The organism is Candidatus Woesearchaeota archaeon (genome assembly GCA_030651375.1).
GTDB lineage: Archaea > Nanobdellota > Nanobdellia > Woesearchaeales > UBA12501 > JAUSFM01.
Map to the genome: position 1 here is coordinate 112,036 of JAUSFM010000014.1, position 53,810 is coordinate 165,845.

A 53,810-nucleotide genomic window follows, 5' to 3' on the forward strand; every position below is an offset into this window, starting at 1 on the left:
TGGTACGCCTGAAGTCGAAGAGTGTACTTCCGGTTTCTGTTCTTTCTCAGCCGGTTTCACATGCGCCAAGTCGGTTCTGCCCAAATATTCAAGCGCAAGCACGCGCATGACAAAATCAATAATGCTTGTTGACGTCTTGATATTCGGATGGTCGGTCATGCCTGCCGGTTCGAAGCGCATAAACGTTAGTTCATCAACATACTTGTCCATCGGAATGTTGTGTTGTAATCCGATATTGACTGCTTTAGCAACACAGTTGATGAGGCTGCGCAGTGTTGACCCTTCTTTATGCATCTCGACGAAAAATTCTGCAAGGCTGCCGTCATCAAATTCACTCGTCAAAATCTTGAGGTTCTGGCCGGCAACGCTGGATTCAACCGTCAATCCGCGCCGGCGCTTCGGAAGCGTGCGCAGAGCTGCAGCGACGGATTTTTTTACTTCATCCTTTTCCGTTTTCTGCGCAGTGAGCGGTTGTGACTGCTTGCAACCGTCACGGTACAAGGCAATTGCTTTTAATCCGAGCTTCCACGCCTCGATGTAAATTTTTTCAATGTCTTCAACGCTTGCTTCGTTGGGAATGTTAACGGTCTTTGAAATCGCGCCGGAAATGAACGGCTGCACTGCTGCCATCATCTTGACGTGCCCCATGGGCGCAATGAACCTTGTTCCACTGCCGCACTTATTGGCGCAGTCAAAGACAGCAACGTGCTCGGGCTTGAGGTGGGGCGCTCCTTCAACGGTTTGCGCGCCGCTCACATAAATCATGGCCTCGTTGATGTGCTGGGTGGTAAAGCCCCGCTTCTTGAGTTCGGGAATGTTGATGTTGGGTGTCCAGTCATCAAGACTTTTCATCTGTGCGATATAGTCTGCGGCTTCTTTGATTTGAGGGGCAGTGAATCCGCGTGCTACAAGCGCGCTTGGATTAATGTGAGGAGCTCCTTCGAGTGTGCCTCTTCCGACAATGTAACTTTTTATGTCATCAATCTGGAGCGCATCATAGCCGAGTTTTTTCAGGGCGGTGATGATGGAGTTGTTGATAATCTTGAAGTAGCCGCCGCCTGCCAGTTTTTTCCATTTGACGAGGGAGAATTCCGGCTCAACACCAGTGGTGTCGCAGTCCATGAGCAGGCCGATTGTGCCAGTGGGGGCGATAACGGTTACCTGCGCGTTTCTGAATCCGTATTTTTCGCCGAGCGTGACCGCGGCGTCCCAGCTTTCCCGCGCTGCATTGAGCAAATTTTCCGGACAGTACCGCACGTCGATTTTGTAGGCCTCTTCGCGGTGCTTGTTGATGACACGCAGCATGGGTTCCCGATTTGACGCGTAACCGTCAAACGGCCCGAGCAGGCCGGAAAGATGTGCGGATGCTTCATAGCCCGTGCCGCACATGATGGCGGTAATGGCGCCTGAAATCGCGCGGGCTTTATCACTATCATAGGGAATGCCATTGACCATCAGCAGGGTGCCGAGGTTTGCATAGCCCAGTCCCAGGGTTCGATATTGGTGGCTGCGCTCTGCAATTGCTTTTGTCGGATATGATGACATGCTCACAATGATTTCTTGCGCCGTGATAAATATCTTGCAGGCGTGTTCAAATGTTTCAATGTCAATCAAATTGCCGTCGTCAGAGGCGAATTTCATCAGGTTGATTGACGCAAGATTGCAGGCGGTGTTGTCGAGGAACATGTATTCGCTGCAGGGATTTGATGCATAGATTTTGTCAGAATTGGGGCAGGTGTGCCAGTCGTTGATAATCGTGTCGAACTGCACGCCGGGGTCGGCGCAGACCCATGCTGCTTCGCACACCATCTTCATGAGGTCGCGGGCTTTGTATTCTTTGTATATTTTTCCCGTGGTGCGTGAGGTAGTTGCCCATGAGCCGTTGTTGAGCATGGAGTTCATGAAGTCGTCGGTCAGCCGAACAGAGTTGTTTGAGTTCTGGCCGGAAACTGTTTGGTATGCTTCACCGTTAAAGTCAGCAGGGTATCCCGCGGCGATGAGGGCGTGCACTTTTTTTTCTTCGCGCACTTTCCAGAGGATGAAGTCTTCGATTTCAGGGTGGTCCATGTCGAGGCACACCATTTTTGCGGCGCGCCGCGTGGTGCCACCAGATTTTGTTGCGCCTGCGCCGGTGTCAAACACTTTGAGGAATGACATGAGGCCGGATGAGGTTCCTCCTCCTGACAGCTTTTCATATTTTGAGCGGATTTTTGAAAAGTTGCTGCCCGTTCCTGAACCGAACTTGAACAGCCGCGCTTCTGCTTTCAGCAGGTCGAACATGCTCATGAGGTCGTCTTCAACCGGCTGGATGAAACAAGCTGAACATTGCGGCCGGCTGTACGCGTCTTCAGTCATTTTTACCTGGTGCAATTGTTCGTCATAGTACCAGTTTCCGCCGCTGCTCGTGATGCCGTATTTGTGGAGCCCACAATTGAACCAGACTGGAGAATTAAACGCGCCTTTTTGGGTGATAAGGAGGTTGGTGAGCTCTGCTTCAAACGTATCTGCTTCTTCTTTGGTTGCAAAGTAGCCGTGCACTTCGCCGGCTTCTCTCAGTGTGTTTGCAATTCTGAACACGAGCTGGCGGGCGCTGGATTCAGAGCCCGTGCCGGGAACACCGGCCTTGCGGAAATATTTTGATGCGGCAATATCAGTAGCAAGCTGGGACCAGGTGCTCGGCACTTCGCAGTCCGCCATTTCAAAAACAACTTTGCCGGTTGGCTCTTTGATGAGTGAGGTGCGCTTGACATAGGTTTGCTCATCTAATGGATTGATGCCTGGCGTGGAAAAAAAACGACGGAGAAAGCGAAGGGATGAAGCTGAAGAATCAACAGACGACAGGGACGATGAAGAGATTGATTGAGAAGATTGAGAAAATGTTTCACTCTGTACCTTGGCTGCCATAGTATCACCTACTTTGGGTTTGATTGATGGATTGAGTATCCCTGCAAAATTCCGCTAAAATCAACATATTGTGTTGTTTTTTTGCAAAACACCACAACATCTTGTGTTTCGGCGTATACGATGGGTCGCGTTTGTCCTATTTAAAGTTTATTATTCCGGAAATTCCATTTATAAAATTGATATACTGGAAAATATATATTAAAAAAGCGATGTAACTTTGTGAGTGTAAAAACGACAGAAAAGTCACGTTCAGGTCACGCTCGATGGCGATTACTTCACCGCTCGAATGCCGGAAGCGTCCTCATGATACTCAACGTTCCGAAACCCTGCTTCTTTCAGATGATTGAGTATGGAAAGATAAAATTGTTTTCCTTTGGTCTTGTCCGGCATCGGCGCATAGTGGTAGAGAATGCCGTGAGGAACAAGAACGCGGTACAACTGCTCATAAAATAAGGGATGATAAAGTTCCGGCGCACGGGTGAAGGTGGGAGGGTCATGCACAATGCGCTGGAAAAAATTGTTTTTGAAGCTACGAATGCCTGATGAGATGTCTTCTTCATGCACCTGAATTTTTTTATTCGTAAAAAGTTCCTGTGAATAGGGATTGTATTCTGCCAAGCGCAGCACATTGCTGTCTTTTTCAAAGGTGTGCACCTCATCGGCAAACCGCGCCGCCCAGATCGCTGTGTATCCGGCGCCGCCGCAGGTGTCTAAGACAATTCCTTTGATGGGGTCGATGAGCTTCATTTTTCTTTTGGTGTCCTCTTTCGGCGAAATATGCGTCGAACGGTGCATGGGCGTTGATGACAGGGTGAAAGTTGGCCAGTCGGTTGTGGGGACAAGCTTGTAATACGTCTGCGTCTCATCAGAAAAAAAAGCAATGCGCTTTACCTGATTGTCTTCAAGCGCATAGAGAAAATGCTCCTTGAGATTTTTGAAGTCGTTTTGGGGAATTTTTTGGCCAGCAATATCGACGACAGTGCGGCTTATTTGTATCGTTGTTTGAGATTTTCCAAGGTCGAGAGAAACCGTGATTTCTTCTTTCGCTGCTGCGATTGTATCAGCGATTTTTTTGGTTATGACGAGCACCATGGTACACATCCTATTGCAGAAATACGCGCTTGGTAATAATCGTCGCATAGCTTCCTTTGGGAAGGGTGAACGAGAACGTTGTTTTATATTTGGTGTTGTTCAATTCATCCAACGCTGGCTTGGTCATGGAAAAATCGCGCGGTGTTACCAATACCGGCCGCTCGCCGGGCTTGAAGAAGGTGCCGCTTTCTGCTTTGATGTCAAAATCGGTGAGGGTGAAGGATTCTTTTTTCAGGATATGGTCAACAACCTGTTTCTCTGCGTCAGTCAGTTTTATGATCGGAGTGATGAGTGGAAATCGTTTGGGAATTTTTTTCTTTTGGTCATCCGAGAGGGTGGTGTAAAAAGAATGGTCGCCCACTTTGTAGGGAACGCAGATGAATTCTTCGCATTGTTTTTCGACAATTGAGCGTATGCACTCGTTCCATACATAACTCTGGTAGGCTGCGACAAACATCTGGCGCAGATTGAGCGGGATTTGTTTGTATGCTTCTTTCCAGCTTTTGGTTTTCGCGTAGGCGACTTGTATCCGCTGGAATGATTTGTTTGCCAGCGTGAGCGTGCCGAATTTCTCCCACTGCTGTTTGATGAGCCGTTTTTCCGTCTTTACCGTGAGCGCTTCATGCCGTGAATATTCTGTAAGAAATAATTTGACCGCCCCTTCATGGTTCTTTTTCATGATTTCTTTGGCAATGAATTTTTTTTCGATCACACTGCCGAAGCGCTGGCTGTCAAAGTAATTTGGCACGCCGAATGTTAGTTCTCCGGCCCGGTCCAGCACCGCATCGAGATCTGGTTCGGGGATGTCACGCACCGTGATGGTGAATTTGTTTCCGCGAAGATCTCCGATTTTCAGCGGGGCGTCCGTGTATCCGACACGGGTGAGCGAGAAATTGTTTTCTTTGGTGTTTGGTATCTGTTTTTGCTTCGGCAGGGTCATGTACTGCTTTGAAACCGCGTGCCTGTCCTTCAGTCCGGCAACGCCGAAATCAGTAATGGGAATATTATTTTTTCGCGCAAGGTGCTTGATGAGCGCAAAGGTTTCCATGCCCTTCTTTTCGAGCAGATAGAGGCAATACCTGCCATCTTTTTCGGTTGTGCGGCTGGCGATTTCTTCGACTTTGAAGTCATCGGGCTGCTGGCGGAGTTTCATAGAGGTATCAGAACAGGGGTGATATTAAAGAGTATCGGTACGTGCAGGATTATTTTTTTTGCCCACACGCTGTCTGTAACACTGTTGCCAAAACCATCCCGGCATAATACGCCCGTTCAGGCGTTTCTTTGGCGGGGCAGATTCTCATATACCCTGTTCCATGAAGAAGTTCTTCATCCAATAAAGATTTAGGATAGCTGCCTTCAGATGCGCGCTGCACCTTTTCTTCTGAATGAGATATCCACTGGATACCCAAGGTCATACCCAGTGTTTCGCTTATCATTTTTTTCGCTTCGAAGTCAACTCGTTGCTTAAAATGAAAGGTCATGATGGGCATGCCAGAAAATGCGTGAAAAAAATCCCCATACTGATTATCAGCATCAACACGTTGATATCCTTGTTTGAAGGCTTCTGCGCTTGCCGCAATCACGTCCCTCATTCGGTTTTCATACCCAAGCGCATGGAGCGCCTGCACCGTGCGCGCGGCTTTGCTTGTGCATCCGTCGCACGCAAGCGTTATTTTCGGGCCTATCGTGAGCCCGTTGGGAATTAATGACCATGTTGCGCCGAGGCTTCGGGGCCCGAATCGTTTTGATGTTGATTCAACGATGATGCTATTGTGGGAATATTCTGATGATGCATGCCGAGCGCCCTGCTCTTGCAACCCGCGAAATACGTCATCAAATAGTGGAGTGATGCCATATTTTTCTGCGTGAGTTTCAATACGTTCAATCTGCTCGCGGCTATAGCGGTAGCCTAATGGATTCGCCGGATCAACAATAATTAGGCTCGCCCCTTTTCTCAATACCGATTCTGGCGCTTGCTCAAATTTGCCAATCAATTCGTCCGGTGTTCGCGCAAATATATCAACTGACTCAACACCCGGAACGGGCCCAACAATGGTGTCGAAGATCCAGTTCGGAGATGCGTAAAAAACAAACGGCTTTTCGGGCGTTACGAGCTCTGCGAGAATTCCCTGTATCGCGTGCCGTGCGCCTTCGGTTGATGCAACAACACGATACCTCGACAAATCAAATGTTGTTTCTTCTTCAAGAATACGGCGTGCAATGTCTTCGAGCGCCATCGGCTCTGTTTCGTTACACGCCTGATTAAAAACGCCGGCGCGGGTAAGTTCGCGCAGTGCTTCCCGTTCCTGTTCGTTTATGCCAAAAGGGAGCAGAGGAGTGTTTGCATCGTAAAAATCTAATTGAGGCACGCCAAACCATGTTCCATACATCAAATGCTCTCCGGGGATGCGCAAAGAAACAAGGTCTCCCGGAAGAGCACCGGTTTCAGGAAGTGGTGTCTCTGCCATGAGCTCACATCGGCGTGGCCATGCTTATCCGCATGCCTAACTCTCGCGCACCTTGATATACCATTTGTTCATCCATCGGCCCAACAGTAATTCTCAGTGCTTTCATATCTCGTATCTTGTCATACTGGCGACGATGGCCATCGGGAAGAAAAGAGCCCATGCCTGCCACAACCATCTCGCCTTTGAGTTCTTTTTCTAATTCGGTACCAGTATAACGGCAGTGTTCTGGCAGCCGCACAAGTGAGGTAATTGCACAGGGCGATGCCCGTACGACGGTTGTTTCTGGTGGCGCAAACAGATGGAGACCGTTGTCAAATGCCTCGTTTCTTCTCTTTAATTCCGCGAGCGCCGATGCGGTTGCATTATGATATGCTAACTGCAACAAGCTTCCACGAACGTATCTTCCGGTTTCGTATTCAGGAGTGGAAGTAACCGACATCTTCATCTTTTTTGCGCTGGGCGCATCAGGGGCAAGAATGTATGAAACATCTCCTAATGGCTCGTCACCATATCGTTTTGAAAATCCTTCAACAACGTATGGCCGGGTAAAGAATCGTGCGATACTATCTCGTTGTCCGGGTTCGTCCAATCCCCGTAGTATATCATCAATCACGATATCAACACCATACCTGCACGCGGTTTCGTCTAATAGTCGTGCTGCTGGTTCAGAAATCGTGTACATCAATGGAACAGCAGGATTTACCAAAATCAAAGCGTAGATTGTTCCTTTTTTTGCTTCCCGCTCAAAATTTTCAACAAGGCTTTCTTCGTTTGGTGCTTCAAAAAAGGTAAAGGGGAGTGTATTGCATATTAATTGAAAATGCCAGTTAGGTACGGGTATGGCAACCTGTTTATTTGGCTGGCATAATTCATGAAAGACGTGGTCTAAGGCATCTCGTGTGGTGCTTGCGCAGGGGATGATACGTTCTGTTTCAACCGCCAGTGTTGTTTCTGTACGCAAGATCTCGTGTACGACCTCTTCTATCGGTACGAGTGCTCTTTTTTGGGCGGAAGTGATACGATGGTCTGCACGGCATATGTCCTCTTCTATATTCGCCAATCGTTCAAAATCATCGGGCGGTATGTGACTCGTTACGCTATACTCCCCAAAATGTGCAGAACCAAAATTGTAGGTAGGGCGAAGATGATTATAGGTAGGACGAAGAGCTTGGCCAACTTGGAAAGATACATGTTGGTTAACCAGCCTTACTAGTTGATCTGGGGGAGGGAGTATGAATCGTACCCCCCTCTAGTTCAAACTCAATAAATTCCCCAGTGTCGTCATTCTTTGTTCCCATAAGCAAAACCTGATTTTAAGAAGAAAAAAGCCTTTGATTTATAAACCTTTGTGGTTAGAAGATATTGAGGAGGATATTACACGTGGGCAATTAGCCCAACAAGTCAAACGCCTCTGCTGGGATTTGAACCCAGGTCCCAAGCTCCGCAAGCTCGTATACTGTCCAAGCTATACTACAGAGGCATGGCACTAAGAAGTATATGGCTTGTTTATAAGATTTATTGTTTTAGGGGCTCTTTTCTTTTGTTTTATAAATAAAAAAATTTATAAGTTATGTCATCGGGAATGACCATATGAGACAATTAAAGACTATATTTGACACTAATATCTACGGCGAACTTTTGTCAAAATCAGAGTATGTTGATTTGATTGAAAAAATAAGGTCTGATGGGGGTCTTGTTGTTTTTGGCTTTAGAGAAATAAGAAAAGAACTAAAAGATACTCCCAAAGATAAGGCCACACATGATGACTCCCAATTGCGAATTGCTTTGCTGGTGTTATACGATAAACTGGTAAAATCAGAAAGAGACTTGCTTGTCACGCCTGAAATAGAAAAGTTGGCGATTGATTACCACAAGGAATATCAAAAATTAGGAGGTATTACTTCTTTAAATATTCTAAAACGTGATTTTCTTATTGTTGCCTGTGCCTCAATTAAAAATATGGATATTGTGTATTCGGATGATAACAGCACCATGTTATCAAAATTATCAATCGAATCATATACTGCCATCAATAGCCGTGAAAATCTCAGGTCACCTAATTTTCTTAATTTTAAAGATTTGAGAAAAAAATATAACTTTTAACTTGTTTGTTTTACAAACCTACGTGCTGCCTTACAAAATTGAGGGTCTTCCTGCCATTTTCTAAGCAAAGCAAGGAACTCTTTAAAACTCTTTTTCTTTAGTTCAGTATAAGAAACATCTTTCTTGCCAGTCCCTTTTTTTCCCATCCGCGTCACCTTTCTAAGGTTGAGTGTTTTTTTCATTTTTAAAATTACCGTTTCTTTTATTAATACATCCTTTTATTGAGGATAATGTGTTATAGTTTAGTACCAAAAAGTAGCATTAACATATATACCTTTCGGAAAACTCAGTTTATGCTTTTATGGCTATGGTGCTGGGTGCTTTTCGCCCAACCGATGGCCCGTCCTTGATGACAAAGCCGGCTTTTTTCATGTTCTGCCGAACCTCAGTTGCACAGCTGTAGGTCGTAAGCATAGCTCCTTTTTTCATTACGCCCGCCACTGCCCTGAAAAATTCTTCAGTCCACAGCTCCGGGCATTTCTTGGGTGAGAACGGGTCAAAAAAAACAACGTCGAACGAGAGAGGAACGAGGCGCGTGATTGTTTTTCGCGCGTCGCCGAGTATGATTTTGAGGCTGATATTTTTCTCGGTTATTGAAAATCCCTTTTTTTGTACGCAGGCCTGCACCAGCGGATAGCGTGCGAACTTTGGTGTGAGTGTTGGAATTGTCTGAAGAATTTGCTCGTCGTTTTCAAGGCCGACAATTTCCATGGTGCCTTCGGCAACATCGAGCGCAGCGGCGGTGTTGTATCCAAGGCCAAAACACACGTCGAGTACGCGCACGTTTTTTTCCAGCTTTTCCCGGCATACCTCGGCGTATTTTTTAACGGCTTCTTCCTCGGCGCCGGACATGGAGTGGTAGGCCTCGCCGTACTGTGTGTTATAAAAGGTCACCGAGCCGTCCCCGGTAACTATTTTGTTCAGCTCCATTATGTTTTGGAACACGAGAAACTATATAAAATGTGATGGTTTTGGCAGTGCATGGCAAAAAAGAATGATTTTGTTATTCTTCCCACCGGTCCTAATGGATATATGGCTGAAGGTGTTGCATTATGTCTTGGAAAACAAGCATTACCTATTCAGAGTGCTGCGTTTAGCGATGGCCACATGATTCGCCGTATTGTTGATACCGTGCGAAGAAAGCCAGTGTATCTTGTGCAGACATACATCGCTGGCCAACCTTATCAAATGCTTACCGAAGTCGGCCAGATGCTCAACGCTGCATTCCATGCCAGTGCTGCCCGAAGAACGGTGGTTATGCCAAAAGCAGTAGGTGACCGACAAGATCGAATTAACCAAGCAGGAGAGCCCATCGAAGTCCAGGAAGTTGCTGAAGAGCTTGAATCAAAAGGTATGGACAGCTTAATCGTGGTGCGGCCGCATTTTGCGCAATATTCATCAGTTGTTCGCCGGCCGACGCTGATGCTTTCCGGCTTGCCCTTGTTTGCGTACCATCTTCGTCAGCAAGTTGAAAATTATGATGAACTTTGTTTTGTTGCTGCAGATGGCGGCGCAGAAAAAGAAACCCGTCTCTTCATGGAGATTATGGGCTCAACACATTACGCAACCGTGATCCAAGGCCGCAAAGTTACTGATAAAACCGCTGATTCAAAAATACTGGCAGGTGTTTCAGGCGTTGAGCATATTCAAGGAAGGCATTGCGTGTTTATTGAAGATATCGTCGAAAGCGGCACGACCGCATCAAATGCTGCACAAGCGGTTATGGATGCTGGAGCAAAAAGTGCAGTACTCTATGCGCCCCATCTTGGCTTGAGTGGCAAGGCACCAGAGTATCTCAATGGTTCACCTCTTTCTGCGGTTATTGGTCTCGACACGGTGTACCACCCGCCAGAATTTCTCGCACAGTTTGAAAAGGTTAAAATCATCAGCTGTGTTCCCATGCTTGCCGACGTCATCAAGCGCGACCGCTTCGGTGAATCAACGCGGCTGTTTGCCTGCCTTGACCGTGTGACACTCGCTACAGAGCCGGAGAAGATGTTCGAACTTGTTGAACGAGTGTATCGTGAAGCCCGAAAATTAACGTACGATAGCGGCAACCAAAATCATCGGTTGCTCCAAGACCGCGTCGCCAACCTTTTTTAATAATCCGCCAAATTTATCTGCCCTTTTCTCTTATTTTCCCTCACAACAACTTTTTCCCCATCCTGCCCGACTTGTTTTTTGATGGCAGCGGCGATGGATTTTCCAATCAGCTGGGACAGCACCAGAACATCTGCCTTTTTCACATCCTCGATCGCGCAGATTTTGTTGTTGAACAGCTTGCGCGCGCGCACCCGCCCAATACCGGCGAGTTTTAGCAATGGCAGCAGCTCTTCCTTGACGCCGTACTTGAGGCGAACGCGCGCCTTTTGTATTTTTTTCAGCTCATCAAAGTTTTTGTTCATGCGTGCCAGCTCGCTGGCGGCATACAAAAGCCAATCGGCGCGATCCAGCTTGACGCGTATCTCGCCGGGCCGGACGTCAAACGTCTCGAGCAGGAACTCTTCATCTTTTTCATTCATCCACTCGTCAAAAAAGAGTGCAGTCTTAAACGAATTGAGAAAATCATCATACTCCGGGTCGTACAGCGACGGCTCAAGATGGATAAGGAGCCCTTCATACTCGCACAGCTTTTGCTGCATTGATTCGTATTCTTTTTTGCGCACGGTCAACTGTGGGCGAAGCTCGAGCTGTGCCGCGATAAGATGAAGATAGGAAAATTCGTTTGTTGCTTTGGTACCAGAACGTTCCATGCCGATGAGCACCTGGTGCGCAGTGTACGGGTCAAGATATAACTCAGCAACGCGCTTGCCAATCGGCGTTGCGCTGATGCGCCCGCTGCGCCCTTGTTCAAGTTCAGCTGCTGACACAAAGTCGCCTCGTTCGTGTGCACGCATGCTTGCCGCGATGAATCCGTAGGTTTCCAGCACCCCGAGCACGCGGTTAATAATTTTTTCAAAATGCGCCATATCCTGATAGTGCGCCGCCCAAAAGGTTTCGCTGAAAAAAGCAAGGAGCTCTTCTTCGGTTGAGACAAATTCAGATGCAACAAGCGCAAGAACATACATGCGCAGCACCGGCTCGACCGCAAGTTTTGAATGAATTTCTTCGGGGACACCGCAAATGTACCGCTCATAAATATGCTCAGCTTCCTTTTCACTGTCGGCAACCGCAATGGCCTCGCCGTAGGTATCGTATGCAGGACGCCCGCTTCTTCCTGCCATCTGCTCGTACTCGAGCACCGGAATCCAGTCAAGGCCACGGTGGCCGTACCGTTTCAGGTCGCGAAGTATCGTGCGAAACGAAGGAACATCAATGCCTGCGGCAAGCGTAGGGGTTGCGCAGATAATTTTGATTGCCCCGCCCCGAAAATTATCTTCCACGAGTTCGCGCTGTTTGGGCGTCAGGCCGGAGTGGTGGAATGCGATGCCTTTTTTTGCGCAGGTTGCAAGCCGCTGGCACTGCCGAGTCGGTGTGGAGAGTACGTTGAGCAACTCATCGGAAAGCACCGTCAGCGATGCGATCTGCTCGGCGCCCAGATTTTTTATCTGTTTTGCAAGGTCTTCTGCTGTTTTTTCGGCAGAGCGTTTGGTGTTCACAAACACAAGCGCCTGCTTGTTCATGCCGAGGGTATGCAGCGCAAGATTAATCGCGCCGGAGTCGGTGGGTGACGGGATGTCCATGGCGTGCGGAGAATGCATGAGGATTATAAACTTTTCTTTGGTGGCGCATCTTTTCAGGGAGTTCAGCCCAGAACTGCTCGCGGTGAATGTCGGATATAACATAGTAAATATTCTTTTCGCGGATGGCGAAAAGAGTGTCAAGCTCTTCAACAAAATGCTCGAGCTCGCCCATGGTTCGAAACACAACTTCGGCCATGAAATCATAGCCGTTGTTTATTTTATAGAGTGAATTGAGGCATTTCTGTTTCTCGAAATATTCTAGGATTTTGTCTTTTTCTTCTGGCGCAACTTTCATGGTGATGAACGCCCACGCATGAAACCCAAGCCGGCCAAAGTTGAGCAACGCGGTATATTTGGTGATGAACGCGGAAAATCTGCCTGCCAGATAATCAAAAAGTGTTGATACCGGCATCTTTGATGCTCTGCCCAGTTTGGTGAGCGGCATGCGCGCATTGACCCGTAGATGAGCGACTGCTGATTTTTCTGCTGGTGAAAGTTCCATACGTTCCATAGATACACCTCCAAAAAATAACCGAACGCAGCATGACAGCCTCGCTGCGCATGTGCCTGCCGTGCTGCATTCGATATAAAAGATATGTTCACCGCCGCGCATATTAAGTTGCGTTGTATTTTAGAATACAGAGAAGTATAGGGATGGACGACAGAAATAGTATCGAACTGTTTCAGAAAAATACTCCTGTACGATGCATTGGACGGCCAGGATGCTCAAACTGTTCCGCAAAACAAAATTGCCAACAATCCCAGTCGATCATGGTTCGAAAATCTTTTCCCTGTATTGGGCCAATGTGTGCTGAGGGGTTAAATTCGTGTATAACCGCCGCAACCTGTTCCCAGAAACGGGTGAGAACTTCTTCTGTTTCAAGGACATAGTCAATAGTTTTTGTTCCGGCATCAGGAAAGTTTCCGTCATAGTTGGCGACAAGCACGGGCTTATTTGTTTTGTCACCAAGAATCGTGCCTTCATATTCTCGGCAATCATCAAAAAAATGGTCTCGGCCGCGATACTCTGCTTTGACTCCTTTCAGCGCATCCCGAAACCGATCGCGCTCTGCTGCCATTTCCGGGGAAACTGAAAAATACAGATGGAGCATGGTGCGGTGGGGATACCACACCTTTTTCAGTGTACGCTCATCAAGTGTGTCGGCGACAACATAGGTAGCATGCTGCCGCAATGCAACTACATGCCCCGAACAGGTGTGGTATGTGTCCTCAACAAACGGCAATCCCCACAATGCAGGCACAATCTCCCGAATGGGCTCTTCAAGAAGCGGCTTAAACTGTTGGTAAATCTGTATTCGATCGGCATCCATTGGTTCACTGGTTTTTCCGTTCGCGTAGCGCCGTTTCGCCGTAGGCGAAACGGCTTCCGTCGTCCACAACAGTTTTTTGCGAAGCAAAAAAATGTTGATGGGGTTGGGAAGATTTGAACTCCCGTCGCACCCACCCCAAGGGTGAATCCTACCAGGCTAGACTACAACCCCGATGAGATGGACAAAACTGGCAGGGGATATTTAAATGTTTGTGGATAACCAGCTTTGGCGTAAAAGGGCGAGAATTTAGTTAGATAGGTGGAGATTATGAGAGCAGTGAAAAGTTCTCGGTAGATGGTTTTGAATTGTTTTCTGGCACCATATCAAGTCGGTCAAGATAGAAAACTGCTTGCCGATCGTCAACATATATCCACGAATTGTGTATTTTTTTATGAGCTGTTTTATCTTCCTCTCAGTATCTGCTGTTTTATTTGCTTCACAATACACCTTTTTTGTATCGACTCCAGTTTTTTGGACGAGTAGATTTCCACACATATTGGTAAAATCAGTTCGGTGAAGGACAACAAATCGCACGGTCTTTCTGAATTTCTCAAAGTCCCAATCAAGAATGTCATCTGTTTCGTGAAGGGTAGTGTTATCAACGCGCGAAACAAGGCCGCCTATGATTTTATGTTCGTGATGCATCTGTGCGTACATATTTCGTGCGCTCACTCCGTTGGTGTTCTGAAGTCCAACAGCGAGCGGCAAGTCAAGAACGGCACCGCCTTTTATCTCAAAAAGGGCATCCTCATAATAACTTAGTTCTTCATCAGCTTGCGGCGTGGCGTGAGACATAGGTATTGGTATTGCGGTAAGGTCAATGAAGATTATCCCGACGAGAAGAACCGCTACAAGAATGTTTCCGTTTCCCTTTAAAAACCGCAAACCTTTGCTTTTTTCGAGCACCATTTTTATTCCGTACCCTGCAAGTACGATGGTTCCAAGGGATACCATAAATGTGAATCGGGTGAATCGAAGACTATCCATGAACGGCAGCTGCCTGAGGAGATTGGCAGGCATCGCGATATCTTGAAGAAACTCGTTTCCATAAAACCGAATTCCTTTTTCTCCAATACTCAACACAAAAAAAATAATCGCAAAGAGTATCCAGAACCATTTTTTATTGTCTTTGGAAAACAACATTCCCGCGGCAGCAAGAATGAGTACGGATATGCCAAGGTATTCATATCCTCCACCCCCTTTGAACACGGTGCTCGTTGCAGGTCGAAGCAAATAGTTGGCAACATCAGTTTTATCATTCTCCGTTCCTACAGCGGTGTGAATACCCTTTTTTTCGATCATACGAAACGAGTGCGGCGAGGACAACACTATGAACAGGGCACCGATGAGGACCAGCTTCCACCATACTTTTTTTAAGCTTGGTTGGTGGCTGGTTGGATTTTTTGCTGAGGTTGTTTGGTTCTTTCTTTTTTCGACAAGGTAGTCTGCAAAAAAATATGCCAAAAATAGTCCAGTAAACAGAATCATAAACAAGGCATATACGGGCTCTAAATAGAATATGACACCAAGAACAAGAGCGGCTATGGCACTGTTTTTTACCGTTGGATTATCACGGGTCTTGAACAAGAACAAAATATACAAAGGGATGAATTGTATTGATGCAAAGTTAAGATGATTCAGTATGCGAAACATATGCCACGGACTGAACGCGTATAGAATACCCATGATAATCGCGGCTTGTTTATTATTGAGAAGATAATCACCGAGAAGATACATGCAATACCCCGCAAGAGGGAAGGTAAGAAGAACAAGAATGTTATACGCAGCGATGTATCCAACAACTTTGGCGAGAAGCATGCCGATGAATGAGTTTAAAATACTGAGTGTATGAAACGTGAGATCGACACCGTGGGGGTAAAAAAGATAGTCGGTGTAAAAAAAAGGCAGTCCGTCGTGCAGTGATTTTTCCATCCACCACATATTCCACATAAAAACAAGACTATCTTTTGGATCGTGACTCATCGGCTTATCAAGATTAAACACAAGTGGGTAGGTAAAAAAGATAGTCAGCAGAGAAAATACTGCAAAAAGTATAACGAACTTTTTCAGGTTGGGATGGTGAGAATCAGACGTCGATGGTTCACCCATGCAGATTTCGTACCCCCCTATGCACAGAACGAGGTATGCTATTTAATGTTTATGGATAATCGCATACAGAAGCATCCCGCGAGGAGAGGTGCTCGCAAGCTCTCGCACAAATAATTTCTCGGCGAGCGAAGATGAGACAAGGCTCAAAAACGGCGAAAACGAAAAAAAAGTTCCGATGTCAGCACCAACATCTTTATCTTTAAGCATTGCAGCCAGCCGTTGTGGCGTGAATCGGCTCACGTGCTGTTCGCCCGCCATGCGCGCCGTAAGGCGGAACGTGTCACAAAGCCATTCCATAACCGGCCAGAAACTGTGGTAGTTTGGCGTTGTCAAGATAAGCACACCTCCTTTTTTAAGAACCCGTAGGCATTCATCCAGCGTTTTTTCAGGCTGGTGAAGATGCTCAAGAATTTCAAACAAGAAAATTTTTGAAAAGATTTGATCCTCGTAAGGTAATTTTTCAACGGAAGCAACGGTGAAGTGAACATTCTTTATTTTGTTTTTTTGCGCCAGGCCCCGAGCAAATTCCAATGCCCTCTTGTTGATGTCAATTCCGTGATATTGACTCACCTGCGGCGCATATTTTTGCATAAAAATCCCTGAGCCGCAGGCAACATCAAGAACAACATCATGTTTGCTTAACTGCACTTTTTCTCTGACAAACGCCAGCCGTTGTTGATGCCAGAAACGTTGGATGCGTTTTCCCTGATGCAACGCATCATACTGGTATGAACCTTGTTCATGCAGTTTCATTTTCCCCTCCGAGCAGGTATAGGTCATAGATGGCAACGTAACCATTATCATACACCCTTGCCAGCGCAATCTCTTTTTTCAGATTGAGCATAGATACATTTTTTTCAACAACCCACGCAGTGTTGCAGTAGATTATGTTTGTACCAAGCTTCTTATCCCCAAGTGTATCACAGAGTTTATTCGCGAAGTCTTGGTGAAAAATTATATATCGTACGTTCTTTTTGAAGTCATCAAGCGTCCACGTGCCAATCGATTGATAGGTATTCAATGACGTATTTTCTACACGCGAAACAAGACCGCCCATTATTTTCTGACCGTGGTGCATTTGCATAAACATGTTTCGCGCATTTACTGAGTTAGGATTCGTCGTCCACTCTGCGAGGGGCAAATCGATAACTGGGCCACCTTCGCTCCGTGCAATATGTTGATAATACAAAAGCTCAGAAGGGTATTCTATTCTGCCACCAGTAAGATGAACCGGAACTGCCGCAACGTCCATGATAAGGAGTAAAGCAAGACTAAGGAGAATGAGTGCTCTACGAGAGAGTTCCGCATTTAGACTGAAGCGCTCAAGCAGCACTTTTGCTCCCCACCCAGCGAGGATAATCACGCCGAGCGACACCAAAAAGCTGTATCGTGAGAAGCGGACGGCATCAAGTAATGGAATCTTCGCAAAAACTCCTGCAGGCAGTGTCAGCCATGGAAACCATTCTTTCCCTGCAATGAGAATACCCTTTGTGCCTAAGGTGATAAGCAGTGCAAGTCCTGCCATCGTACACCACACACCTCTGTTTTTTGCATACCAGACCCCAATAAAGGCAAGCAGGAGTACACCCCACCCAAGATAAGGGTATCCACCTTTTCCCGGGAGGACGGTAGCACTTTCTGGTCGTCGCAGATAATCAACCAAATCAACCCGTTCTTTCTCGATGCGGAAGGTGGCATGTTCGCCGCTCTTAATGATCATTCGGGCAACAAGGGGTGAAACGAGCAGACCGAAGACTATGAGCATTCCGCTAAGGCAGATGATACCTTTTCGCTTCTGCTCCTTCTCTGCGGTACGCCAAAGCAAAGAAAGGATCACGAGACCGGTCACCATCAGCATAAACAGCGCATATGTCGGCTCAAGATAAAAAATAGTAGCGAGGATGATACCAGTGATGCAACTACGGCGCATGGTTGGTTCATCAATCGTCTTAAAAAGGAAAAGGAGGTAGAGAGGGATAAACTGGAGGGATGCAAAGTTAAGATGAGTCATCATATGATACATATGCCACGAGCTGAATGCAAAGAGAATACCCATGAGAAATGCTGCTGATTTATTTCCGGTGAGATATTTTCCGAAGAGATACATACTATACCCCGCCAATGGAAATGTCAGCAGCACGAGCAGGTTATACGTTAGTATAAACCCAAAAAAAGGAAATAGCAGCATGCCGATAAACGAGTTTAATGGCGTCAGCGTGTGAAAGGTGAGGTCAACCCCTTCAGGGTGAAATAGATAAGGAGTATAAAACAGTGAATGTCCTTCGGTGATAGCTGTTTTCATCCACCACATGTTCCACATAAAGACGACGGTGTCCTTAGGATCACGAGCCATAGTCTTGTCCATATTAAAAATAAGAGGGAAAGTAAGAATGAGTGTGAGTACACAAAAACAAAAAATAACCAAAGCATGTTCCTTAACGTTTTGCGTGTTCATAGGTTCCAATGACCTCGTTGAGCAATATCCGAACAGTATCAAAGAGCATACGGGGAGGGTCACGAAGCATGCTCACCCTCGACTCCGGTGTGTAGCGCGCGTTGATAGGCAGTTCAATGAATGGAACGTGAAATTTTTTTATCAGATAGGCAAGCTCGACGTCAAACGCAAACCGATCAATGGTCATCAGCGAAAAAAGCTGCTGCCCAGTCGCTCGTTCCATCAGCTTAAATCCACATTGAGTGTCTTTGATGCCCCACACCAAGAGTTTGGTTACTCCACTAAAAATCCTGCCAGGAATTTTACGGTGCCATGGCTGGCCAATGACCATTGCCCCCTGTTTGAGCCGTGAACCAAGAACTATCTTGTACTGTGAAAGATAGGGAAGGAATGTTTCGAGCTCGGCGATGGGAATCGTGCTGTCCGCATCCATAATCAAAATCCAGTCGTGCTGTGCTACGGCAACGCCGCGCCGGACGCTGTATCCTTTCCCGCGGTTCGTTCCGTTTGCAAGAAGATGAATGTCGGTTGTTCCCTGAGCCTTTTTTTTAACATCGTTGATGGTATTGTCAGCAGAGCCGTCATCAACAATAATAATCTCATACCCCTCCTGTTTTTTCTTCATCCAGTGTCGGATAGCATCGATTGTTGGTGGAACGCGCTTTTCTTCATTGTAACACGGAATAATGATTGATATGCTTGGGCTCTTTTTTTGCTCGTTCATCAGGTGACAGGTACGTTGTTTTGTTTATATGTTTTTATTTTTTCGAGTACCTCTCTGACGGCGAGCACATAATCGCCCCCATACCGTGGCGCCTTGGTGAACGCAGTTGCAGCCAGTACCCCTGCACCGCCCATGCGAAGAAATTCGATGACATCCTCCGACTCTTCAATCCCTGCACCGGCATAGACTGGAATTGATGGATTTATTTTTTTGACCGTATCGAGAGTTTTTTGGAGCTCGTCTTTTTTTTCTTTGATGATTGAGATACGCTGGCCGATGAATGCGTCCCATTCGACGGCAATGGCGCATGATGCAGGAAGAAACGGTACAATTCGTGAAGCTGTTTCAGCACTGTCAACACAGACGATAACACGCAGTTCCTTGTCGCACGCTTTTTTGATAGTTGCGAGAAGATCGTTTAATTTTTCAGGTGACGAGTCATTGCTATACCTGCGTTCTTCGCAATGGTTCAGCAGCGTGCCATTAGCAACGCCGACAAGGGAATCAACACACACCGCACCTGTTCTGCTGTCACCAGTCGCAACATTGTCAATTTTCTGTGACAACAAAATGATCTGATGCGGAATATGGTCAAGCGCGCACCGCGCTTTGTCAAGGTCAGCAACAGGCACGCAGAGTGCCACGGAAATTTCATACTGCACAGTCAATGAAGCGACCGCTGCACAATAGTCCGCAACCTGCGTTCCGGTGATGTGCTGTTTCAGATTGATAACAATAGACGGCCAGTGCATACCTCTACCAAACAACCATGTGCTTTAATTTATTTATGGTGATTTAGAAGTAGCATCTAACCTTTCAGTCAATCTTCTTCCCTTTTCAGTCAGCGCGTAAAGAGGCGGGCGCGTTCCCACTTTTTCAATAGCCTGCAATCCAAGAAGCGGGCCGAGCACCTGATCACCAAAACGCTGTGCTGTTCTCGGGTGTGCATAGGGGCCGCCTACATCACGCATCAAGACCGACAGCTGATAAGGGACAGGACAACCGTCGCGCTCATACGCTTCATTGTCACCATACATAATTCGAAGCGTCGACTGTGCAAACGGATTTAACGCTCGGGCATGATCATCAATAGAGCCGTTTCCGTTCCCATTTGTAGACGCCATAAGCAAAACCAAACCTGGAGAAGAAAAACCCCTATTTAAGCCTTACGCTTTGCACGCGCCCTCGCTGCAGCTGTGCTCGCACCGCACCTTCTCATAATTAATAAACTTTACTCCGGGCCGGTTGGTGTCATATGTCGGATCACAGAACCATTCGATGAGCATCTTGTCGTTAAAACAGAAATCCTCTTCGACCTTTTTTTTGCCGACAAGGCTGATGGTGCGCCCTTTTTTGAATTCTGTATACTTCTCTTTCTCGTCGCTATCCTCACAATAGAAAACACACGTGCCATCCTTGCACCCTTTGCCATTGTACTGGATACAGTTCCTGTTCGCTACGCAGCTCACACCCACACAACTACTCCCTTTGCAGGTAGTGCCTGCTTCGCAGTATTTGTCAAGTACCCATTTGGTGGTGCACTCACTATTTTTTGAGTCTCTTAATTCCTTCAGTACTTTGTCATAGCCAATTCCTAGTCCGACGATCGGGTCATTGTCGCACCGCTTTTTGCCGGTTTCTTTCAATTCGCAGTTTTGCGGCAGCTTTTTCGGTGGAAGCACTGGTTCTTGCTTCTGCGCAGTGGCGCAGAGCCAGTATTTTTCCTTTGCCAGTGTGCACTCGTCTGAAGTGTCTGAACTACACATCCGTTTCAGTTTAGTCCCCTCATTTGCGCACGGATTCCAGACTACAGTGCCTGTCGGCAACTCACCGTTGGCGAGCAGAAAGAACCAAACTGCGCTGAGGATGAGAAGGATGGTAAGGATTGTTTCGCGTCGCATACGAGGCCTCTTTTTCTTGTTTTATAGCACCGAGAATATATAAAGTTTTAGAACAAATCTGTGTGGCTGAGGGGAACAACCTTTTTTTGCTTCGCAAAAAAAGCTTGCGCAGCAACGAACGTGTTTTCTCCTCCGGAGAAAACGGCGCTTCAAGCAACTATTTGGTACGATTTACGAAGTACAAATAGGGGGCTGATGGGATTTGGAACCTGCGCAATCTTTTTGCGCTGCGGCACAAAAAGCTTGAACACGCTGGTGCCGCCTACGCTCCGCTCGGCGGCACGGCACTAGTTACAACGTCGATGTACGACCCTACGACCTACGAAGTACCAAAAGAAACATGGGGCTGATGGGATGTAAACCAACATTTTTTTGCTGCGGCAAAAAACTGTTGCGAACGACGAACGAGTTTCCGCCTCCGGCGAAAACAGCGCTTCGCGCAACTATTTGGTACGATTTACGAAGTACAAATATGGGGCTGATGGGATTTGAACCCACGACCTCTCGATTATCAGTCGAGTGCTACTAGCCAGGCTAAGCTACAGCCCCGTACGCCGGAAGAGGAGTGAGCGGCTTTATAAAATTAACGTGTTAGGGGTTTTTTTGCCGTAAACTATTTAAAAACAACCTTATATAAATAGTCCCATGCCATTTCCAAAAAAAGAGGGTGACGAGCCAGCAGATTCTGAACGCATGCAACGACTTGAACAGCGTGAGTCCCAGACTGAAGAAAAAGTGCAGAAGCTCCAAGAGGTACTGAAAAATGTTGAGCAGCGCCAACAGCAGGGAAAAAAATATGCTATTTTGAAACTGCTTATCCGTGCAGGGCTCCTGACCGCGCCGCTGTGGGTATTGTTTCTGCTCTCGCTGAAAACAGACGTTACGCTGTACCTTTCGGTCTGGGGCATAGCCCTCGTGCTACTGCTCTATTTCGGCACACTTGGATTGTATTTGTATGCGCGCTACCTCAAAAAAGGTGAGGAGCAATGAAACGATTTTTGTTCCTGATTCTTCTCGCTATTCTTTCGGCGCTCCCTTTTGTTGGCGCGCAAAACTGTATTGAGCCAACATCAGAACTCCATCTGACTAAAGACACCATATTTTGTGACGGACATTACAAAGTGTCACGCATTGTTGCTGATGCAGAGAACATCACACTGCACTGTGGCGGCGCAACGCTTGAAGGCGACCTTGGCTCTGACGGCATCATCATCACCAAATCGAACGTCAAGCTCAAGAGCTGTACGCTGATAACGTACCAAAAAGCAGTCAGCATGCTGAACGCTCCTGCTCCCTCATTTGAAAATGTGGTGCTGAAAAATAATGTCATCGGCATCTACGCCGTCAACACACGGTTCAAGCCGCATGGTGTCCTGTTTGAGGACAACGAACGAAACATGGTGCTGGAGGAAAAGGAAGCGCCAACGCGAACCATTGAAAACCATGTGCTGCCGGAACTGCTTGCGGCGCTGAATATTTCGACGGCAAACCACGCAGCAGCAGCGAAGCGAGTGGCGCTTGAAAAAACAATTACCGTTGAAGAAAAAGAAAATCGTACGACCATAACAGTGTCGCTAACGGCGAAAGAAGATATACCCAATCTTCTTGTGTATGAACATATTCCGAAAGAACTTGCCGCAACAGCAGATGATGTTGTGTTTTCCTACCCTGATGTGCAGGTGGTGAATCCGGATCCTGATTTTCTCATTCCCATTGGCAGAATCAAAATCAACACCAAAGTAAAAATCGAGTACCGGCTTAACAAAAAAGTCTCTGCCGGCGATCCGATGCCCTCAACGGTTGTTGCGGAAGGAGAGAACGAAAACAACGAGCCGCCAGTTGAAGAACCTATTGACACCACTGCTCCTGCAGAGGTTACTGACCTTTCACCACCCTCATCGGTGGTGTGGTGGACACTCCTCTTTCTGGGCCTTGCCCTTGTGGTGACTGCGGCCGTGTATCACATCGAGAAAAAAGGCCGCGAACAGCATTAAAAAATAAAAAGATTAAAGTCTCATCAACTGGCGAATGAGAGCGTCTTTGCTTCGATGGTACTGTTCTGTTTCGCTGTGCTCAAGCACCATCGGAACAGGCACGATGCCATTCCGAAAGCTCACGCGCTGGCCAATACATACATTGGTTTGGTTATAGCTCGTCAAGACGGAAAGCGATGGCTGGTACGGTGAATCGTGCGCAGCTGCTTCAATGACGCGCATCATGCAGGAAGCAATTTCAGGTGATGTTGAGCCCAGCAGGTGCATCCACCGGCCTGCTTCGCCAATGAGCTGGCGGCGAAGCGACGCGCGCAAAAAAGTCGGGTCTTTTTTTTGGTGCTGTTCACATTCTGTAAATGAGTATCCGGCAATCGTGGCGTTGGAAAATACCGGCACGGCATATTCATTGTGCGTGCCGATAACCCATGCATCGACATCAGTTAGTTCAAGCAGTGGTTGTCCCTTCTGAAATTCAGTCAAAAGAATTCGTCTGAAACGCTCTCGGTCGCCTTCATTGAAACCCGCAACCAACGACGCATCAAGCCCGCTTTCGCGCAGAAAAAAATAGGTAAGGATATCAATAGGATTGGTGCAGACCAGTACACGCCCTGCATAGCGGCGCGCACGCTCGTTGAATGCCGCGGCGCAATCGTATATCGCCGGAAGATTGGCTGCAAGAAAATCATCTCGTGAGGCTCCTGCTGCAACACGCTCACGCCAGTGCACGCCATCAACGGGACTCGACGCATCCAGTGAAATGAAAGTAACTAATGGTTCTGCTTCAACCAGTTCATCTAAGGTGCACAGCGTGACGATTGGTTTGAGTGGAAAGATTCGCTGGCTGACCATGACGGTGAGATACTCCTGCAATGCAGCGGCATTGCGCTGGGTACGATTAACGAGATACAATCGCTCAAGGAGTTCACTGAACCTGCAAAGCTCTGCTGCAACTTGCCAGCCGACTGAAAGCAGGTCACGGCCGGTGCCGATGATTCCAACTGAATACGGTCCATCCATTCCGGCTGCAGAAGGTGCGTACTTTAAATTTTTTTAGGGTGATGAATAGGCAATATGCAGTTAATATTTCTTTAACAAATGTGGTATCGCAGCGCCAACGGCGCATGGCATGGAAAGGAGAATCACCACATTAAACACGCCTTGCTGGCTCGAGAAAAATTGGTCAATGCCAAAAATGTGCACCAGTGCAACGGAAACAATAATCGCAATGCCATACAGCGTCACGAATCGCTTGAACCAGAACTGGGAAAAGCCCCGATGACGTCGCTCGGCAAGGCTCACTCTGCTGTACCCAATCCAATAAATTTCACTGGTGAGAATGATCATGGTTGCTATGCCAATAAACAGGGCGTGACGCTGGGTCAAATGCTCTGCGGTCTGCACCAACCCGCCACTGAGAATAAAAGTAAAGCCGATGAGCAGCGCGCCGAAAAAGGTGTTGATGATATCACGCTTCGAAAAGTGAGAAGGATATTTTTCAATCAGCTTGTCACGAAGCAGTTCGATGTTCTGCTCAATTTGCTCAATTCCTTGCTGCTCTTTTTTCACATACTGCCTGATGGTGGTAGCCATCTAATATCGCTCCAGGCCAACAATCTTGAACGGCTCCTCTTTTTCTTTTGCAGGATTTGTTTCCTGCGCTGTTATTTCGTCATGAGCAGATGCAGGTGAATCTAAGGTGGTGTCGAACATGCTGAAGATGCTGTTTCCGTCAGCGGCTGTGGGTGCATCGGGCGCGGACATGCCGGTGCTGCCCATACTGGCACTGGTGCTATTCCGGTCAAGAAGCGTTGAAAGAAGGGCTATAACTTTGCGGATGTCGGTTTCAGAATCGTGCGTCGTATCAATGGTGATTTTCACGCGGTGCCTCTTTTTGATTTCTGTTTATTTTCTGCAGTTTTCCCGTGTTTTGAACGTATTTAAACCTTTCTATTTTTCGCTTCTTTCTTTAAAAAGATTTATATACCTCTTGGAAACTTCCCGACGATATGAAGCGCCAGAAAAAGACCGAAGCACGAGCCGAAGCAACGGCTGCAGCAATGGTGGCAACAGGAGAAACACGTCCGCCATTGATATTCAAAACCACGAAAGATCTAGTGGTGCCCGGCCGCATGGTGGACCAGGTTATCGGCCAAGACGAGGCAGTCAATATTATCAAAAAAGCAGGACTCCAACGCCGCCATGTACTCCTTATCGGTGAGCCGGGTACAGGCAAATCAATGCTGGGCATGGCGCTTGCAGAACTGCTTCCCAAAGAAAAACTGGCTGACATTCTTGCCTATCCAAATCCGAATGATGAAAACCAGCCGCTCATCCGCACGGCTGCCGCAGGCACGGGCAGAACGCTCGTGGCGCAGGCACGCCTTGAAAGCAATGGTGTGTTCAAAAACCAGAACATGATTTTTCTGATTATTGCTATTGCGATTTCACTCGTGCCGTATTATTTGTACAGCAGGAAAATATTTCCGTTTGACAGCCCAGTCATTTATGCAGCATCAATGATTACCGGCGTCGTTTTTGTGCTGGGAATTATTCTCTTTATCAATCTCGGCAAGCGCGTGATGCCGAAAATCAATGTGCCAAAAATTGTGGTTGATAATTTTGGAAAAAAAGAAGCACCCTTTTTGGATGCAACCGGCGGACATGCCGGAGCACTGCTCGGTGACTGCCTGCACGACCCGTTCCAGACCGGCGGACTGGGCACGCCGGCGCATGAGCGCATAGTAGCAGGCATGATTCACAAGGGGCATATGGGCGTGCTGTTTATCGACGAAATCGCTACGCTCCAGCCCCACACGCAGCAGGAACTGCTCACGGCAATGCAGGAAGGCAAGTACGCAATCACTGGCCAGAGCGAACGCAGCGCCGGCGCCATGGTCAGGACTGAAGCAGTGCCCTGCAATTTTATTCTCGTTGCCGCGGGCAATCTTGAAACACTCAAACACATGCACCCTGCGTTGCGCTCGCGCATTCGCGGGTATGGGTACGAAGTGTACATGAAAGAAACAATGAAGGACACGCCTGAAAACCGGGCACTCATCGCACGCCTCGTTGCACAGGAAGTGGTAAAGGACAAACGCATCCCGCATTTTACGCAGCAAGCAGTTGAAGTGATGGTGCAGGAAGCACGCAAAATGGCAAACCGCAAAGGCCACATCACGCTTCGGCTCCGTGAGCTCGGTGGACTGGTACGCGCTGCAGGAGACCTCGCTCTTGAAAGAAAACATCCAGCAGTCTCAGGGCAGGACGTGCTCGACGCGAAAAAATATGCGCGCACGCTGGAAAAACAGCTCGCGGACCAGCTGATTGAGCGCAGAAAAGAATATGAAGTTATCATCATTGAAGGCAAGCGAGTAGGACGAGTGAACGGGCTTGCTGTTATGGGCGGCGAAACAGGAATTTACTCAGGCATTATTCTCCCCATTGAAAGCCAGGTCACGCCGGGCGGCAAGGAACGCCAAGTGGTCGCCACCGGAAAACTCGGTGAAATTGCCAAAGAGGCAATCAAAAATGTTACTGCTATCATTAAAAAATATTTCGGCGAAGACATCAAGGAAAAACATGACATTTACGTCCAGTTTCTGCAGACCTATGAAGGGGTTGAGGGAGACAGCGCGAGCATTGCGGTTGCAACGTCAATTATTTCCGCGCTGAAAAATATCCCGGTGCGCCAAGACACGGCAATGACCGGAAGCCTTTCAGTGCGGGGCGATGTGCTGCCTGTGGGCGGGGTGAGCGCAAAAGTGGAAGCGGCCATTGACTCAGGCCTGACGCAGGTTATTGTGCCACGATGCAATGTGCAGGACATTGTCGTGACTGAAGAAAAACTGAAGCTCATCAAAATTATTCCGGTTGATACCATCTCGCAAGTCCTGAAAGAAGCTCTGGATTGGAAGGGCAAGGAATCAGTGCTGAAGAAGATTATCGCGATGAATGGAAATAAGTAAACGCACTGAACTCATCGCCGTGCCCCTACTTCTTTTCCTTCAGGTGTATATTTCTTGACATCGATAACGCTCTCAACATTGCGGATGAGCGTGGTGAGCTGGTCAATGCCCACTGCTGGAGGAACATCCAGTTTGAACGTGATAACAACATTGTCTTTTTTGCTGCGTGTGTTCACCGCAAGCACATTAATGCCCTGGCGCGCAATGAGATTCAGAACCTGTGCCAGCAAGCCAACACGGTCATGGACCACGACTTTCAGTTTCTGAATGTTTTCAGTGTCGTCTTCTTTCCATGCTGCAACAAGCGCCTGGCTCTGGTTCAGCGTTGCGCTGTTCGGGCAGGCCTTTGCGTGAATCGTTATCTTTTTTTCTTTGGTCAAAAACGCGAGAATCGGCGTCTTGAATAGTGGTGCGCAACATTTTGAAAATTTAATCTGCGCCGGCTTCGGCTTCATGCCACTGATGATTATTTTTTCTTTGAGCCGCACGCTAATGGGCGAGGCATCATCGTCTGCGCCCGAGACATCGGTCTTGATGTTAAGGATTGTTTTTATCTTACTGCGCGCCTTGCTACTTTTCACAAACGAAAGCCATGCCCGCGCTGGATGCGCATTGCGCTGGAGGGTGATATTAACGACATCGCCGCTTTTCAGCAGCGTGTCAAGCGCCACATTGAAGCCATTGACCTCGGCCCTGGTGCAGTGATTGCCAACGTTGGTATGGACGGCGTAGGCAAAATCAACCGGCGTTGATGCCTCCGGAAGAGAAATCGGGTCGCCTTTCGGCGTAAAGACGACAATTTCATTTTCAAACAAGTCAATGCGCAGGGTTTCGACAAACTCTTGCGCAGTTTTTGATTCCTGCTTCCATTCGAGCAGCTGCTTCAGCCAGCTCAGCTTCCGGTCAAACCGCTTGTCGCGTTCGCTGCCTTTGTACCGCCAGTGCGCAGCAATGCCCTCCTCGGCGAGGTTGTGCATTTCTTTTGTTCGTATCTGAATTTCAATAATTTTTCCGTGCGGGCTCACCACCGAGGTGTGCAGTGACTGGTAGCCGTTTGCCTTGGGCACTGAAAGATAATCTTTGAACCTGCCGGGAATCGGCTTCCAAAGCTCATGCACTATGCCAAGCGCTGCGTAACATTCAGGAACCGTGCTCACGACGATACGAATGGCGATAAGGTCGTAAATTTCTGAGAAATCTTTTTGTTTTTTCTTCATCTTTTGGTAGATGCTGTAAAAATATTTTGCCCGGCCAACAACATCCGCGGCAATCTGCGCTGCTTCTAATTTTTTGTGGATATGGGAAATAAGTTCCTTGGTATTTTTTTCGCGCTCTGCTCTTTTTTCTGAAATGCGCGCGCGTATTTTGTGGTACGATTCAGGCTCAACAACTTTGAACGCGAGGTCTTCAAGTTCGCCTTTCATCGAGCGCATGCCAAGCTTGTGCGCAATCGGCGCATAGATGTTCATTGTTTCTTGGGCAATGCGCTGTATTTTTTCGGGCCGGAATCCGCTCGTGCCGAGCGTGCGCATGTTATGGAGCCGATCAGCCAACTTGATGAGAATAACGCGCACATCCTTTGCCGTGGCGAGGAGGATTTTCCGGATGTTTTCAGCAGTGTATTGCTCTTTTGACTCAAAGCGTATCTGAATTTTGGTCACGCCATCAACCAGCGAGGATATTTCCTCACCGAATTCCTTTTTCAGCTGCTCGATGGTGACGCCGCAGTCTTCGACACAGTCGTGCAGCAGGGCGGCGCATAAGCTTGCTGAATCCGCCTTGAACGCCATGAGAATCGATGCTGTTTCAAGCGGGTGGATAAAATAGAATTCTCCTGAACTTCGCGTCTGGCCATGGTGCGCGTTGTGCGCAAAAATAAATGCTTTTTTCAGCTTGGAAAGGTCGGCATGGTGGTTATACTCCAAGACCTTTTTGAGAAATGTCTCGCAGCTTTCATGCGTGTGCGTGCCTTGGTCAAACGCGCGGATTTCTTCAAGCAGGTGTTCGGGGATAGAGGGAGTAGAGTGTGCCATGGCGGTGCCATTTTTTCCATTGCGCTTTAAAAGCGTTGTTAGGGAGGTTATCACGTCAGCCATAAGCATCAACTGGTTGAGCCAGTGGTCGGTGGATGGTAGAGTAAGATTTATAATCTTTTTGGTGTCTCGCCATGTTTATGGCACCTAAAAAGCAACTTTGCCTCGGCATTGAAACAACCGCGCATACCTTCGGCGCCAGCGTTGTAGAGAGCACGGGAAAGATTCTATCGAATGAGAAAGATGCCTTTCAGACCGCCCGCGGAGGAATGATTCCATTTCAGGTAGCCCAGCACCATGTCGAAATCTGCGACGCAGTCATTACAAAGGCGCTGGCCGCTGCAGGCGCGGAAATAACTGATATCGACGTCATTGCGATCTCTTCATCGCCAGGCATCGGCCCCATGCTTCGCATCGGGTGTACCGCTGCACGTTCACTTGCTGGATTGTATAAAAAGCCGCTTGTGCCCGTCAACCACTGCATTGCCCACCTTGAGATTGGCCGGCTTGTGAGCAAGGCAAAAGACCCGGTGCTGCTGTACGCCTCCGGCGCGAATACCCAGGTCATCGCATTTGAAGGGGGGAAATATCGCGTGTTTGGCGAAACGCTTGACATCGGCGTTGGAAATTTTCTGGATACGTTTGCACGGCACGCTAAACTCGGCTTTCCCGGCGGGCCAAAAATCGAGAAGCTTGCCGCTGCCTGCAAAAACAAGGAAAAACTTGTCGAGTTGCCGTACTGCGTCAAGGGCATGGACGTGACCTTCGGCGGCATGCTGACAAACATACAACAAAAATATGACCGCAGAGAGTATGCACTTGAAGATATTTCGTATGCAGTGCAGGAAACCGCCTTTGCCATGCTCGTCGAAATCAGTGAACGCGCGCTGGCGCATACTGGAAAAACAGAACTCGTGCTCGGCGGCGGCGTTGCCTGTAACAAACGGCTGCAGGAAATGTGCCGCATCATGTGTGAAGAACGAGGCGCGCAATGCTACTGTCCTGAAAACCAATTTCTGGTTGATAACGCTGCAATGATTGCGTGGACGGGACTACTCGAATACAACGCAGGAATAAAAATCGAGTGGCAGCACGCTGCACAACTGAAGAAGGATCCCTATTTGCGAACGGATGAGGCGGATATACCGTGGCGGCTTCAGCCAAACACTCTCTGATAATTCATAAAAATTGCGTTGGCTGTTTCCGTCACGTCAAACCCTTTTATCTCTGCAATCTTTTTGATGCTCAGAGCAATATTTGCCGGCTCATTTCGCTCGCCTTTCACCGGCCCCAAATAGGGCGCATCGGTTTCAGTGAATAGCTGGTTGATGTTGATTCGTTTGGTGAGTTCCTGAAACTGGGATGAAAACACCACATTTGTTGGTATCGAAAAATTGAACCCTGCGTCAGCAGCTTTCATCGCCAGCTTGATTGCGCCGCCGAAACAATGCATCACTATGTTGACGGGCTTGATTGATGAGGACTGAAGCATGTCGATGCACTCTTTCTCTGCACTTCTCGAATGAATGATAATTGGCTTTTTTAATTTTTCAGCAGCAGCAATCATCTGCTCAAACAATGGTTTTTGCTGGTCAAGAAATCCCTTAATCGTAAAATTATCAAGCCCTACTTCGCCGATGGCGACAATCTTGTTTTTTTCCTTTTTTCCTTCGCGCAGTATCCATGCAACTTCCGCATCGACGTCAAACCGCGGGAGCGCCAGAGGAAAGCGCGCGTTTTTTGTATGGTCCCAGAGAATGTTGACAGGATAAATGCCAACCGCGGCATACACGCTTGAATATTTTTGTGCCAATGAAATGCACGCCCGGTTTGTTTCCGTGTCGAGGCCGTTGGTAATACTGCGCTTCACACCGGCTTTTTCAGCCCGGGCAACTACCGCAGCGCAGTCTTTTTCAAACTGCGCGTCAAAAAGATGCGTGTGCACGTCAACGAGGTTCATGGATTTTCAGAAGCAGGCGCGCTATTTAAAGATTTGGATACCGATTTAGAGTAACGCCTTGAGCAGTATCTCGGCAAACTTAGTGAAGAAAATATAATTGAAGATAACGCCGCCAACTGCAGAGGTAAAAGAGGAAAGCGGATTGTATCCAAACACGAACACGTACATAAAAAACAAAATCACATACAGCACAGCGGACAATCCGATGCCGACCCATACAATGTTTGCTGACGAAAAAAAAAGCGCAATGACGAGCAGGAAACCATACACGACCATCTTGCCAAACATGGTTGCGCAGATTCTGCCGGTGGTAATATGCGAAATAAGAATCATCAGCACCATGCTGATGACGCCCACCCACACGCTGAATGTGAAAGTTAGAATGAGCGAGAAAAAAGTGATCAGCTCAAAGCCAATCGGCACATTCACTATCCGTTTATAGATAGTGGAAAGCCCGCCGAGAATAATCAGCCCAAGCACAATCAGCGGTTTTCTGAAGAGCACCACAAAGAGCAAAGCGAGGAGGACGAGAATATAAGTGAGCATGTGTTTCTTAAACTCGTGCACAATTTTTTGGGTATTTTTTGTGTCCATATTATCCACCCAAGAGCCGCACCAGCGGCTCGCCGAAACGTGCGAACAGGAAATAATTCACCGCCAAATTGATGAGGATAGTAACCGGCCCCCAGAAAAAGCTGAACTGTGACAAGAAACCCCAGACAAAGAAAAAAACAAGGTTCATAATCACCGCAAGAATCATGCCAATGACGACAATGTTATAGCCCGACAAGAAGTAGGCCAGCAGACAGAGAAGCGGGTAGACCGCAAACTTTGCCAGCGTGTACACTGGCTCGCGCACGGACAGAAAATCACCGAGCGCAATCATGGCAATGGTTGCGATGCTCGCGACCAGCGGGCCGTAGGCATACGTCAATACGATGGCAAAAAAAGTGTACAGCTCAATGCCAAGAGACACGATGGTGAACCGTTTGTGGAGCGCGACGAGCGCCGCAAGGAGCACCATCATGAGGATGGTAAAAATGGTGACGAATGTTTTCCTGAATACAATGACGAGAATTAGAAACAAAAACAGGAAGAGATAGGACTTCAAGCGCGTGCGCTGGACGAGATTTTTCAGCGCAGTATTCAATGCTTTCAGCTTTTGAATCCGTGCCTGCGCTACGTTGAAAGGAATCTTCATAATCGTTAAAAAAACCTATTCCCTATTTAATGTTTGCGATGCGCTCTTTCACCGCGCCATAAATTAAGGGCAGCGCAATCGTCGCGTCACAGATGACATCAACAAAGTCTGCTTTGACATTCATCTTGCCCCATGAGATTCCTTCTTTTAGGGGAGCGCCGCTGCTGCCGCCGGGCTCGGGATGGTCGGTGGTTATTTGCACGCCGTACGTCGCTGCGTTGGGCGCGAGCTGCATTGCCTGTTGGATATAATTTTTCGGCACGCCGCCGCCAATGTAGATGACGCCTGCTTTTTTCGTGTCCCACGCAATGTCCATGATTGATTTCAAGTCCTCAAATGCTTTTACCTGGGCTTTTTTTCCTTTTGCCAACTGGCCCCATATCATCAGCCCGATGCCGGAGTCGGCCAATGCAGGACAGAAAATCGGAATGTTTTTTTCTGCGCACATTTTGAGGATTGAATCTTCTGGTGTGCATGTCAGAAGGCCGCCAACAGTTTTGAGGAGCTCAGGTATTGTTTCGATTGTCGAAAGCGTTTCAAAATGTTTTTCAAAAAAATCCTCGAGCCCCTCGTAGATGGTGTTGGGCATGAAGCTGTCAAACATGCGGTAGATATGCTGTTCGTTTAATTCTTTGTCATCTGCTATTTCAGTGCCGTGGTTGTGGTGATACCCCAATGCTTCAGCCATGTCATGCGTCAGTGTTGCGCCGGTGGTGACGAATACCTTGATTCTACCGGACGCGAGCATATCGATGATGACTTTTTTCATGCCGCCCGGCACCATGGCGCCGGCGACGCCGAGGAAAATGGTACATTCATTGTCGCGGAACATTTTTTCCATGATGTCTGCTGCTTTCGCAACTCTGCCGGCACCCATGACGGCGTTGCCCATTTCTTTGACAAGCTGGTTCACGCTCATGTTGGGAGCAAGGGCGATGTGCTTGATTGGACGGATGTTGGTCGAATTCATGACGGTTGGGGAAGCCAGTTTATTTATATATGTTTGGGGAAGGTATTTAAAGGAAAATCAAACAACAAAATTTATAAAACCGTGCCCATCCCCGCTCGTACTATGGCAATTATCGGATTTAACTTTACCAAGATGCACGTTGAGCGCAAGGCACCTATTGCCGGCAAGATTTCAGTCAAGAATAACGTTTCTATCAAAGACGTTGAAAAAAACGACTTCAACTTTGGCAAGGTAAAGCAAACCGGCCTGAAGTTTACATTCGAATTTACGGTTGACTACGAGCCAAAAATTGCAGACATCCTTCTTGAAGGCGAAGTGATTGACTTACAGGACGAGAAGCGCGCTGACGCTATTGTCAAAGAATGGAAGAAAAGCAAAAAGCTCGAGCCTGCAATCATGACCTCCATTTTGAACACCGTGTTGAGCAAGGCAAACGTGCAGGCACTTATTATGAGCAGAGACATGAACCTTCCGCCGCCCATTCCGCTGCCGAAAGTAAATGTACGGGGAAGCGGGAACACAAACGACACGGACGCGATGGAGTCTAATGAGACGGTTGAAGTGAAGAAGTGAGCAACAGAGTACCTGTACTAATTAGAAAAGATTAGAAGAATAAAAAAATTCTATCGGCGAATTCCGACAAAGAGATTCAACCATTATCTCACACTCCCTATTCCTGCACCGATTGTTTTCGACAACGCTCGCGCTGGTTCATAACTTGGATCAATGCGAAGTACCGTAGCAACAGCGTGGCGTGCTCCTGCATAATTTCGTTGTCGTGCAAGCAGTTGCGCCATTTCATAATGCGCGCGGATATGTTGCGGATCTGCGACCACGACTTGGTTAAATGCAGTTATTGCTCCGGTAACATCTCCCTTGACTGCCCGCTGGCAGCCAAACATGTAGGTACCGACGAGACGCTGCTCGCGAACGGTATCTTTGGGCAGGCGCTGAAATGCGGCAAGCGCTTCAGTATTTCTGCCATAGCGCATAAGGCGAACCGCTGCTTCATATCCGTTTCCTTTTGTAAGCCGTTCATAGAGCTCTGCAGTTTTACCTGCAACGGTTTTGATACTATATTCTGTTGCTGCGGTTGTTTGTGCGCGACGGCACATAGTGCCTGCTTCTCGCCCGTCGAGTTTTCCCATAACTTGCACAACTGTATCGGTTAATGAGCGTGTGGTTGGCTGCATGCCCCATGCCAGTCCCGGGTCAACAAACAATTCTTTAGGTGCACTATTTGCAGTGATAGCAACAGGAATGCCACGAATCATAGCGTCTGCTGCTGACAGACTGAAACTTTCATAATCGCTGGGCACGAGCACGAGGTCTGCTCGGCGGTACCATTCACCCAATTTCACCGGATCCATTATTCGCCCTGCAAAATAAACATCGCCTGCAACTGCTCCCAATCGAGTGGCCATATAGTTTTTGATGTTCGGATTTCCATCACCTACAATGACAAGCCGCGCGCGCTTGCGCAGTGCGGTGCGTGCATGCTGATGAATTGCTGGGAACGCTTCAGCAATGCGCTCAAGCCCCTTGCGTTCGGCAATGCGCCCGACATACAAAAGCACAAGGTCATCAGGGGAAATAGGTGGCGCACCGGGTGCGGTTGTTCGCCGTAAGGTATCCCGTGTTCCGTGTTCTAAGGGAAGTTCAACACCATTGGGAATAAGGATTGTTTTTTCGCGCAAATCCTTACGCCCATTAATGACTGATTCCCTGCCAAAAACTGAAAAACACACGAGCGCGTCTGAAGCATCATACACGCGAAAGCGGGTGTCATGGGGATTATGTTGCTGCTTTGGGTCCATAAGCACAAAATGAGTAGTAGTCACTTTTGGCACGCCGGCAAACCGGCGCTCAATCGCATCCATGCCGCCGTACGGCTCGCCGAAATAAATGCCGTGAAAGTGAACCACGTCATACGCGCCCGGCGGAACGCTTTGAAGAAAAGAGTCAATTGATGGAAACGTCCGTTTCGGCATTGTTTCAGGGCGCTGCGTTGATGGCGCATACAAATGGACGCTGCGGTTGACCAGCGTGCCGTTTTGTTTGTACGGAAAAAAAGTTGCAACAGCTGCTTCAACCCTCCCCTGCTGATTGAGTTCTTTAAATAAGAGTTCGGTAACTGCTCCAACGCCGCCGTGCATGCGTGTTGCAAAAGGGCTCATGAAGAGAATTTTTGGTTTCGCCATGGTTCATCCAGTGGTACGGTTTCGCCGATACACATACACGTCCTTGTCCATAAATCCAAGTTCTGTTCCGCTGCGGGCGAGCTCTTTCCAAAACTGCCAGTCCTGGCCGCGCGGCCATAGCCTGCTGAAATAGCCAGCTGCATCAATCGCTTTTTTGGTCATCAGTGTTGTTCCGCCATGGATGATGGGCGCTCCTTCGAGCTCCATCGGCGAACAAGGATTGACCTGTCCTGTTCTGAATCGTTGAAGATTATATGTATGATAACGCGCTGCGCCTGATTCAGGAAATGGCCTTCCGTGCTCATCAGTTGTCCTGCTCTGTGCATGGACAATACCGACGGTTGGATGCGCTTGAAGATAATCGATTTGTGATGTGGTCTTATCTGGAAGAATTGCGTCGCTGCCGCCGGTGACTGAAAAGTAACGAGCACCGCGGGCTTTTCCAATCTTTAGTCCGCGCGCAAATGCGCCGCCTGCGCCACGATTTTCTTCGCTCACAACGACGACACTACCATCACTGATCTCGCGTGCATACCTTTTGCGGATGCTGTCTGCGGTTGCTCCGGTGGTGCTTCCATCGTCAATAACAATGGCGCCCACGCGGTGGTGCCCCTCTTGGTTTAAAATACTCGTGAGGCACTGGTCAACATGATATGGATTTTCATTATAGAGTGCAACAATGTAGGCAACATCAATTGGTGGTGCAGCGCACGCCTGCGCTGTTTCTGCTTCGGTGATGCGATGAAATGCACGGCGTTGGAACGGATTATGTGGTGTGCTGTTTTTTCGTGCTGCATCAAAAAGTTTCAGCACGCCTTCGACACCTTCATTGCACAGGCCGCGGTAATAGGCAATTTCAGGATTTGCCGGATCTTTTTTTGCCGCTTGGTACAGGTACCATCGCGCTGCCTTGGTGTGCTGTGCTCCGATGTCGCCGTCACGCAGGCCGAAAACAGCGTGTGCTTTTGCACGCAACAGAGCACGAGAGGGATTAGTTTCGCCAGCAGGTATTTGGTTCAATCGATCAGTTGCATCACGCTCAATTTTTTCTATCAATTGTGTGATCTCCGGTGTGGGTCTTTTTTGTTGGACGTTGAGCAAGGTGGCAAGCGCTTCTCGTTCACGTCCCTCCCGCGCCAATGCTTTTCCTAATCCTTGGTAGGCAACAGGATTGTGGGGGTTGACAAATTCAATAACTTCACGAAAACAGTGTTCTGCGGCATCATACCTCTGTAGGGTAAAAAGAAGGTCGCCGAGTTCAATCCACGCTGAATCGTTCATATAATCATTTCTTAACACGAATGTATAACCACCGGGAAAGGGGTTATTGTTCCGAGGGGTTGCGGCGCGCAAGGAAGGAGTGTCAAAAAGCATTGCGGGATTGCTGGTTCCCACGGCCTTGACAACATGGCCGCGATCGCGGTCGGCACGGGCTGCGCTGTGGAACTTGGCATTCGCGTTATATAGAGTGGCAACAGACTGTTCAAAAGCAGACGTGGGTTGTAGTCGTAATTGTCCCCGTACAAGTAACTCTTCAAATTGGCGGTGTGCTGTTTCAGGATCGCCGGTTCTGCTGACTGCTCTTGCGCGTATGATTGCAGGGTTCATGGGAAGGAATGAAGAAGAAGTACTATATAAACCTTTCTATTTTTTAACCACTACTAAGTGGTTATTTTAATCGGCTTTTGGAGGGGCCAAAAATACGCTCATTTTGGCTTCTACCTGACCATCGAGCCGTTTTGCCCGGTATTTCAGCCCGGCACCGTACTTACGGTTGCCTTCAGTGCTGCTCTCTGCGCTGATAACTTCCCCCAACAAATACATTCCCGCTGCGCTGTCAATGCCGCCACGCCCACTTCCCCGAAAGATAGTGAGTTGCTTTTTTGCTTCAGGATAATCTCCTTCCATGAACGCAGCAAGGCCTCGCATAAAAAAAGGATAATATTCAATGGGCACCGGCGTTGCAAGAGCCTGCAGTTTCTCTTCGATGGTCGCGTCTTTTTTTCGCGCGTAGTATTTTAATCCGGCAGCCCATTTTGCTGCGCCCGCGTTCAGTGGTTTTCCATCAGGTCCCTGATTCTGCGCATCAACAACCATGCCGAATAAGTACACACCAACGGCGTCGTCTGCTGATTCACTTTTTAGAAACGGTGCAAGGTGCTGTCGAGCATCTCCATATGCTCCAGAACCATAGGCGCGCGCGCCTCGAATGAATGCACCGCGATAGGCAGGCGACGGCACTGCCCCTGCACGAAGTAACTCGTACACTAAAAGATGTGCAAGAAGATGGGGTGTTTCACCAACATCGGGCCGCACTGCTTCTTTCAATCCTTGGCGCAGAGCGGATGTTTCTTCACCAAGCCGGCGTATCTGATTCGTTGCTGCTTCAACTGCCTGTGTGTATTCCGCTTGAATACGGGCTTCTGCTGCACGCGCTGTTTTCAACGCTGGCTCTAAACCCTCTGCCCGTGTTCTATATATTTCTGCATCTGCTAGATTTTTATCAGCTTGTCGGCGTGCAGTAGCGCGCTCTGCGCGCGCAATGTCGCCATCACGAACTGCGGCATTATACAGCGTGCGGTTTTTATCTCGCTCGCGTTCCGCTACTTCAACGCGTGCTTCGAGTTCGCGAACTTTCGCCGGATCACCGCCCTTACTCGCAAGAAGTTCTTGAATGCGCCGTTCTGAAATGCCTGCACCAGTTGCAGCAGCCCGAACAAGATCGAGTAATTTTCTTTCTAAATCTCCTTTTTCTGTTTCTGCAACAGCCAACCGATCCTTCAAAATCTGTGCTCCTGCAAGAATACGCGCAACCTGTTCTTCAGGAATGCCGCCGCCGTTGCCGTAGCTGTTCACCCAGCTCTCGAGCTGGGCTGCATCCGCAGCTTCAATCTCCTGATACGCGCCATTCAAAACCTTGAAAACGCCGTCGGCAGGCAAGCCGTAATCAACAAAATCTTTTCCACCCTGATCCGGGTGGAGCAGCCGCGCGGCATTGCGATAATATTTTTTTGCTGCATCAACTAATGTGCCGTTGACTAACAAAACCTCAAGCTGTCCCTTGCTGAAGGGAAATTTGCTGAGTGGATTTTCTTTGGTAGCCATGATATGCGTTCACCCTCTTTTATCTTTTCGGCGTGATTTTCGGCGCACCGAGATATCCGGCGACGGTGCTGGCTGCTGCGGGATCACGTGTTTTGAGATCCGCAACAAACGTCGCGTACGACGCAGGGCCGCGGGTTTGTTCGATCATGCCGGCGATGAGTGGAGGAATCATCTCAACCAGTTCGCCTAATGCAACATACCGTTCAGTTTCGCTTCCTGGTGTGATGCAGGATTTTTTTGCAATCTGGAAAACAGGGTTGTTTCCTTGTATGCCCTTACAATCAACGACATAAAACAAGCTGCTTACCGCTTTGAACGCTGCAAGTGATGTTCGCCAATTGACATTCATCGGGCACCCGTAATCCTCTCCCATAAATACGTCTGCGTAATATCGGTCCTTGACATCAGTAAATACCCCTCTAGATTTTAGATCTGCCAACTGGCCATGCGCCGCAGTTTCCATAAAAGTAACTGCAACAACTTTTCGCCTTTTTCCTTCGGGAACGTGCGCAGCACTAACCAGTTTTGCTGCTTCATTCCAGCCACATTCATAATTCTCCACCGTATCAAAATTGCTTGGCGCCGGCCGAATTCCAGCAAGATATTGTTGGACAGCGGCCCTATCTTTATTAAGCGGGAAAATATCGACACCAAGAACAGGTTCACGAAATGAAGACTGGCCATAATGGTCCGTAAGTGCCAGAATTGCGAATCGTGTTGTTGCACCGGGTTTCCATAATTCGCCTGAAAAATCGTTAATCGTTTTTTCAACTTGCCCTATAGTTGGGTACATACTACCAGTTCTATCCACCACGGCAACAACATCAACAACGCTGCCTTCGGCTTCCAGTTTTGCTGCGCCTTTGACGTCGCCGGCTGCGAGGAGCCGTGCAGAATCAGTAATCACTGAATCAACAAATGCTTCTGCAGCTTGTTCTACTGTTTGTCCTTTCGGCAGGGATTTTGCGTCCTTTCCTGCGCCTAATCCTAATAGTTCATCTAACAAATTTTTAGAGTCTGCCATAGTTATTCACCTTGTGTTGTTATTGGTTTCATTTTCGTTTCGATTTCTGCGTCAAGCGTTCGTGCTTTGCCAATGAGATGTCTGCTGAATTTTTGCGCCCCGACGTCTTCAGGATATAATCGTCCGACAACCACTCCCAAAAGATAGGTCCCGTGCGGGCAGTCTACTGTTTTCCTAAACGACTCAAGCATGCTGCGTGCTATAGCGAGGTCGCCGAATCGGAATGCAGCAACGCCGCCTTCATACGTCTCCAGATACGCTGCAGGAATATGTTGTTTGGCAAGTTCCCGTGTAACATCTTCTACAGATCGGGCCACAGGCGCATCTTTTTCAAGCTTGAAGATCGTTCCATCGGCAATACTATAATCGTTCAGATGTAAAAACTCCTTAACTGCAGTATAATCAACGCCGAGGCCATATGTTTTGTTGGCCATAGTCTCCAAAGCATTGTACGTTCTTCTTCTTATTGCTTCATCTTCCTCCCAAAATTGGTCCATCCGTCTCTCCCTTAATCGGTCTTGAATGGTAGCCTCTGGTTGGCCTGGAACATTTCGCTTTCTGCCCCCGGTTATTACTCTAGCAACCAGTCGGGTAAATATATTTTCACTCATGCGCCAACACCTCATGCATATGCGTTTCAATTTCTGTGTCAAGCGTTCGTGCTTTGCCAATGAGATGTCTGCTGAATTTTTGCGCTCCAGAATTATCTGGGTATAATCGTTCGACAACTGTGCCGAGCAAATACAGCCCGGGAGCCACATCGGTTCCTCTGAAGGTTTCGAGTGCAGTCCGAGCTTCGGATAAGTTTCCTTCAGCGAAGGCACGTAACCCAGTTTGATAAGGAGTATGATATTGTTCTGGCACGCCGGATAATAATGCAGCAAGAGGTTGCACCACTGTTTTTTCTGCTTCTGCTTCCAACATTCCAACTTCTTCCCTGCGTTGTGCGTAGGCGCCGAGGAATCCGGCAACTGCATCCATGACAGCAGCGTACGGGTTCAATCCTGCAAAGCGATATAATGCTGCTTTATCCTGAACTGCTTCGGGTGTGATTTCGCCGGTAAGGCTGGTAACAACTTGGTTGAGGAAGGTTCCTAATTCTCTTTGTTGAGCACCGCTCGTGGCAGTGAGCTGTTTAATTTGACTTGTTTGTTCACCGAGCTGGCCACGAAGTGTTTCCGTTTCTCCACGCGCAGCATCACGTTCTGTTTCAGCTGCAGCGAAACGGCTGCGATAGGTTCGTAATGCAGCAGCCATGGGCACGTGAACATCGGACAAGAAACCGTTAAACCATTGCGTTGCTTCACGCTCTTGTTGATATGCCTGTACGATGCCAGTAAGATACCTACACATTTCTTGGTCTTCTTCGCTGTTGCCAGCGAATTTTCTTTTGATAGTTGTGTACACTTCATTTGGATCTGCCATGGAAACAAGACTTGACAGAACACCAGTGACCGCGGTAAGCCTATCAGCGAGTGTATAGTTTGTTCTGTTGAGTTTACGTATTTCTTCTTGATGAACTGTTTGCGCTGCTTTCAAATCTGCAATTTCTCCCAGTTTTCCAGCAATGCGCGACGCTGCTGCGCCTGCCTGCCGTCCTGTTTCTGCCTTTGCCTCTCCAAGCAAAGCGTCCAGAGTCTGATACAACGTCGGATCAACGCCCAAGCGCACAAACAATGCGCGCATATACGCTGCATCATCCTCTGCAGCACGCCGTGCATATTCGGTTCGGGAGAATCGGTTGGTTAATTCGCCGCCATACATTCCATGCAACCGCTGGTTGCCTCGCCAAGATAATTTGTGCCTGATGTCAGCAGGTGTTGCCGGCCGTGCGCGGACATAGACGACAGAAACATCATCTTTTCCAACAAACTGTTCATTGAATTCAGCAAGCCAATCTTGTTCGAATTCTTTAGTGTTTTTGTCGGAAGGAATTGAAGCAGGATTGTGGTGCTGCGCCCAAGAAACAACTTCTTCGTATCCAATCGCGGATAATGGCTTCTTGACATGACGTTCGATGGCCGATGAATTCAGCATATTATTTCCGATGATGAGCTCTCTGATTTTAAGTTTTCTGAACGTCGTCCATGCGCCGAAGCCGACGCCGGGTGAGTTTTCTGAAAAAGAAGTGCTTGCTGAATCTGCGATAAGGTCAGCAACGTTTTGGGGCGAGACGGTATAGTCCAGTTCCACACGGCGTTCGCCGCGCTTGTAATCCCATTGAACCGTGCCGAGTGCAGCGGTGAGGTCGGCAGGCGACAAAAATGCAGCGCCGTCAGACAGGAGCATGATGTCCCCGGCAAGCGGCTGAACCGCACAGGAGACAGTGAAATCTTTTTCAGCCATGCCCAGCGCCCGTGACACGCGGTTGTTGAGCGGATGCATAACCTGCTCAAGATACGTCGAAAATCCGTTATGTATGCGCCGTACTTCATTGGCACTGACTCCCTTGTAGTAGGCGTTGGACCTTTCCAGTGATAAGAGAAGATTAGCATAGTCATATTCTTTCATCTGTTTTATTTCCTCAATCAATGAATCGTCGGTACTTAGTTGGCGAGGAATCAAGCCAAGCCTGCCACGGGAGCCGTTGGTTGGCTCAACAATATGGTTTGCATCAGAAAAGGTGACTTGATAGATTCTGCTGTCGCCAACATTCATGGTAAACAAACGGCTGCCGGCAATGACCGCGAGGCTCAACGTGGAGTTCATGCCGTTTCGTTCTGGATAGCCTTCATCATTTCCGAGTTCATGGATGCGTTTGTTTGCGGCGCGCACTTCGTGCTCAATGAGCTGCTGCAGTGTTGCTATTCCTTTGTCAGTTTCAAAAAAGTTTGGTGAATAATTTTCCATCTGTGCAGCAATGTGTTCTGCAGCGCGCACTGCTTCGGCACTTGCGTACTGTCCGCCGTTGTGTCCGGTGCCGCCGAGCCCGTCGGCAACTGTGTACACCCCCATAGACGGATTGATATAGATTCTATCTTCGTTGTGCAGTTTCCCCGGCCCATCCGATAGGTAGGCGATGCGTGTTGCAGCGCCGACAAGATGGTCGAGATCTTGGCCAACCGTGCCAATAAATGCTGATGCCGGCAGAACAGGAATTGAGTGGGGTGTTGTGTTTTCACCGGCTTCGAATTGAGCCACGGAAATGAGGCGTGTTGCTTCATTGGGTGAAGCGTACGATGGTGAAGAAGGAGAATCGCCCATGCCGGCGCTCATGTGAGTTATATAACTGTTTCCCAAACGTTCGGCTGCACGGCGAAGCGCGGCGCCTACGCGGGAGACCAAGGTAGGCTGTGCAGTTTGTTGTTTTTTTGGAGTATTCATACAGCATCACACAAGCATTAAGTATAGCCGTCAAAACCCCTTCCCCTATTTAAACCTTTCCATATTTAAACCACTACCCAGTAATAAATCCAAAAGGATAAACTTTAAATAAAACCTCCTGTTTACTTAAAGTCAACGAATGGTTTGATAGGGGTTTGATGGGTGGAGACCATATAGTTATTTATACCCCGCCATACCGGAGCAATCTAATGCCAAAAATCCTCAACCTCAAAGTCGCTGAAGCAATACAAGACGATGTCAACAAAGGCATTGTCCGTATAGATTCACAGCTCATGAACGAAATCGGTGTGAAATCCGGCGACATTGTTGAAATCAGCGGCGAACGCCCGACCGTGGGCATTGCTGACCGCGCTTATCCCGGCGACATTGGACTCAACATCGTGCGCATGGACGGCATTCTGCGCAGAAATGCAAAAACAAGCATTAGCGAAATTGTCAAAGTCAAAAAAATAGAGATTGCTGAGGCAAAAAGAATTGTGATTGCGCCGGCGCGAAAGGGAATCAGAATAACCGCGCCACCCAATACCTTCCGACAAAGCCTACTCGGCAGGGCGGTGGTTAAGGGAGACATCATATCACTCGGAGGAGCGCGGCGAAGATACCATCCGCTGTCCGGCCATTCATTGGTTGACGAAATGGTGAACAGTTTGGAGGAAAGCATGTTCGGCTTTCCGTTCGGCGACCTGAAGTTTGTCATCGTTGAAACCAACCCGAAAAAACCAATCATCATCACCGACCTCACTGAAGTTGTCTTGAGCCCGCAAGCAGTGCAAATCAAGGAAGACGAAGCATTCCCTGAAATTGCCTATGAGGACATCGGCGGCTTGAGTGAAGAAATCAAAAAAATTCGGGAAATGGTCGAGCTTCCTCTCAAGCATCCGGAAATTTTTGAGCGGCTGGGCATTGAGCCACCGAAAGGTATCTTGCTTTACGGCCCGCCTGGCACGGGAAAAACCCTGCTCGCAAAAGCAGTAGCGAATGAAACCAGCGCGCACTTTGTCCTTATCAATGGCCCGGAAGTGATGAGCAAATTCTACGGTCAATCTGAAGAAAATTTGAGAAAAAAGTTTGAAGAGGCGGAAAAAAATGCGCCGTCAATCATTTTTATCGACGAGATTGACGCGGTTGCCATCAAGCGTGAAGAGTCGCGCGGTGAAGTGGAACGAAGAGTCGTTGCCCAACTCTTGGCATTGATGGACGGCTTGAAATCGCGCGGAAAGGTCATTGTTATTGCGGCGACCAACCTTCCTGACCAAATTGATGGCGCGCTGCGGCGTCCGGGCAGGTTCGACCGTGAGATTGAAATCGGCGTGCCGGACAAAGAAGGCAGGCTCAACATTTTGAAAATTCACACGCGCAACATGCCCATTTTAGGGTCGTTATATACGGATTCATTACTCACGAGCATTAAAGACAAAATCAAACAAAAAGAAGGCGAAGTAAAAGAAAAGATAAAAAGAGATACCGAGCAGATTGATGCCCTTAAAAAAAATAATAAGCTCGTGGATATTTTGATTCTGGCTAAAAAAGAAGAACTAAACACCATCAAATCAAAAATAGAAGAATTAGAGGAACAAAAAAAGAAAGCAGACCCAACCGTAATATACAAAGTAGTAGAAGCTCTACGAGTATTGACGAAGGAGTATGCAACAGCCAGTGCTGAAATAAAAAAGAGAGAAGACCAAATAGCAGAAGAAACAAACAAAAATAAAGCGCTGCTTGAAGAAATACATCTCACGGAAACAAATATTGCGCGGCTAAAGAAACTGTGGAATGACGAGAAAGCGGTGCTTAAAGCAGTAGAAAAGATAAAAAATGTAGAAGATGCTCGGCGAGAATATCTCCCAACCGATCCGCGGCTTATGGTTATTGAGAATACCTGCACTGATGATGAACACTACCAAGTGTTAGAGGCATGTAAGCTGTATGGCATAAGTGTCGATGATGCACGGCGAGAAGGGGCTAAAGAAGATTTGCGGGAAATAGCAGGTGTTACCCACGGATTTGTCGGCGCTGACGTTGCCGCATTGGCCAAAGAAACAGCAATGATTGTGCTTAGGAAAGTACTTCCTGACCTGAAATTGAGTGAGGAAGAAGAAATCTCTAAAGAGGTTCTTGAAAAACTGAAAATTACAAAAGAAGATTTTATGGAAGCACTCAAAGTAGTGCATCCCTCTGCCATGCGCGAGGTACTTGTCGAAGTGCCTAACATAACGTGGGATGACATCGGCGGCCACGAAGACGTCAAGCAGGAATTAAAAGAAGCAGTTGAATGGCCGCTAAAACACGCAGAAGCATTCCAGCGGCTCGGCATCCGACCGCCGCGGGGAATTCTGCTGTACGGCCCGCCAGGCGCCGGAAAAACACTGCTCGCAAAAGCAGTTGCGAATGAAAGCGAAGCGAATTTTATCCTCGTCAAAGGGCCTGAACTGCTATCGCAGTGGGTTGGCGAGAGCGAAAAAGCGGTGCGCAATGTGTTCAAGCGGGCACGCCAGACCAGCCCGACTATCATTTTTTTCGACGAAATTGACGCTCTCGCGCCTATGCGCGGCGCGAACAGTGACAGCCACGTCACTGAACGCGTCGTCAATCAGCTTCTCACAGAAATGGACGGGCTTGAGGAATTGAAGGATGTTATCGTGGTTGCCGCCACCAACCGGCCGGATATCCTTGACACCGCCCTGCTCCGCCCGGGGCGATTTGACCGCATCATCCTCACGAAAATTCCTGATGAAGATATGCGCAAGAAAATTTTTTCAGTGCACACCAAAAAAATGCCGCTGGGCAAAGATGTGGTGATTGATGTCCTTGCAAAAAAAACAGAGAATTACGTCGGCGCTGATATCGAAGCGGTGTGCCGCGAAGCCGCAATCCTTTCGCTCCGAAAAGACATGAACGCCGCAGAAGTTCCCATGGCATCATTTGAAGAAGCGCTCAAAAAAGTCAAGCCCTCGGTCACGCCAGATATTGAAAAAGCCTACGAAGAGCTCCAAGACAAATTCAAGGCAGCGCGCGGAAAACAAATGATTGCTGAACGGCCGAGCTATTTTGGGTAGATTTGCCATGAAAGAAAAAACAATGGCTCGGATTCTTCTCTTAGGAGTTGATCATGCTGACAGTCTCGGAGCTTCACGATTGGAGGCAGCTTTACGTGCTGAAAAACCAAGTGGTATAACGCTTGAGACAAATGAAAAATACCGTCGAGCATCAGAGAACGGAAGCATCGAACGGTTGCATCGTGCACGCATTACTTTTTGGCGGCGACACGGCCTTCTTCCTGAAATAGAAACAATGATGTTGGAAGATGTACACGCCTATGATTTTGAGATTCGGGGCGCATTTGCTTACAGCAAAGAAAAGGGCATTCCAGTATATTGTATCGAAGACAATACGGCATATGATAAGCTTATCAAAGAATTGCAAAAATATCCTCAGGATTCTCAAGACATTCGTAAGAGGGTCAGCGAAAGAAACCAGTATGACCGCTCTCGAAACCAAATGCGTGCTGAAACATTTTATGATGATGCGCAACGTTTTTTCTCAAACGCTGATGCCAAGTCACGTGATGATGAGCATCACGTTGCTGACATTATGTGTGGCAATTCCGCAATCAATATACCCCGTCGGGATAGAGTCATGGCTCCGGGGCTTTTGCGGATCGCTGAACGCCATCCCGACGCAGAAATCGTACACATTGGCGGCTTAGCGCATTTGTTGGATGATGCAAAAAACAGAACACTGTATTCACGCATAAAAAACCATGCTTCTGTCAGAAGAGCAACGATAAGGGATTATGAAACGGCATGACTGTCGCACAAACTTAATAAACTCCTGCACGTTTTTATTTTCTATGTCCACCCACTCCCAACCAGCCCCCGGCTCCCGCGTGAAAATTCAGATAAACAAAAAAGGCGCATTGAAAGACATTGAAGGGATTCTGATGCCAACTGACGATGACGCGCACACCTTTGTCAAGCTCGACAGCGGCTATAATCTGGGCGTTGAAAATAAATCGATTGTGAAGATACAAACAATAAGCGCGCTTTCTTCAAAACCAACAACCGCCCACCACATACCACTCGCAAAAAATCTCCCCACCATCACTCTCCTTCACACCGGCGGCACCATTGCGTCAAAGGTTGATTACGAATCTGGCGGCGTTACGGCAAAATATTCTGCCCACGACCTTCTTCAGCTGGTGCCCGAGCTTGCCACCATTGCAAACATCAAAACTGAGCTGGTTGCGAACATCATGTCTGAAGACATGAATTTTTCTGATTACCACAAAATTATCGCAGGAATAAAAAAACATGCAGCCGACTGCGACGGCATCATCATCGGCCATGGCACCGACACGCTGGGCTACACGGCCGCTGCACTGGCATTTGCGCTCGAAACAATTAGTATTCCGGTTATTCTCGTCGGTTCGCAGCGCTCATCCGACCGCGGCAGCACCGATGCAGCGGCAAATCTTATCTGCGCAGCACAGTTCATCACCCAGACCAATTTTGCCGGCGTCGCGATATGCATGCACCACACCAGCAGTGATGATGTGTGCGCGATTCTCCCGCCGACAAAAACAAGAAAGATGCATACCAGCAGGCGTGACGCGTTCCAGCCGATCAACGCAGCACCAATTGCACTCGTTCACTATCCGACAGGAAAAGTTGATATTCTTGCCACTGACTATGCGCGGAAATCAGCCGGCACGCTCATGGTGCAAGAAAAGTTCTCGCCAAACATCGGGCTCCTGAAAGTGCATCCATCCATCAAGCCCGAGCTCGTTGAATTTTTTGCAAAAAACTATGCAGGCATTGTCATCGAAGGCACTGGGTTGGGCCATGCGCCAACCAACACGCCAGAAAATCTCAAGAATTATGAAACGCTCAAAAAGTACATCAAACAAGGAGGTATCGTTGCAATAACGTCCCAATGCCTCTACGGCCGAGTCCATCCCTCTGTGTACACCAACCTGCGAAGGTTGGCAGAAATCGGTTGTATTTTCTGCGAAGATATGCTGCCGGAAACAGCGTACATAAAACTCGCCTGGCTCCTCGGCAATTATTCAGCCGACGAGGCAAAAATACACCTCGCCAAAAACATGCGCGGTGAAATCACCGAACGCAGCGAATATGAAGAAGAATTTCTCAAGATGAAGCAATGAGCCACGACTACGCACAGCTCGGATTGCGCATGGGGCTGGAAATTCACCAGCAGCTCGAAGGTAAAAAGTTGTTCTGCTTGTGCCCCACAACGATTCGCAAAGATGAACCTGACTTTGAGGTGCGTCGGCGCCTCCGCGTTTCTGCCGGTGAAACCGGCGCGGTGGATATTGCAGCACAGCACGAAGAAGAAAAAAAGAAATATTTTTCCTACCGCGGCTACCACAACAGCACCTGCCTTGTTGAGCTGGATGAGGAGCCGCCGGCACTGCCTAACCATGATGCACTGCAAACCTGCCTCCAACTCTGTAAACTACTGCACTGCGAAGTCGTTGATGCGATTCAATTCATGCGAAAAACGGTTATTGATGGGAGCAACACCTCGGGCTTCCAGCGCACGGCACTCATCGGCACTGATGGCTACGTTGATGTTGATGGAAAAAAAATCGGCATTGCCACTGTATGCCTTGAAGAGGAGGCATGCCAGGTCATTGAACGCACCAAAGAATATGACGTTTATAACCTTTCCAGGCTCGGCATTCCGCTCATTGAAATTGCAACTGCGCCGGACATCACCACACCGGAGGAATGTAAAAAAACTGCGCTCATGCTCGGCATGATTTTGCGCAGTGTACCGAGCATGAAACGGGGCATCGGCAGTATCCGACAGGATGTGAACCTTTCAATCAAAAATGGGCATCGCGTTGAAATCAAAGGATTTCAAGAAGTCCAATCACTGCCAAAGGTAGTAGACGGAGAGATTGAGCGCCAGCTCAAAGAAAAAAAGGGTGAATCGCACGTACGCAAGGCAGAACCCGACGGCACCACCTCTTTTTTGCGGCCAATGCCCGGCGCAGCACGCATGTATCCGGAAACTGATGTGATTATTATCATTCCTGACTTTGCAGGAACTGGCGACGTGCGACTGTTGAGCGAGAAAGCCGACGAACTGCAAAAACTTGGCTTGAGCAAGGATCTTGCTGAGAAGATTGCGAAATCAGAACAGTACGATCTTTTTGGTGAGCTGAAAACTGCCTGCACCACGGTCAAACCTTCATTTATTGCCGAAGTGCTCGTGTCGTATCCTGCTGAAGTCAAAAAAACCGGTGGCGACGCAGGAAAAATTGTTGCCGGAACCCTGCGCACTGTGTTCATTGCGCTTGACGCGGGAACCATTGCAAAACCATCGCTTATGGCGCTTCTTGTTGATGTGTCTAAAGGACTGGCGTTTGATGTGCACAAATATGAATTAATTTCTGACAAAGAGCTTGAGGAAGAAATAAAACATATTGTGAAAGAATCAAAAGAGCTGCCGTTCAATGCCGTGCTGGGCAAAGCAATGGGCAAGCTGAAAGGCAAAGCAGAGGCGCAGAAGATAATTGAATTGCTGAAGAAGATGAAATGATAATTCTGCCGTCGATACTTTTTTTCTGTTCCGGTGTAACCGGAAATATTTCGAAATTCTGTTTGTCTTGCGTAATTCTTCCGGCGTGCCCGGAAATATTCCGGTGCCGCCGGAATTCTTCCGAATTTGTGTGAGAAACGCATATTAAGACGGGTATCTTCGGTATTTTAAAAAAAGAAAAGGTGCACAATCCGTGCACGAGCTTGAAAACCAAGCTAAAGAGAGTATAGGTACTATAAATAATTTTCCTCATGCAGGGGTCGCACAATCTGGTAGTGCACGGGCTTGAAAACCTCGATGCCTTTACCGGCTGTCTGGGTTCAAACACGGTTCACAGGATTAGATGTGTACGGGTGAAAATCCCAGCCCCTGCGTTTTATTTTATTCGAGAGAAAAAAAAAGAAAAACACCCAACCCCGGCGCCAGTCCTGATTCATCAAAAAAAGAAACAACCACCAACGATCCACAACCATGGTGGAGGAGTTTCAGAGACAATATGTACACAAGCAGTGGACTATAAAAAACTTTCGTTCACACTGCCGCATAAGAAAAAAAAGAAAAAACCGTGTCGCATAATGCGGCACACAAGGTTCAGCCCCTGATACCATAAAAGACAATGTCCTATATAAAATTTTCCCTTCATACTCACGGCCGGGTCGCATAATCCGGTATTGCACCAGACCGAAACTCTGGACGCCTAACGGCTCTCTGGGTTCGAATCTTGATGCAGCCAGTAATGCATTGGGACGAAAATCCCAGCGCCGGCGTGTTTTATATTCAAAAAGAAAGAAAAAAGCGGAAGACTGAAACCCTCACAACTCAGAAATGAAATAGGTTATATAAACTTTTCCTATTCACGCCCAGGTCGCTCAACTTGGTAGAGCGGGAGATTGAAACCCTCCTTCCCGAAAGGGTATCCGGGTTCAAATCTCTTTGAGCGAAAGCTTTTGGGATGAAAATCCCTGCCTGGGCGTGTCTTTTTAATCAGTTATTACATCTCACAAAATTACTACGGACCTGGTGGGATTCGAACCCACGAGAACCAACTTACTCCTGAACCATTTTAGGAGGCTGGTGCCCTATCCAGGCTAGGCGACAGGTCCACAAAGGGGCAAGAAAGAGGTAGTTTTAAATAATTTTCTCATTCACCAGCCTGTATGCCTCTCTTAAAACACCTCCCGGAAGACTTTATTGTCGAAGAACTCAGCACGGTGCCGGAACTGAAGCCCGGACCATATCATTATTTGTACCTCTCGAAGAAAACGTATCCAACGATGAAGGCGTGCCAGATAATCGCTGATGCAATACATGTGCCATTGGCAAGTATCGGTTTCGCTGGCAACAAGGATAAACAGGCAGTCACGAAACAACTCATTTCAATCAAAACAACGCGCGACCTCACCTCTTTACTTGAGCGGTTCAAAACAGGTGACCTCACGCTCGAATACATCGGCACGGGAGATGAACCGATAGTGCTTGGCCATCTTCGAGGGAATCGGTTCATTATTGTCGTACGGCAACTCACGCAGGAACAGCCAAAAACGCTCACTCGCTTTGTCAATTTCTTTGGTGACCAGCGGTTTTCCAAAAATAACAGTGAGATTGGCAAATTACTCGTCAAACAACAATTCAAAGAAGCCTTGGTGCTTATTGATAATCCAGCTGCACAAAAATATCTTGAAGAACATCCTGCAAATGCCGTTGACGCGCTGCGAAAAATTCCAAAACAACTCTTGAAAATGTATGTGCATGCGTATCAAAGTATGTTTTTCAACAAAACAGTGGCTGTGTTTCTTGACGGCAAAAAAGATGAGGTAAAAAATAGGATGGTGCCGCTGGTTGGCTTCGGATATGAATGTGACAATGCAGAGATTGATGCCATCATCAAAAAATTGCTCGACGAAGAAGGAATTACTGAACGCGATTTTATTATTCGCCCCCTGCCTGACATCAGCTGCGAAGGCGGAGAGCGGACACTGTTTGCTGAGATTCACGACTTAGAAATCGGTCCGCTTGAGGATGATGACCTGCATCCTGACATGAAGAAATGCACGCTCATATTCTGGCTGGACAAGGGATGTTATGCGACTGAAGCAGTGAAGCAGATGATTGAGAATTAGTGAAATCCTGTTTTGACGAGTTCAACTGCCTGCAGCCGCGCGCCGAGATGTGTTGGCATGCGTTCGTCGTATCCTAAATAAGAATCAAGATTGCATGAAGGCATTCGTGGTGTCAGATACCCGCTGGAAAATCCATCTGAACCACCAGCTCCCTCCCATACCGCAGCAGCTCGCAACGCCCAGCTGTTGATTTTTCGCATACTTTTATCAGGTGCCATGCCGCGGCGCTTGAGTTCTGCGTGAACATAGGGCGCAACAGTCCAGAACAAACCCGGCCCATCACCTTCTGCACCAATACCATGTTGGCCTGCGAGATAGCATGCATTTCGGCTAAGGTGATATTGACTCGCCCATTGGATGAATTCTTTTGCAAATGTTTCGCACACGGTGTTTTGTGCTCGATTAACCAAGTCATCTTTATGCAGTTCTTTAAGAACGTAGTCTTTTGGCCGCATAAGCCGGAGAAGGTGTGCGCCAACCCGTGCTTTAAGATACGATTGTTGGCACTGGTCAAGTGCCCCCCAGGTAACGCCTGCTGTTGCACTTAGTTCTTCAAGTGAAACGCTCAATGGCTGAAAATCGCCAACCCATTTTCGCAAGAGACCGCCATCTTTTATCTCGCACAGCATGAGTTTGCATAATTCTTCATACGCAAGTTCTAAACGCGCGCCACCCACAGTTTCTTTGCCTACAAGAACGTTTTCAAATCCGGTTCGGTTGGAAATCAATAGTGTACGGTACTGTTGCGCAGTCGCTTCAATTACAGCATCACGCTCTGCCTCTTTGAGTCGGTTACTACTGGCATGAAAAAATGTAGGGTCAAAGCCCAGATAAAAATCAATCGACGTGTCCATAAAACTCGAGAAAAGATGTTTTGTTTATAAGACTTTCTTTAGTTTTGAGGACGCTGCGATCTTTTTCTCATCGGTTTTCCCCCTTCGTTCTAATTGATTAATGTCCGGTTCGGGTGGCAAATTTTCTGGTTGAATGCCTCGCGCAGTAAGAAGTGTTCGTATATCGACATTATTTTTAACATGTTCTTCGGTTATTTTTGGTTCCCCGTGCAGATCCTCTTTTTTCACATTAAAGTTGGTAATTTCCGTTGCAAGATTTTTTGCTGTTATTGTGATTGTTGGCAGAAAATCAGCAAGTGGCTTTTTTTGAGATATCCCCATCCTATTCTTCATTTGTAAAGTGGTGAGGCCCCCAAATAAGGCGTGATCACCTTTGCTTCGTATGCGTGCAAAGCCTTCATCGTCAACGCCGCGCTCATAAATAAGTTTTGAAAGTTCTCTTTCTGACGCAATGAGTTTTTGCCGGACATGTATTCGCTCAGCAAGCGAGATTCGCTGCTCTATCAATTCCTGTTTTCTTGTCTGAACTGCAAAATAGCTCTGTGCGAAGGCAATAGGTTCTTTTTGCGGATCACCATTCTGAGCGATGAGATAACAGGCATATCGGGTGAGCATAAAATCGTCTATCTCTTTAGAGGCATCCTTAGGCATAGCTATCGTTTTGTTGACATCAACAAAATGATCTTCTATTTTTTGTCCACTATTTTTGCAGGAGATTCTCGCTTTTTCAATCACATTCAGAAAATTTCGCCATTCACCATATTCAAGAAGCTTTTGCAAATCCCGTGCAGACCAGAACTCAACTCCTTGCGCATTTTGAGAGCAGTTTTCAAATGAGATTTTAAGTTTTTCTACAATATCTTTTCTCACGCAATCGCCTCTTCCACTTCCCCAAGAATCTCTTCAACCAGCCGCTCCGTGTCAATATCAACCAGCAGCTTTTTCTTTTTGTAATGCTCGACCAGCGGGTGCGTTTTTTCGTTGTACTCCTTGAGCCGCACTTTCACGACGTCGGGTTTCTGGTCGTCCCGCTGGTATAATTCGCCGCCACAGTGGTCGCAGCGTCCCTTGATTTTTGAGGGAATGTTTTTCTCGTGAAATATTGCGCCGCACTTTCTGCAGGTCCATCTGCCGGCAAGGCGATCAAGAATTGTTTTTTGAGACGCGGTAAAATTGAGTACGTGGTCAATTTTCAGTTTGTGCTTTTCCAGCAGTTCTGCCTGCGCAAGCGTGCGGGGAAAACCATCGAGAATAAAGCCTTTTTTGCAGTCCGGCTTGCTGATGCGCTCTTTCAGCATATCAAACGTCAGTTCATCCGGCACAAGCTTTCCCGTGTCCATGAACGCCTTTGCTTTTTTTCCGAGCGGCGTATTGTTTTTTGTGTTTTCACGAAACAAGTCGCCGGTTGAAATTTGAGGGATAGAATATTTTTTATTCAGCATCTGGGCGAGGGTGCCTTTGCCAGTTCCCGGCGGCCCGAGAAAAATGAGATTTTTTTTCATGGTTATCCCAGATAGCCAAGGTCATCTTCAACTTCTGTTTCCTTGGCCCATGAGTCTTTGAGAGTTTGCAGAATCGTGTTGAGCTGGCTGCTGTAGCCGTTCTTTGCCGACCAGTCTGCATAAAAAGCAAACAAGTAGGATGCTTCCTCTTTTTCCACCGAAACCATGCTCAGCATATTTGAATGCCGTAGGTAAACCA

General features: G+C 47.8%; 47 protein-coding genes and 7 tRNA genes (1 of these 54 running past the window's edge). 15 read left to right on the plus strand and 39 right to left on the minus strand.

Annotation, left to right across the window (positions count from 1 at the left end; all coding sequences use genetic code 11):
• From Q7R76_04680 to Q7R76_04705, 6 genes are all read right to left on the minus strand, one after another.
• Positions 1–2,904, minus strand: partial view of a vitamin B12-dependent ribonucleotide reductase gene (locus Q7R76_04680; GenBank protein MDO8642849.1) — the 5' portion only. Its footprint begins 147 nt before the window's first position; 2,904 of the gene's 3,051 nt are visible here — the first part of the coding sequence; its start codon is at positions 2,902–2,904; the stop codon falls past the left edge of the window.
• A 270-nt stretch (positions 2,905–3,174) separates the two neighbouring features.
• Positions 3,175–3,996 carry an SAM-dependent methyltransferase gene (locus Q7R76_04685; GenBank protein ID MDO8642850.1) on the minus strand — a complete coding sequence of 274 codons (822 nt, stop codon included), beginning with the start codon at positions 3,994–3,996 and terminating at the stop codon, positions 3,175–3,177.
• A gap of 10 nt (positions 3,997–4,006) precedes the next feature.
• The gene (truD, locus tag Q7R76_04690; protein MDO8642851.1) at positions 4,007–5,149 is read right to left on the minus strand and encodes a tRNA pseudouridine(13) synthase TruD; all 1,143 of its coding nucleotides are present in this window, start codon (positions 5,147–5,149) and stop codon (positions 4,007–4,009) included.
• Between the two features lie 49 nt (positions 5,150–5,198).
• On the minus strand, positions 5,199–6,464 hold the full coding sequence (locus Q7R76_04695) for an aminotransferase class I/II-fold pyridoxal phosphate-dependent enzyme (GenBank protein MDO8642852.1): 1,266 nt from the start codon (positions 6,462–6,464) through the stop codon (positions 5,199–5,201).
• A gap of 4 nt (positions 6,465–6,468) precedes the next feature.
• A complete protein-coding gene (locus Q7R76_04700; GenBank protein ID MDO8642853.1) occupies positions 6,469–7,425 on the minus strand; it encodes a hypothetical protein in 957 nt (318 codons plus the stop codon).
• A 445-nt stretch (positions 7,426–7,870) separates the two neighbouring features.
• Positions 7,871–7,944, minus strand: a tRNA-Arg gene (locus Q7R76_04705).
• 110 nt (positions 7,945–8,054) lie between these two features.
• Here Q7R76_04705 and Q7R76_04710 point away from each other — a divergent pair.
• Entirely contained in the window at positions 8,055–8,567 is a 513-nt protein-coding gene (locus Q7R76_04710; GenBank protein MDO8642854.1) for a hypothetical protein, read from the plus strand.
• Here Q7R76_04710 and Q7R76_04715 read toward each other — a convergent pair.
• Positions 8,564–8,749, minus strand: a complete 186-nt coding sequence (locus Q7R76_04715) for a hypothetical protein (GenBank protein MDO8642855.1) — start codon at positions 8,747–8,749, stop codon at positions 8,564–8,566. The two genes, Q7R76_04710 and Q7R76_04715, sit on opposite strands and share 4 nt — an antisense overlap.
• Before the next feature lie 109 nt (positions 8,750–8,858).
• Positions 8,859–9,497, minus strand: a complete 639-nt coding sequence (locus Q7R76_04720; GenBank protein ID MDO8642856.1) for an MnmC family methyltransferase — start codon at positions 9,495–9,497, stop codon at positions 8,859–8,861.
• A gap of 51 nt (positions 9,498–9,548) precedes the next feature.
• Here Q7R76_04720 and prs point away from each other — a divergent pair, with 51 nt between their 5' ends.
• Positions 9,549–10,670: a ribose-phosphate diphosphokinase gene (gene prs / locus Q7R76_04725; GenBank protein ID MDO8642857.1), complete on the plus strand. Its 1,122-nt coding sequence runs from the start codon at positions 9,549–9,551 to the stop codon at positions 10,668–10,670.
• On the opposite strand, the gene Q7R76_04730 is transcribed toward prs, so the two are convergent.
• From Q7R76_04730 to Q7R76_04785, 12 genes are all read right to left on the minus strand, one after another.
• Entirely contained in the window at positions 10,667–12,250 is a 1,584-nt protein-coding gene (locus Q7R76_04730; protein ID MDO8642858.1) for a helicase-related protein, read from the minus strand. The genes prs and Q7R76_04730 overlap by 4 nt on opposite strands.
• Positions 12,213–12,761, minus strand: a complete 549-nt coding sequence (locus tag Q7R76_04735; protein MDO8642859.1) for an Lrp/AsnC family transcriptional regulator — start codon at positions 12,759–12,761, stop codon at positions 12,213–12,215. The genes Q7R76_04730 and Q7R76_04735 overlap by 38 nt, the downstream gene beginning before the upstream one ends.
• A 172-nt stretch (positions 12,762–12,933) precedes the next feature.
• Positions 12,934–13,581, minus strand: a complete 648-nt coding sequence (locus Q7R76_04740; GenBank protein MDO8642860.1) for a hypothetical protein — start codon at positions 13,579–13,581, stop codon at positions 12,934–12,936.
• Positions 13,582–13,679: 98 nt separating this feature from the next.
• Positions 13,680–13,752, minus strand: a tRNA-Pro gene (locus Q7R76_04745).
• Between the two features lie 75 nt (positions 13,753–13,827).
• The gene (locus Q7R76_04750; GenBank protein ID MDO8642861.1) at positions 13,828–15,690 is read right to left on the minus strand and encodes a hypothetical protein; all 1,863 of its coding nucleotides are present in this window, start codon (positions 15,688–15,690) and stop codon (positions 13,828–13,830) included.
• A 42-nt stretch (positions 15,691–15,732) separates the two neighbouring features.
• Entirely contained in the window at positions 15,733–16,443 is a 711-nt protein-coding gene (locus tag Q7R76_04755; protein ID MDO8642862.1) for a class I SAM-dependent methyltransferase, read from the minus strand.
• Entirely contained in the window at positions 16,430–18,043 is a 1,614-nt protein-coding gene (locus tag Q7R76_04760; protein ID MDO8642863.1) for a 6-pyruvoyl-tetrahydropterin synthase-related protein, read from the minus strand. The genes Q7R76_04755 and Q7R76_04760 overlap by 14 nt, the downstream gene beginning before the upstream one ends.
• Before the next feature lie 82 nt (positions 18,044–18,125).
• Complete coding sequence (locus Q7R76_04765; protein ID MDO8642864.1) at positions 18,126–18,869, minus strand: glycosyltransferase family 2 protein; 744 nt, start codon at positions 18,867–18,869, stop codon at positions 18,126–18,128.
• Positions 18,869–19,621, minus strand: coding sequence for a triose-phosphate isomerase (locus tag Q7R76_04770; protein MDO8642865.1), 753 nt, complete (start codon positions 19,619–19,621; stop codon positions 18,869–18,871). The genes Q7R76_04765 and Q7R76_04770 overlap by 1 nt, the downstream gene beginning before the upstream one ends.
• Positions 19,622–19,654: 33 nt before the next feature.
• Positions 19,655–19,993 (minus strand): hypothetical protein, encoded by a 339-nt coding sequence (locus Q7R76_04775; protein MDO8642866.1) that lies wholly within the window; start codon positions 19,991–19,993, stop codon positions 19,655–19,657.
• A gap of 42 nt (positions 19,994–20,035) precedes the next feature.
• Positions 20,036–20,770, minus strand: a complete 735-nt coding sequence (locus Q7R76_04780; protein ID MDO8642867.1) for a hypothetical protein — start codon at positions 20,768–20,770, stop codon at positions 20,036–20,038.
• 473 nt (positions 20,771–21,243) lie between these two features.
• Positions 21,244–21,319: transfer RNA gene (locus Q7R76_04785), tRNA-Ile, on the minus strand.
• Positions 21,320–21,415: 96 nt separating this feature from the next.
• On the opposite strand from Q7R76_04785, the gene Q7R76_04790 reads away from it, so the two are divergent.
• Positions 21,416–21,760, plus strand: coding sequence for a hypothetical protein (locus tag Q7R76_04790; protein ID MDO8642868.1), 345 nt, complete (start codon positions 21,416–21,418; stop codon positions 21,758–21,760).
• Positions 21,757–22,764, plus strand: a complete 1,008-nt coding sequence (locus tag Q7R76_04795; GenBank protein ID MDO8642869.1) for a hypothetical protein — start codon at positions 21,757–21,759, stop codon at positions 22,762–22,764. The genes Q7R76_04790 and Q7R76_04795 overlap by 4 nt, the downstream gene beginning before the upstream one ends.
• Before the next feature lie 12 nt (positions 22,765–22,776).
• Here Q7R76_04795 and Q7R76_04800 read toward each other — a convergent pair whose 3' ends face one another.
• From Q7R76_04800 to Q7R76_04810, 3 genes are read right to left on the minus strand one after another with little or no spacing between them, the layout of a single operon-like run.
• Positions 22,777–23,781 (minus strand): hypothetical protein, encoded by a 1,005-nt coding sequence (locus Q7R76_04800; GenBank protein MDO8642870.1) that lies wholly within the window; start codon positions 23,779–23,781, stop codon positions 22,777–22,779.
• Between the two features lie 60 nt (positions 23,782–23,841).
• Positions 23,842–24,354, minus strand: coding sequence for a DUF2391 family protein (locus tag Q7R76_04805; protein ID MDO8642871.1), 513 nt, complete (start codon positions 24,352–24,354; stop codon positions 23,842–23,844).
• Positions 24,355–24,642, minus strand: coding sequence for a hypothetical protein (locus tag Q7R76_04810; protein ID MDO8642872.1), 288 nt, complete (start codon positions 24,640–24,642; stop codon positions 24,355–24,357).
• A gap of 128 nt (positions 24,643–24,770) precedes the next feature.
• On the opposite strand from Q7R76_04810, the gene lonB reads away from it, so the two are divergent.
• Positions 24,771–26,729 (plus strand): ATP-dependent protease LonB, encoded by a 1,959-nt coding sequence (lonB, locus tag Q7R76_04815; protein ID MDO8642873.1) that lies wholly within the window; start codon positions 24,771–24,773, stop codon positions 26,727–26,729.
• Between the two features lie 11 nt (positions 26,730–26,740).
• Here the strand turns inward: lonB and Q7R76_04820 are convergent, their stop codons facing one another.
• Positions 26,741–28,762 (minus strand): bifunctional (p)ppGpp synthetase/guanosine-3',5'-bis(diphosphate) 3'-pyrophosphohydrolase, encoded by a 2,022-nt coding sequence (locus tag Q7R76_04820; GenBank protein ID MDO8642874.1) that lies wholly within the window; start codon positions 28,760–28,762, stop codon positions 26,741–26,743.
• Between the two features lie 140 nt (positions 28,763–28,902).
• Here Q7R76_04820 and Q7R76_04825 point away from each other — a divergent pair, with 140 nt between their 5' ends.
• Complete coding sequence (locus tag Q7R76_04825; protein ID MDO8642875.1) at positions 28,903–29,937, plus strand: bifunctional N(6)-L-threonylcarbamoyladenine synthase/serine/threonine protein kinase; 1,035 nt, start codon at positions 28,903–28,905, stop codon at positions 29,935–29,937.
• On the opposite strand, the gene Q7R76_04830 is transcribed toward Q7R76_04825, so the two are convergent.
• From Q7R76_04830 to Q7R76_04845, 4 genes are read right to left on the minus strand one after another with little or no spacing between them, the layout of a single operon-like run.
• Positions 29,919–30,722 carry a TatD family hydrolase gene (locus tag Q7R76_04830; GenBank protein ID MDO8642876.1) on the minus strand — a complete coding sequence of 268 codons (804 nt, stop codon included), beginning with the start codon at positions 30,720–30,722 and terminating at the stop codon, positions 29,919–29,921. The genes Q7R76_04825 and Q7R76_04830 overlap by 19 nt on opposite strands.
• Before the next feature lie 45 nt (positions 30,723–30,767).
• Positions 30,768–31,316, minus strand: coding sequence for a hypothetical protein (locus tag Q7R76_04835; GenBank protein MDO8642877.1), 549 nt, complete (start codon positions 31,314–31,316; stop codon positions 30,768–30,770).
• A 1-nt stretch (position 31,317) separates the two neighbouring features.
• Positions 31,318–31,923, minus strand: coding sequence for a hypothetical protein (locus Q7R76_04840; GenBank protein MDO8642878.1), 606 nt, complete (start codon positions 31,921–31,923; stop codon positions 31,318–31,320).
• Positions 31,924–31,945: 22 nt separating this feature from the next.
• Entirely contained in the window at positions 31,946–32,893 is a 948-nt protein-coding gene (locus Q7R76_04845) for a deoxyhypusine synthase family protein (GenBank protein MDO8642879.1), read from the minus strand.
• 102 nt (positions 32,894–32,995) lie between these two features.
• Between Q7R76_04845 and Q7R76_04850 the strand changes: the two genes are divergently transcribed.
• Positions 32,996–33,466, plus strand: a complete 471-nt coding sequence (locus Q7R76_04850) for a hypothetical protein (protein MDO8642880.1) — start codon at positions 32,996–32,998, stop codon at positions 33,464–33,466.
• Between the two features lie 83 nt (positions 33,467–33,549).
• Here the strand turns inward: Q7R76_04850 and Q7R76_04855 are convergent, their stop codons facing one another.
• The 6 genes from Q7R76_04855 to Q7R76_04880 form a co-directional block, all read right to left on the minus strand.
• Positions 33,550–35,094, minus strand: a complete 1,545-nt coding sequence (locus tag Q7R76_04855; GenBank protein MDO8642881.1) for a glycosyltransferase — start codon at positions 35,092–35,094, stop codon at positions 33,550–33,552.
• A 3-nt stretch (positions 35,095–35,097) separates the two neighbouring features.
• Positions 35,098–36,702: a glycosyltransferase gene (locus Q7R76_04860; GenBank protein ID MDO8642882.1), complete on the minus strand. Its 1,605-nt coding sequence runs from the start codon at positions 36,700–36,702 to the stop codon at positions 35,098–35,100.
• A 66-nt stretch (positions 36,703–36,768) separates the two neighbouring features.
• Complete coding sequence (locus tag Q7R76_04865) at positions 36,769–38,199, minus strand: J domain-containing protein (GenBank protein ID MDO8642883.1); 1,431 nt, start codon at positions 38,197–38,199, stop codon at positions 36,769–36,771.
• Between the two features lie 19 nt (positions 38,200–38,218).
• The gene (locus Q7R76_04870; protein MDO8642884.1) at positions 38,219–39,223 is read right to left on the minus strand and encodes a hypothetical protein; all 1,005 of its coding nucleotides are present in this window, start codon (positions 39,221–39,223) and stop codon (positions 38,219–38,221) included.
• A gap of 2 nt (positions 39,224–39,225) precedes the next feature.
• Positions 39,226–39,720 carry a hypothetical protein gene (locus Q7R76_04875; GenBank protein MDO8642885.1) on the minus strand — a complete coding sequence of 165 codons (495 nt, stop codon included), beginning with the start codon at positions 39,718–39,720 and terminating at the stop codon, positions 39,226–39,228.
• A 106-nt stretch (positions 39,721–39,826) separates the two neighbouring features.
• The gene (locus Q7R76_04880) at positions 39,827–42,547 is read right to left on the minus strand and encodes a protein phosphatase 2C domain-containing protein (GenBank protein MDO8642886.1); all 2,721 of its coding nucleotides are present in this window, start codon (positions 42,545–42,547) and stop codon (positions 39,827–39,829) included.
• A gap of 209 nt (positions 42,548–42,756) precedes the next feature.
• On the opposite strand from Q7R76_04880, the gene Q7R76_04885 reads away from it, so the two are divergent.
• The 7 genes from Q7R76_04885 (at position 42,757) to Q7R76_04915 (ending at position 50,108) form a co-directional block, all read left to right on the plus strand.
• Positions 42,757–45,624 (plus strand): CDC48 family AAA ATPase, encoded by a 2,868-nt coding sequence (locus Q7R76_04885; GenBank protein ID MDO8642887.1) that lies wholly within the window; start codon positions 42,757–42,759, stop codon positions 45,622–45,624.
• Positions 45,625–45,631: 7 nt separating this feature from the next.
• The gene (locus Q7R76_04890) at positions 45,632–46,375 is read left to right on the plus strand and encodes a hypothetical protein (GenBank protein ID MDO8642888.1); all 744 of its coding nucleotides are present in this window, start codon (positions 45,632–45,634) and stop codon (positions 46,373–46,375) included.
• A 43-nt stretch (positions 46,376–46,418) separates the two neighbouring features.
• Complete coding sequence (gene gatD / locus Q7R76_04895) at positions 46,419–47,732, plus strand: Glu-tRNA(Gln) amidotransferase subunit GatD (protein MDO8642889.1); 1,314 nt, start codon at positions 46,419–46,421, stop codon at positions 47,730–47,732.
• Complete coding sequence (gatE, locus tag Q7R76_04900; GenBank protein MDO8642890.1) at positions 47,729–49,135, plus strand: Glu-tRNA(Gln) amidotransferase subunit GatE; 1,407 nt, start codon at positions 47,729–47,731, stop codon at positions 49,133–49,135. Before gatD ends, gatE begins: the two co-directional genes overlap by 4 nt.
• Before the next feature lie 253 nt (positions 49,136–49,388).
• Positions 49,389–49,509: transfer RNA gene (locus Q7R76_04905), tRNA-Phe, on the plus strand.
• Positions 49,510–49,785: 276 nt separating this feature from the next.
• Positions 49,786–49,902: transfer RNA gene (locus Q7R76_04910), tRNA-Phe, on the plus strand.
• Positions 49,903–49,993: 91 nt separating this feature from the next.
• Positions 49,994–50,108: transfer RNA gene (locus Q7R76_04915), tRNA-Phe, on the plus strand.
• Between the two features lie 39 nt (positions 50,109–50,147).
• Here the strand turns inward: Q7R76_04915 and Q7R76_04920 are convergent.
• A tRNA-Arg gene (locus tag Q7R76_04920) sits at positions 50,148–50,238 on the minus strand.
• A 54-nt stretch (positions 50,239–50,292) separates the two neighbouring features.
• Here Q7R76_04920 and truD (Q7R76_04925) point away from each other — a divergent pair.
• Positions 50,293–51,255, plus strand: coding sequence for a tRNA pseudouridine(13) synthase TruD (gene truD / locus Q7R76_04925; GenBank protein ID MDO8642891.1), 963 nt, complete (start codon positions 50,293–50,295; stop codon positions 51,253–51,255).
• Here truD (Q7R76_04925) and Q7R76_04930 read toward each other — a convergent pair.
• From Q7R76_04930 to Q7R76_04945, 4 genes are all read right to left on the minus strand, one after another.
• Complete coding sequence (locus tag Q7R76_04930) at positions 51,252–52,109, minus strand: hypothetical protein (GenBank protein MDO8642892.1); 858 nt, start codon at positions 52,107–52,109, stop codon at positions 51,252–51,254. The two genes, truD (Q7R76_04925) and Q7R76_04930, sit on opposite strands and share 4 nt — an antisense overlap.
• Positions 52,110–52,133: 24 nt before the next feature.
• The gene (gene dinD, locus Q7R76_04935) at positions 52,134–52,979 is read right to left on the minus strand and encodes a DNA damage-inducible protein D (GenBank protein MDO8642893.1); all 846 of its coding nucleotides are present in this window, start codon (positions 52,977–52,979) and stop codon (positions 52,134–52,136) included.
• Positions 52,976–53,611, minus strand: a complete 636-nt coding sequence (locus tag Q7R76_04940; GenBank protein MDO8642894.1) for an adenylate kinase — start codon at positions 53,609–53,611, stop codon at positions 52,976–52,978. Before Q7R76_04940 ends, dinD begins: the two co-directional genes overlap by 4 nt.
• Positions 53,612–53,613: 2 nt before the next feature.
• A partial coding sequence (locus tag Q7R76_04945; GenBank protein ID MDO8642895.1) for a hypothetical protein occupies positions 53,614–53,810 on the minus strand: 197 nt, incomplete at its 5' end.

Excerpts from the sequence above, each read along its gene's own strand:
- Q7R76_04685 (MDO8642850.1), bottom strand. The coding sequence starts at position 3,996 with ATGGTGCTCGTCATAACCAAAAAAATCGCTGATACAATCGCAGCAGCG.
- truD (MDO8642851.1), bottom strand. The coding sequence starts at position 5,149 with ATGAAACTCCGCCAGCAGCCCGATGACTTCAAAGTCGAAGAAATCGCC.
- Q7R76_04695 (MDO8642852.1), bottom strand. The coding sequence starts at position 6,464 with ATGGCAGAGACACCACTTCCTGAAACCGGTGCTCTTCCGGGAGACCTT.
- Q7R76_04710 (MDO8642854.1), top strand. The coding sequence starts at position 8,055 with ATGAGACAATTAAAGACTATATTTGACACTAATATCTACGGCGAACTT.
- Q7R76_04715 (MDO8642855.1), bottom strand. The coding sequence starts at position 8,749 with ATGAAAAAAACACTCAACCTTAGAAAGGTGACGCGGATGGGAAAAAAA.
- Q7R76_04720 (MDO8642856.1), bottom strand. The coding sequence starts at position 9,497 with ATGGAGCTGAACAAAATAGTTACCGGGGACGGCTCGGTGACCTTTTAT.
- prs (MDO8642857.1), top strand. The coding sequence starts at position 9,549 with ATGGCAAAAAAGAATGATTTTGTTATTCTTCCCACCGGTCCTAATGGA.
- Q7R76_04730 (MDO8642858.1), bottom strand. The coding sequence starts at position 12,250 with ATGGACATCCCGTCACCCACCGACTCCGGCGCGATTAATCTTGCGCTG.
- Q7R76_04735 (MDO8642859.1), bottom strand. The coding sequence starts at position 12,761 with ATGGAACGTATGGAACTTTCACCAGCAGAAAAATCAGCAGTCGCTCAT.
- Q7R76_04740 (MDO8642860.1), bottom strand. The coding sequence starts at position 13,581 with ATGGATGCCGATCGAATACAGATTTACCAACAGTTTAAGCCGCTTCTT.
- Q7R76_04750 (MDO8642861.1), bottom strand. The coding sequence starts at position 15,690 with ATGGGTGAACCATCGACGTCTGATTCTCACCATCCCAACCTGAAAAAG.
- Q7R76_04755 (MDO8642862.1), bottom strand. The coding sequence starts at position 16,443 with ATGAAACTGCATGAACAAGGTTCATACCAGTATGATGCGTTGCATCAG.
- Q7R76_04760 (MDO8642863.1), bottom strand. The coding sequence starts at position 18,043 with ATGGCTCGTGATCCTAAGGACACCGTCGTCTTTATGTGGAACATGTGG.
- Q7R76_04765 (MDO8642864.1), bottom strand. The coding sequence starts at position 18,869 with ATGAACGAGCAAAAAAAGAGCCCAAGCATATCAATCATTATTCCGTGT.
- Q7R76_04770 (MDO8642865.1), bottom strand. The coding sequence starts at position 19,621 with ATGCACTGGCCGTCTATTGTTATCAATCTGAAACAGCACATCACCGGA.
- Q7R76_04775 (MDO8642866.1), bottom strand. The coding sequence starts at position 19,993 with ATGGCGTCTACAAATGGGAACGGAAACGGCTCTATTGATGATCATGCC.
- Q7R76_04780 (MDO8642867.1), bottom strand. The coding sequence starts at position 20,770 with ATGCGACGCGAAACAATCCTTACCATCCTTCTCATCCTCAGCGCAGTT.
- Q7R76_04790 (MDO8642868.1), top strand. The coding sequence starts at position 21,416 with ATGCCATTTCCAAAAAAAGAGGGTGACGAGCCAGCAGATTCTGAACGC.
- Q7R76_04795 (MDO8642869.1), top strand. The coding sequence starts at position 21,757 with ATGAAACGATTTTTGTTCCTGATTCTTCTCGCTATTCTTTCGGCGCTC.
- Q7R76_04800 (MDO8642870.1), bottom strand. The coding sequence starts at position 23,781 with ATGGATGGACCGTATTCAGTTGGAATCATCGGCACCGGCCGTGACCTG.
- Q7R76_04805 (MDO8642871.1), bottom strand. The coding sequence starts at position 24,354 with ATGGCTACCACCATCAGGCAGTATGTGAAAAAAGAGCAGCAAGGAATT.
- lonB (MDO8642873.1), top strand. The coding sequence starts at position 24,771 with ATGAAGCGCCAGAAAAAGACCGAAGCACGAGCCGAAGCAACGGCTGCA.
- Q7R76_04820 (MDO8642874.1), bottom strand. The coding sequence starts at position 28,762 with ATGGCACACTCTACTCCCTCTATCCCCGAACACCTGCTTGAAGAAATC.
- Q7R76_04825 (MDO8642875.1), top strand. The coding sequence starts at position 28,903 with ATGGCACCTAAAAAGCAACTTTGCCTCGGCATTGAAACAACCGCGCAT.
- Q7R76_04830 (MDO8642876.1), bottom strand. The coding sequence starts at position 30,722 with ATGAACCTCGTTGACGTGCACACGCATCTTTTTGACGCGCAGTTTGAA.
- Q7R76_04835 (MDO8642877.1), bottom strand. The coding sequence starts at position 31,316 with ATGGACACAAAAAATACCCAAAAAATTGTGCACGAGTTTAAGAAACAC.
- Q7R76_04840 (MDO8642878.1), bottom strand. The coding sequence starts at position 31,923 with ATGAAGATTCCTTTCAACGTAGCGCAGGCACGGATTCAAAAGCTGAAA.
- Q7R76_04845 (MDO8642879.1), bottom strand. The coding sequence starts at position 32,893 with ATGAATTCGACCAACATCCGTCCAATCAAGCACATCGCCCTTGCTCCC.
- Q7R76_04850 (MDO8642880.1), top strand. The coding sequence starts at position 32,996 with ATGGCAATTATCGGATTTAACTTTACCAAGATGCACGTTGAGCGCAAG.
- Q7R76_04855 (MDO8642881.1), bottom strand. The coding sequence starts at position 35,094 with ATGGCGAAACCAAAAATTCTCTTCATGAGCCCTTTTGCAACACGCATG.
- Q7R76_04860 (MDO8642882.1), bottom strand. The coding sequence starts at position 36,702 with ATGAACCCTGCAATCATACGCGCAAGAGCAGTCAGCAGAACCGGCGAT.
- Q7R76_04865 (MDO8642883.1), bottom strand. The coding sequence starts at position 38,199 with ATGGCTACCAAAGAAAATCCACTCAGCAAATTTCCCTTCAGCAAGGGA.
- Q7R76_04870 (MDO8642884.1), bottom strand. The coding sequence starts at position 39,223 with ATGGCAGACTCTAAAAATTTGTTAGATGAACTATTAGGATTAGGCGCA.
- Q7R76_04875 (MDO8642885.1), bottom strand. The coding sequence starts at position 39,720 with ATGGACCAATTTTGGGAGGAAGATGAAGCAATAAGAAGAAGAACGTAC.
- Q7R76_04880 (MDO8642886.1), bottom strand. The coding sequence starts at position 42,547 with ATGAATACTCCAAAAAAACAACAAACTGCACAGCCTACCTTGGTCTCC.
- Q7R76_04885 (MDO8642887.1), top strand. The coding sequence starts at position 42,757 with ATGCCAAAAATCCTCAACCTCAAAGTCGCTGAAGCAATACAAGACGAT.
- Q7R76_04890 (MDO8642888.1), top strand. The coding sequence starts at position 45,632 with ATGAAAGAAAAAACAATGGCTCGGATTCTTCTCTTAGGAGTTGATCAT.
- gatD (MDO8642889.1), top strand. The coding sequence starts at position 46,419 with ATGTCCACCCACTCCCAACCAGCCCCCGGCTCCCGCGTGAAAATTCAG.
- gatE (MDO8642890.1), top strand. The coding sequence starts at position 47,729 with ATGAGCCACGACTACGCACAGCTCGGATTGCGCATGGGGCTGGAAATT.
- truD (MDO8642891.1), top strand. The coding sequence starts at position 50,293 with ATGCCTCTCTTAAAACACCTCCCGGAAGACTTTATTGTCGAAGAACTC.
- Q7R76_04930 (MDO8642892.1), bottom strand. The coding sequence starts at position 52,109 with ATGGACACGTCGATTGATTTTTATCTGGGCTTTGACCCTACATTTTTT.
- Q7R76_04940 (MDO8642894.1), bottom strand. The coding sequence starts at position 53,611 with ATGAAAAAAAATCTCATTTTTCTCGGGCCGCCGGGAACTGGCAAAGGC.